Source organism: Paenarthrobacter sp. NEAU-H11 (assembly GCF_050573415.1).
In the GTDB taxonomy this organism is placed as follows: Bacteria; Actinomycetota; Actinomycetes; order Actinomycetales; family Micrococcaceae; genus Arthrobacter.
This window is the reverse complement of the sequence record NZ_JBNZGA010000001.1, coordinates 405418-463088: the sequence shown is the minus strand read 5'-3', so window position 1 is coordinate 463088 and position 57671 is coordinate 405418. Positions and strand designations below refer to the sequence as shown.

47 protein-coding genes (2 of these 47 only partly in view) are annotated in these 57671 nt (G+C 67.4%); 36 read left to right on the top strand and 11 right to left on the bottom strand.

What is annotated here, in order from left to right:
• Positions 1-906: the 5' portion of a type I pantothenate kinase gene (coaA, locus tag ACQ3DC_RS02095; RefSeq protein ID WP_321214048.1), read on the bottom strand. Its footprint begins 90 nt before the window's first position; 906 of the gene's 996 nt are visible here — the first part of the coding sequence; the start codon lies at positions 904-906; its stop codon lies off the left edge, out of view.
• Positions 907-1022: 116 nt separating this feature from the next.
• Here coaA and glmS point away from each other — a divergent pair, with 116 nt between their 5' ends.
• The 8 genes from glmS (at position 1023) to ACQ3DC_RS02055 (ending at position 13806) form a co-directional block, all read left to right on the top strand.
• Entirely contained in the window at positions 1023-2909 is a 1887-nt protein-coding gene (glmS, locus tag ACQ3DC_RS02090) for a glutamine--fructose-6-phosphate transaminase (isomerizing) (protein WP_157241633.1), read from the top strand.
• 116 nt (positions 2910-3025) lie between these two features.
• The gene (locus ACQ3DC_RS02085) at positions 3026-3373 is read left to right on the top strand and encodes a holo-ACP synthase (RefSeq protein ID WP_157241634.1); all 348 of its coding nucleotides are present in this window, start codon (positions 3026-3028) and stop codon (positions 3371-3373) included.
• Positions 3374-3402: 29 nt separating this feature from the next.
• Positions 3403-4998: an NAD(P)H-hydrate epimerase gene (locus ACQ3DC_RS02080; RefSeq protein ID WP_430751418.1), complete on the top strand. Its 1596-nt coding sequence runs from the start codon at positions 3403-3405 to the stop codon at positions 4996-4998.
• A 67-nt stretch (positions 4999-5065) separates the two neighbouring features.
• Complete coding sequence (gene glgX, locus ACQ3DC_RS02075; RefSeq protein WP_157241636.1) at positions 5066-7321, top strand: glycogen debranching protein GlgX; 2256 nt, start codon at positions 5066-5068, stop codon at positions 7319-7321.
• A complete protein-coding gene (gene treY / locus ACQ3DC_RS02070; RefSeq protein WP_430751417.1) occupies positions 7318-9645 on the top strand; it encodes a malto-oligosyltrehalose synthase in 2328 nt (775 codons plus the stop codon). Before glgX ends, treY begins: the two co-directional genes overlap by 4 nt.
• On the top strand, positions 9642-11411 hold the full coding sequence (gene treZ / locus ACQ3DC_RS02065) for a malto-oligosyltrehalose trehalohydrolase (RefSeq protein ID WP_430751416.1): 1770 nt from the start codon (positions 9642-9644) through the stop codon (positions 11409-11411). Before treY ends, treZ begins: the two co-directional genes overlap by 4 nt.
• Before the next feature lie 105 nt (positions 11412-11516).
• On the top strand, positions 11517-12557 hold the full coding sequence (gene mgrA / locus ACQ3DC_RS02060) for an L-glyceraldehyde 3-phosphate reductase (protein WP_157241639.1): 1041 nt from the start codon (positions 11517-11519) through the stop codon (positions 12555-12557).
• Positions 12558-12720: 163 nt separating this feature from the next.
• Positions 12721-13806 (top strand): inositol-3-phosphate synthase, encoded by a 1086-nt coding sequence (locus ACQ3DC_RS02055; RefSeq protein WP_430751415.1) that lies wholly within the window; start codon positions 12721-12723, stop codon positions 13804-13806.
• Between the two features lie 123 nt (positions 13807-13929).
• Here the strand turns inward: ACQ3DC_RS02055 and ACQ3DC_RS02050 are convergent, their stop codons facing one another.
• Complete coding sequence (locus ACQ3DC_RS02050) at positions 13930-14547, bottom strand: MerR family transcriptional regulator (protein WP_430751414.1); 618 nt, start codon at positions 14545-14547, stop codon at positions 13930-13932.
• Positions 14548-14639: 92 nt separating this feature from the next.
• On the opposite strand from ACQ3DC_RS02050, the gene ACQ3DC_RS02045 reads away from it, so the two are divergent.
• A complete protein-coding gene (locus tag ACQ3DC_RS02045; RefSeq protein WP_430751413.1) occupies positions 14640-15197 on the top strand; it encodes a DUF2306 domain-containing protein in 558 nt (185 codons plus the stop codon).
• A gap of 44 nt (positions 15198-15241) precedes the next feature.
• Here the strand turns inward: ACQ3DC_RS02045 and ACQ3DC_RS02040 are convergent, their stop codons facing one another.
• The 3 genes from ACQ3DC_RS02040 to ACQ3DC_RS02030 all read right to left on the bottom strand — a co-directional run bounded on the left by ACQ3DC_RS02040 (position 15242) and on the right by ACQ3DC_RS02030 (position 19724).
• Positions 15242-16918, bottom strand: a complete 1677-nt coding sequence (locus tag ACQ3DC_RS02040) for a formate--tetrahydrofolate ligase (RefSeq protein ID WP_157243037.1) — start codon at positions 16916-16918, stop codon at positions 15242-15244.
• A gap of 43 nt (positions 16919-16961) precedes the next feature.
• Positions 16962-18227, bottom strand: a complete 1266-nt coding sequence (gene mshA / locus ACQ3DC_RS02035) for a D-inositol-3-phosphate glycosyltransferase (protein ID WP_157241642.1) — start codon at positions 18225-18227, stop codon at positions 16962-16964.
• A 75-nt stretch (positions 18228-18302) separates the two neighbouring features.
• Positions 18303-19724, bottom strand: coding sequence for a 6-phospho-beta-glucosidase (locus tag ACQ3DC_RS02030; protein WP_430751412.1), 1422 nt, complete (start codon positions 19722-19724; stop codon positions 18303-18305).
• Between the two features lie 69 nt (positions 19725-19793).
• On the opposite strand from ACQ3DC_RS02030, the gene ACQ3DC_RS02025 reads away from it, so the two are divergent.
• Genes ACQ3DC_RS02025 through tsaD form a run of 6 tightly spaced genes read left to right on the top strand, consistent with a single transcriptional unit; the run spans position 19794 to position 25020 of the window.
• Positions 19794-20885, top strand: coding sequence for a carbohydrate kinase family protein (locus ACQ3DC_RS02025; RefSeq protein WP_157241644.1), 1092 nt, complete (start codon positions 19794-19796; stop codon positions 20883-20885).
• A 41-nt stretch (positions 20886-20926) separates the two neighbouring features.
• The gene (gene alr / locus ACQ3DC_RS02020; RefSeq protein WP_430751411.1) at positions 20927-22147 is read left to right on the top strand and encodes an alanine racemase; all 1221 of its coding nucleotides are present in this window, start codon (positions 20927-20929) and stop codon (positions 22145-22147) included.
• Positions 22144-22725: a tRNA (adenosine(37)-N6)-threonylcarbamoyltransferase complex ATPase subunit type 1 TsaE gene (gene tsaE / locus ACQ3DC_RS02015; RefSeq protein ID WP_430751410.1), complete on the top strand. Its 582-nt coding sequence runs from the start codon at positions 22144-22146 to the stop codon at positions 22723-22725. The genes alr and tsaE overlap by 4 nt, the downstream gene beginning before the upstream one ends.
• Positions 22725-23396 carry a tRNA (adenosine(37)-N6)-threonylcarbamoyltransferase complex dimerization subunit type 1 TsaB gene (tsaB, locus tag ACQ3DC_RS02010; RefSeq protein ID WP_157241645.1) on the top strand — a complete coding sequence of 224 codons (672 nt, stop codon included), beginning with the start codon at positions 22725-22727 and terminating at the stop codon, positions 23394-23396. The genes tsaE and tsaB overlap by 1 nt, the downstream gene beginning before the upstream one ends.
• 44 nt (positions 23397-23440) lie before the next feature.
• Positions 23441-23920: a ribosomal protein S18-alanine N-acetyltransferase gene (gene rimI / locus ACQ3DC_RS02005; protein ID WP_321216278.1), complete on the top strand. Its 480-nt coding sequence runs from the start codon at positions 23441-23443 to the stop codon at positions 23918-23920.
• Positions 23917-25020, top strand: a complete 1104-nt coding sequence (tsaD, locus tag ACQ3DC_RS02000; RefSeq protein ID WP_430751409.1) for a tRNA (adenosine(37)-N6)-threonylcarbamoyltransferase complex transferase subunit TsaD — start codon at positions 23917-23919, stop codon at positions 25018-25020. Before rimI ends, tsaD begins: the two co-directional genes overlap by 4 nt.
• A gap of 15 nt (positions 25021-25035) precedes the next feature.
• Here the strand turns inward: tsaD and ACQ3DC_RS01995 are convergent, their stop codons facing one another.
• A complete protein-coding gene (locus ACQ3DC_RS01995; RefSeq protein WP_370460644.1) occupies positions 25036-26187 on the bottom strand; it encodes a glutamate--cysteine ligase in 1152 nt (383 codons plus the stop codon).
• Between the two features lie 377 nt (positions 26188-26564).
• Here ACQ3DC_RS01995 and ACQ3DC_RS01990 point away from each other — a divergent pair, with 377 nt between their 5' ends.
• Positions 26565-27998: a glycoside hydrolase family 3 N-terminal domain-containing protein gene (locus ACQ3DC_RS01990; RefSeq protein ID WP_430751445.1), complete on the top strand. Its 1434-nt coding sequence runs from the start codon at positions 26565-26567 to the stop codon at positions 27996-27998.
• A 109-nt stretch (positions 27999-28107) separates the two neighbouring features.
• Positions 28108-28905: a shikimate 5-dehydrogenase gene (locus ACQ3DC_RS01985; RefSeq protein ID WP_157243042.1), complete on the top strand. Its 798-nt coding sequence runs from the start codon at positions 28108-28110 to the stop codon at positions 28903-28905.
• Here the strand turns inward: ACQ3DC_RS01985 and ACQ3DC_RS01980 are convergent.
• Positions 28889-30172 carry a class I SAM-dependent methyltransferase gene (locus ACQ3DC_RS01980; protein ID WP_157241647.1) on the bottom strand — a complete coding sequence of 428 codons (1284 nt, stop codon included), beginning with the start codon at positions 30170-30172 and terminating at the stop codon, positions 28889-28891. The genes ACQ3DC_RS01985 and ACQ3DC_RS01980 overlap by 17 nt on opposite strands.
• A 54-nt stretch (positions 30173-30226) precedes the next feature.
• Here ACQ3DC_RS01980 and ACQ3DC_RS01975 point away from each other — a divergent pair, with 54 nt between their 5' ends.
• Positions 30227-30604, top strand: a complete 378-nt coding sequence (locus ACQ3DC_RS01975) for a hypothetical protein (protein WP_157241648.1) — start codon at positions 30227-30229, stop codon at positions 30602-30604.
• On the opposite strand, the gene ACQ3DC_RS01970 is transcribed toward ACQ3DC_RS01975, so the two are convergent.
• Positions 30532-31464 carry a DMT family transporter gene (locus ACQ3DC_RS01970; RefSeq protein WP_321214033.1) on the bottom strand — a complete coding sequence of 311 codons (933 nt, stop codon included), beginning with the start codon at positions 31462-31464 and terminating at the stop codon, positions 30532-30534. The two genes, ACQ3DC_RS01975 and ACQ3DC_RS01970, sit on opposite strands and share 73 nt — an antisense overlap.
• Positions 31465-31690: 226 nt before the next feature.
• Here ACQ3DC_RS01970 and groES point away from each other — a divergent pair, with 226 nt between their 5' ends.
• Both groES and groL read left to right on the top strand, forming a co-directional pair.
• Entirely contained in the window at positions 31691-31984 is a 294-nt protein-coding gene (gene groES / locus ACQ3DC_RS01965; RefSeq protein ID WP_003805290.1) for a co-chaperone GroES, read from the top strand.
• Positions 31985-32061: 77 nt separating this feature from the next.
• Positions 32062-33672, top strand: coding sequence for a chaperonin GroEL (gene groL / locus ACQ3DC_RS01960; RefSeq protein ID WP_157241649.1), 1611 nt, complete (start codon positions 32062-32064; stop codon positions 33670-33672).
• 102 nt (positions 33673-33774) lie between these two features.
• Here the strand turns inward: groL and ACQ3DC_RS01955 are convergent, their stop codons facing one another.
• Entirely contained in the window at positions 33775-34377 is a 603-nt protein-coding gene (locus tag ACQ3DC_RS01955; RefSeq protein ID WP_321214032.1) for a dihydrofolate reductase family protein, read from the bottom strand.
• Positions 34378-34455: 78 nt separating this feature from the next.
• On the opposite strand from ACQ3DC_RS01955, the gene ACQ3DC_RS01950 reads away from it, so the two are divergent.
• The 4 genes from ACQ3DC_RS01950 (at position 34456) to ACQ3DC_RS01935 (ending at position 39288) form a co-directional block, all read left to right on the top strand.
• Positions 34456-35979 carry an ATP-dependent DNA ligase gene (locus tag ACQ3DC_RS01950; RefSeq protein WP_430751408.1) on the top strand — a complete coding sequence of 508 codons (1524 nt, stop codon included), beginning with the start codon at positions 34456-34458 and terminating at the stop codon, positions 35977-35979.
• A gap of 127 nt (positions 35980-36106) precedes the next feature.
• Positions 36107-37750, top strand: a complete 1644-nt coding sequence (locus ACQ3DC_RS01945) for a LuxR C-terminal-related transcriptional regulator (RefSeq protein ID WP_430751407.1) — start codon at positions 36107-36109, stop codon at positions 37748-37750.
• Between the two features lie 90 nt (positions 37751-37840).
• Positions 37841-38185 carry a hypothetical protein gene (locus tag ACQ3DC_RS01940; RefSeq protein WP_157241652.1) on the top strand — a complete coding sequence of 115 codons (345 nt, stop codon included), beginning with the start codon at positions 37841-37843 and terminating at the stop codon, positions 38183-38185.
• On the top strand, positions 38182-39288 hold the full coding sequence (locus ACQ3DC_RS01935; RefSeq protein ID WP_421092956.1) for a flavin-containing monooxygenase: 1107 nt from the start codon (positions 38182-38184) through the stop codon (positions 39286-39288). Before ACQ3DC_RS01940 ends, ACQ3DC_RS01935 begins: the two co-directional genes overlap by 4 nt.
• Here the strand turns inward: ACQ3DC_RS01935 and ACQ3DC_RS01930 are convergent.
• On the bottom strand, positions 39257-40225 hold the full coding sequence (locus tag ACQ3DC_RS01930; protein ID WP_323056644.1) for a DUF389 domain-containing protein: 969 nt from the start codon (positions 40223-40225) through the stop codon (positions 39257-39259). The genes ACQ3DC_RS01935 and ACQ3DC_RS01930 overlap by 32 nt on opposite strands.
• A 123-nt stretch (positions 40226-40348) precedes the next feature.
• Between ACQ3DC_RS01930 and ACQ3DC_RS01925 the strand changes: the two genes are divergently transcribed.
• The 5 genes from ACQ3DC_RS01925 (at position 40349) to ACQ3DC_RS01905 (ending at position 48008) form a co-directional block, all read left to right on the top strand.
• On the top strand, positions 40349-42427 hold the full coding sequence (locus tag ACQ3DC_RS01925; RefSeq protein WP_430751406.1) for an acyltransferase family protein: 2079 nt from the start codon (positions 40349-40351) through the stop codon (positions 42425-42427).
• Positions 42428-42657: 230 nt separating this feature from the next.
• Positions 42658-44169, top strand: a complete 1512-nt coding sequence (guaB, locus tag ACQ3DC_RS01920; RefSeq protein ID WP_430751405.1) for an IMP dehydrogenase — start codon at positions 42658-42660, stop codon at positions 44167-44169.
• 20 nt (positions 44170-44189) lie between these two features.
• Positions 44190-45617 (top strand): hypothetical protein, encoded by a 1428-nt coding sequence (locus ACQ3DC_RS01915; RefSeq protein WP_430751404.1) that lies wholly within the window; start codon positions 44190-44192, stop codon positions 45615-45617.
• Positions 45618-45708: 91 nt separating this feature from the next.
• Entirely contained in the window at positions 45709-46116 is a 408-nt protein-coding gene (locus tag ACQ3DC_RS01910) for a hypothetical protein (protein WP_421092959.1), read from the top strand.
• A gap of 38 nt (positions 46117-46154) precedes the next feature.
• Positions 46155-48008, top strand: coding sequence for an ABC transporter ATP-binding protein (locus ACQ3DC_RS01905; RefSeq protein WP_430751403.1), 1854 nt, complete (start codon positions 46155-46157; stop codon positions 48006-48008).
• Here ACQ3DC_RS01905 and ACQ3DC_RS01900 read toward each other — a convergent pair.
• Positions 47986-48669, bottom strand: a complete 684-nt coding sequence (locus tag ACQ3DC_RS01900; RefSeq protein WP_321214023.1) for a hypothetical protein — start codon at positions 48667-48669, stop codon at positions 47986-47988. The two genes, ACQ3DC_RS01905 and ACQ3DC_RS01900, sit on opposite strands and share 23 nt — an antisense overlap.
• Before the next feature lie 65 nt (positions 48670-48734).
• Between ACQ3DC_RS01900 and ACQ3DC_RS01895 the strand changes: the two genes are divergently transcribed.
• The 7 genes from ACQ3DC_RS01895 to ACQ3DC_RS01865 all read left to right on the top strand — a co-directional run.
• Positions 48735-49871, top strand: coding sequence for a GuaB3 family IMP dehydrogenase-related protein (locus ACQ3DC_RS01895; protein ID WP_321214022.1), 1137 nt, complete (start codon positions 48735-48737; stop codon positions 49869-49871).
• A gap of 75 nt (positions 49872-49946) precedes the next feature.
• Complete coding sequence (locus tag ACQ3DC_RS01890; protein WP_430751402.1) at positions 49947-51686, top strand: glycerol-3-phosphate dehydrogenase/oxidase; 1740 nt, start codon at positions 49947-49949, stop codon at positions 51684-51686.
• A gap of 41 nt (positions 51687-51727) precedes the next feature.
• Positions 51728-52216 carry a PTS sugar transporter subunit IIA gene (locus ACQ3DC_RS01885; protein WP_157241660.1) on the top strand — a complete coding sequence of 163 codons (489 nt, stop codon included), beginning with the start codon at positions 51728-51730 and terminating at the stop codon, positions 52214-52216.
• A gap of 107 nt (positions 52217-52323) precedes the next feature.
• Positions 52324-53160, top strand: a complete 837-nt coding sequence (locus ACQ3DC_RS01880; protein WP_430751401.1) for an SURF1 family protein — start codon at positions 52324-52326, stop codon at positions 53158-53160.
• Complete coding sequence (locus ACQ3DC_RS01875) at positions 53157-53711, top strand: DUF3817 domain-containing protein (RefSeq protein WP_430751400.1); 555 nt, start codon at positions 53157-53159, stop codon at positions 53709-53711. The genes ACQ3DC_RS01880 and ACQ3DC_RS01875 overlap by 4 nt, the downstream gene beginning before the upstream one ends.
• A gap of 90 nt (positions 53712-53801) precedes the next feature.
• Positions 53802-55397, top strand: a complete 1596-nt coding sequence (guaA, locus tag ACQ3DC_RS01870; RefSeq protein WP_430751399.1) for a glutamine-hydrolyzing GMP synthase — start codon at positions 53802-53804, stop codon at positions 55395-55397.
• A 130-nt stretch (positions 55398-55527) separates the two neighbouring features.
• Positions 55528-57671, top strand: partial view of a DUF4011 domain-containing protein gene (locus tag ACQ3DC_RS01865; RefSeq protein ID WP_430751398.1) — the 5' portion only. It continues 2014 nt past the right edge of the window; only the first 2144 of its 4158 coding nucleotides appear in the window; the start codon lies at positions 55528-55530; its stop codon lies off the right edge, out of view.

Below are 57671 nucleotides of genomic sequence, written 5' to 3'. Positions count from 1 at the left end.
TTCTTCCAGGTTGGGCTCGTTGATGCGCTTCCAGATGTCCCGCGCGGTGACCTCGGCTTCTTCGTCGGACAACGTGGCGTAGCGGTGGAAGTACGATTCCGGCTGGGCAAACGCCGTGCTCCGCAGCTTGCGGAACCGGTCCACGTACCATTCCTCGATGTAGGAAGTCTTGGCATCCACGTAGATGGAGAAGTCGAAGAAGTCGCTCAAGGCCAGGCCCTGGCGGCCGTCGTGCCGCGGCCGCGCCGGGGCCAGCACGTTCAGCCCCTCAACAATCAGGACATCGGGCCGGCGCACCACCACTTCCTTGTCCGGAACGATGTCGTACGTTACGTGGGAATACCACGGGGCGCGCACTTCCTCGGCGCCGCTCTTGATCTCACTCACGAAACGCAGCAGGGCCCGCCGGTCGTACGACTCCGGGAAGCCCTTGCGCTCCAGCAGCTGCCGCCGTTTCAGCTCCGCCAGCGGATAAAGGAAGCCGTCCGTCGTGATGAGTTCCACGTTGGGGGTACCGGGCCAGCGCCGCAGCATCTCGCGGAGCACGCGCGCAATGGTCGACTTGCCCACCGCCACGGACCCCGCCACGCCGATCACAAACGGCGTGCGCTGGGTGTGCTCACCCAGGAACGTGGTGGTGGCGGCGTGCAGCTGCCCGGCAGCCTCGACGTACAGGTGCAGGAGCCGCGACAGGGGAAGGTAGACCTCGCGGATCTCCTTCATGTCCAAAGGATCCCCGAGGCCGCGGAGACGGATGATGTCCTCTTGGTTAAGAGGCTGTTCCATCTCGTCTGCGAGCCGGGACCAGGTCTGCCGGTCCAGCTCCACGAACGGGGAGACACCCTCTCCGTTCGCCTCGTTGCGTTGCAAAGTCACGTTAGTGATTCTGCCCCTCGCCCGGCACATAGCGAAATGGAGGCGGATTTGAGCGCGTAAGCAGTGGCTATGCGCGCCGCGGATCACAGCCCGTGCAGAGTGTCCCGGTTTAGATGTAGGGCACCCCTGCCGATAGTCTTGAGCCTATGTGTGGAATCGTGGGTTATGTGGGCCGTTCTGGTAACGGCGGAAGTCACAGTGCGTTGGATGTTGTCCTTGAGGGGCTGCGCCGCCTGGAGTACCGGGGCTACGACTCCGCCGGGGTGGCTGTGGTGTCCAAGGGCGTGATCGAGTCCCGGAAGAAGTCCGGGAAGCTGAGCAACCTGATCGCGGAGCTGGAGGCGCGTCCGCTGCCGGAGACGATGACCGGGATCGGCCACACCCGCTGGGCCACGCACGGCGGGCCGACGGACCGGAATGCGCACCCGCACCTGGCTGATGAGGGCAGGCTTGCCGTGATCCACAACGGCATCATCGAAAACTTTGCCGAGCTCAAGCAGGAGCTGCTGGACAAGGGCGTCACGTTCCTGTCCGAGACGGACACCGAGGTGGCTGCGGCGCTGCTGGGCGACATTTTCCGGAACAAGCTCGGCGGGGACGCGTCCGACGGCGGCCTGACCCGGGCCATGGAGCTCGCCTGCCAGCGCCTTGAGGGTGCGTTCACCCTGCTCGCGGTCCACGCTGACCAGCCCGACGTCGTGGTGGCCGCCCGCCGCAACTCGCCCCTGGTGGTGGGCCTGGGTGAGGGGGAGAACTTCCTCGGCTCGGACGTGTCCGGGTTCATCGACTACACCCGCCGGGCGGTGGAGCTGGGCCAGGACCAGATCGTCACCATCACCGCGGACACGGTGGAGATCACCGACTTTTACGGCAACCCGGCGGCGGGCAAGGAATACCACGTGGACTGGGACCCGGCCTCCGCCGAAAAGGGCGGGTTCAGCTCGTTCATGGAGAAGGAAATCCATGACCAGCCGGACGCCGTGGCGCAGACCCTGCTGGGCCGCTCGGACATCAACCACAAGCTGACCCTGGATGAGCTGCGGATCGATCCGGCGCTGCTGAAGCAGGTTAACAAGATCATCGTCCTGGCCTGCGGCACCGCGGCGTATGCGGGGATGGTGGCGAAGTACGCGATCGAGAACTGGTGCCGGATCCCCACCGAGGTGGAGCTCGCGCATGAGTTCCGCTACCGGGACCCGATCCTGGACGCGAACACCCTGGTAGTGTCCATCAGCCAGTCCGGGGAAACCATGGACACCCTGATGGCCGTCCGCTACGCCCGGGAACAGGGCGCCAAGACCATCTCGATCTGCAACACCAACGGCTCCACCATCCCGCGCGAGTCCGACGCCGTGCTCTACACCCACGCCGGCCCGGAGATCGCGGTGGCCTCCACCAAGGCGTTCCTGGCCCAGATCACCGCCGCGTACCTGCTGGGCCTGTACCTGGCGCAGCTGCGCGGGAACATCTTCTCCGGCCAGATCAAGGACGTCCTCGCGGACCTGAACAAGATCCCGGCGAAGATCCAGAAGATCCTGGACAACGCCGGCCCGCTCCGCGAGCTGGCCCGGAGCATGGCCAACGAGAAGTCGGTGCTGTTCCTGGGCCGCCACGTGGGCTACCCGGTGGCCCTGGAGGGTGCGCTGAAGCTGAAGGAAATCGCGTACATCCATGCCGAGGGCTTCGCCGCCGGTGAGCTCAAGCACGGCCCGATCGCCCTGATCGATGAAGGCCAGCCGGTGTTCGTGGTGGTCCCGTCCCCGCGCGGCCGTGATTCCCTGCACGCCAAGGTGGTCTCCAACATCCAGGAAGTCCGCGCCCGCGGCGCCCGCACCCTGGTCATCGCCGAGGAAGGCGACGAAGCGGTCAAGGCCTACGCCGAGCACGTTTTCTACGTCCCGGAAACCCCCACGCTGCTGATGCCGCTGCTGACCACCGTCCCGCTGCAGATCTTCGCCGCGGAACTGGCCCAGGCAAAGGGCTACGACGTGGACCAGCCCCGCAACCTCGCCAAGAGCGTCACCGTCGAGTAACTGGACCTGATTTAGAGCTGAAGCCCCGGGCACAGAGCCCGGGGCTTCAGCTTTTAAGCATGTGCTCCGGCCCGGCATAGGCGGCAGCCCGGGGGCGTCACCGTAGAATAAGCCGCATGATTGTTGGCATTGGCGTAGACGTTGTAGACATCGAGCGGTTCGGCCGCCAGCTTGAGCGCACCCCCGGCCTCCGGGACCGGCTGTTCGTTCCGGCTGAGCGCGAACTGAACACCCGGTCCCTCGCCGCGCGGTTTGCCGCGAAGGAGGCTGTGGCCAAGGTCCTGGGCGCGCCGGCCGGCATGAACTGGCAGGACTGCTGGATCGGCCTGGACCACAACGGGCCCACCGTCCAGGTGAAGGGCACCGTGCTGGCCGTGGCAGAGGCCAAGGGCGTCAAGCGCTGGCACCTCTCCATGAGCCACGACGGCGGCATCGCCACTGCGACGGTCCTGGCCGAAGGCTGAGCGGCTCCGGCCGTCACGGGACTGACACGTTGATCGGCGCCTACACCGGCACCCAGGTCCGGCAGGCCGAGGAACCGCTCCTCGCCTCCGGCCTGGGGGACGCCCTCATGCAGCGCGCCGCCCACGGCCTGGCCAACGCGGTCATCGCCGAGCTCAAAACCCGCGGCCGCCGCGTTTACGGTGCCAGCGTCGCAGTGCTCGCCGGCAAGGGCAACAACGGCGGGGACGGGCTGTACGCGGCCTCGTTCCTTGCGGCCAGGGGCGTGCGCACGACGGCGGTCCTCACCGGGGATTCCGCCCACGCACTGGCGTTGGCTGCCTTTGAGCGCGCCGGCGGCCGGGTCCGCCGCCTCTCCGAAGCGGCACCCGGGAAACTTGCGGCAGAAACGGCCTGCGCCGACGTCGTGATCGATGCCGTGCTGGGCACAGGTGCGCAAGGCGGGCTGCGGGGAAGTGCTGCCGGCCTCGTGGCCGCCCTCGCCGAGCTCAGGGCTGACGGCGCCGGAAACACCTTTGTTGTGGCCTGCGACCTTCCCAGCGGCGTGGACGCCGACACCGGGGAAGTGTCCCGGCCTGTGCTGCCGGCTGACCTGACCGTCACGTTCGGCGGCGCCAAGGCGGGCCTGCTGGCCGACCCGGGCGCCGACTTTGCCGGCAGGGTGGAGGTAGTGCCGATCGGCATCGAGGAACACCTGCCCGAACCGTTGCTGCGCCGGCTCGAAGACGTGGACATGGCCAGGATCCTCCCGCGCCCTGCCCGCCGGGCCCACAAGTATTCGCGCGGGGTGCTGGGAGTGGTGGCGGGGTCCGCTGATTATCCGGGCGCCGCCGTCCTGGCCTGCCGGGGTGCGCTCGCCGCCGGGGTGGGGATGGTCCGTTACCTCGGTCCGCCCGAAGTCGCTGACCTGGTGCGGCAGTCCTGCCCCGAAGTGGTCTGCAGTACCGGCACGGTTGCGGAGAACCGCGTCCAGGCCTGGCTGGTGGGCTCGGGCATGGGTCCCGGGGACCACGACCAGCTCCGGCGCGCCCGTGATGCCGTGGACTCAGGGCTCCCTGTCGTGGCAGATGCCGGGGCCCTGCCCGCCCTTCCCGATGTTCTGGCCCCGCAGGTTGTCCTCACCCCGCATGCCGGCGAGCTCGCCGCGCTCCTGCGGCGCCTTGGCCGGGGGGAGGACAGGGAAGCCGTGGAAGCCGGAACCCTGGCCGCCGTCCGCCAGGCTTCGCAGCTGACCGGGGCCACAGTGCTGCTCAAGGGCGCAACCACCCTGGTAGCCGCACCCTCCGGCAGCGTGTACAGCCAGGCTGACGGCACACCCTGGCTCGCCACCGCCGGCAGCGGCGACGTCCTGGCCGGCGTCATCGGCGCGCTGCTCGCCCAGGCAGGTTTCGACGTCGGACGCTTCCGTAAGGTGGGCGCTGACGGGGACGCGCGCTGGGCCGCCATTGCCGCGCTGGGAGCCGCCCTGCACGGGAAAGCCGGCACGTCGGCGTCGGACGCGTGCTCCGGTGGTCCGATCGCTGCTGGCGGAATTGCCGACGCCTTACCCGAAGTGTGGGGTAAAGTCAGCAAGCTTAGTAACTCTGGGGCCGGGAAATGTAATAGTCACAGCCAGCCGTTACGGTAGGCATTAGTTCGCACCGGCAGTAGGGGCGCTCCTGCTCCTCTGCTGCCGAATCACAAAGAGGAGCATTATGGAAGTCTGGCCTGGATCGGCTTATCCCCTGGGTGCCACGTTCAACGGAACCGGCACCAACTTTGCCCTGTTCAGCGAACGAGCAGAAAAAGTCGAACTTTGCCTCTTCGATGAGGACGGCAAGGAAACCCGCATCACCCTGGACGAGGTGGACGGATACGTCTGGCACTGCTACATCCCGCAGGTCCAGCCGGGCCAGAAGTACGGCTACCGCGTCCACGGACCCTACGACCCCGCGTCGGGCAACCGCTTCAACCCCAACAAGCTCCTGTTGGACCCCTATGCCAAGGCCGTGCACGGCCAGGTGGACTGGGATCCGTCCCTGTTCACCTACAACCTGGGCGAGCCGGACTCCATCAACAACGAGGACTCCGCCAGCCACATGATGATGGGCGTGGTCATCAACCCCTTCTTCGACTGGGACGGCGACCAGAACCTCCGGATTCCCTACCACCAGTCCGTCATCTACGAAGCCCACGTCAAGGGCCTCACCCAGCTCCACCCGGAAATCCCCGAGGAACAGCGCGGAACCTACGCCGGTGTGGCGCACCCCGCCGTCATCTCCCACCTGCAGAAGCTCGGCGTCACCGCCATCGAGCTGATGCCCGTGCACCAGTTCGTCAATGAAGGCACCCTGCAGGACAAGGGCCTGAACAACTACTGGGGCTACAACACCATCGGCTTCTTTGCGCCGCAGAACACCTACAGCTCCACCGGCGACACCGGCCAGCAGGTCCAGGACTTCAAGGCCATGGTGCGGTCCCTGCACAAGGCCGGCATCGAGGTCATCCTGGACGTGGTGTACAACCACACCGCGGAAGGCAACCACCTGGGCCCCACGCTGTCCTTCAAGGGCATCGACAACGCCGCCTACTACCGTTTGATGGAGGGCGACGAGAAGCACTATATGGACTACACCGGCACCGGCAACTCCCTCAACGTCCGCCAGCCGCACTCCCTGCAGCTGCTAATGGACTCACTGCGCTACTGGGTCAGCGAGATGCACGTGGACGGCTTCCGCTTCGACCTCGCCTCCACCCTGGCCCGCGAGTTCTACGACGTTGACAAGCTGTCCACCTTCTTCGAACTCATCCAGCAGGACCCGGTCGTCTCCCAGGTGAAGCTCATCGCCGAGCCCTGGGACGTTGGTCCCGGCGGCTACCAGGTGGGCAACTTCCCGCCGCAGTGGACTGAATGGAACGGCAAATACCGCGACACCGTGCGGGACTTCTGGCGCGGCGAGCCCGCCACGCTCGGCGAATTCGCCTCCCGCATCACCGGTTCCGCGGACCTATACGAGCACTCCGGCCGCCGGCCGGTGGCCTCCATCAACTTCGTCACCGCGCATGACGGCTTCACGCTCGCGGACCTGGTGTCCTACAACGAGAAGCACAACGAGGCCAACGGCGAAGGCAACAACGACGGCGAATCCCACAACCGGTCCTGGAACTGTGGCGTCGAAGGTCCCACCGATGACCCCGAAGTCCTTGGCCTGCGCGCCCGGCAGCAACGGAACTTCATTGCCTCGCTGCTGCTGTCCCAGGGCGTCCCCATGCTCCTGCACGGTGACGAAATGGGGCGCACCCAGCAGGGCAACAACAACGGCTACTGCCAGGACTCCGAGCTGACCTGGGTCAACTGGGACACCGTCGACCAGCCACTGATCGAGTTCACGGCAGCGGTCAACGCGCTGCGGGCCAAGCACCCCACCTTCCGCCGCAGCCGGTTCTTCGACGGACGGCCCGTGCTGCGGGGCGAGGGAGAACGGCTGCCGGACATCGTTTGGCTGGATCCGTCGGGCGAGACCATGAAGCCGGAAGCGTGGGACAGCGGATTCGGGCGGTCCGTGGGCGTCTTCCTGAACGGCCATGGCATCCAGGGCAAGGACAGCCGCGGCCGGAGGATCACCGACGTGAACTTCCTGCTGTACTTCAATGCCCACGATGACACCGTCAAGTTCACCCTGCCTGCGGACGAATACGCACCGGCCTGGGACGTCATCATCGACACTGCCGGGCAGAACGCGGACACCCAGCCGGTCAACGCCGGGGAGCCGCTGCCCGTGGAAGCAAAGTCCCTGGTGGTCCTGCGCGCGCATCAAGTCGAGGAAGTTGAGCCTGACCACTCCGTGGCCGCATCCCTGGCGGCTCTGACGCAGACCTCCACCAGCGAAACCGAGTCGCTCACCACGCCCATGGTGGCCGAACCCGGGAAGACCACCAAGGTCGGCTCGCGGAAGTCTTCCAAAAAATGAGGGTGCCCGCATCCACCTACCGCCTGCAGATCCGGAGCAGCTTCACACTGTTTGATGCTGCCGAAAAGGTGCCGTACCTGAAGTCGCTCGGGGTGGACTGGGTGTATCTTTCACCCATCCTGACGGCGGAGCAGGGCTCGGACCACGGCTATGACGTGACCGATCCCTCCGCCGTGGACCCGGCGCGGGGCGGCCCCGAGGGGCTGGCGGCGCTGTCCAAGGCCGCGCGCGAACACGGCATGGGCGTTTTGGTGGACATTGTGCCCAACCATGTGGGCGTGGCGACGCCGGCCCAGAACCCGTGGTGGTGGTCTTTGCTGAAGGAAGGGCAGGGCTCACCGTACGCCGACGCGTTCGATGTCGAGTGGGAGCTTGCCGGCGGGAAGATCCGGCTGCCCATGCTGGGCTCTGACGGGGACCTGGACAAGCTGGAGATCAAGGACGGCGAACTTCGGTACTACGACCACCGCTTCCCGCTCGCCGAGGGCACGTACTCCGACGGCGATTCACCGCAGGAGGTGCACAGCCGCCAGCACTACGAGCTGATGGACTGGCGCCGCGCGGACGCGGAGCTCAACTACCGGCGCTTCTTCGCGGTTACCACGCTCGCGGGGATCCGGGTGGAAACTCCGCGCGTGTTCGAGGAAGCCCATGCCGAGGTGGGCCGGTGGTTCCGTGAGGGCCTGGTGGACGGCCTGCGGGTGGACCACCCTGACGGGGTGGCAGATCCGGTGGGGTACCTGCGCTGGCTGAAGGACCTCAGCGGCGGCGCCTATGTGCTGGTGGAGAAAATCCTCGAACCGGGCGAGGACCTGCCCAGCGAGTTCGCGTGTGAAGGAACCACCGGGTACGACGCCCTGGCGGACGTGGACCGGGTGTTCGTGGACCCGGCCGGAGAACAGGCGCTGGACGCCCTGGACGCGAAGCTCCGGAACTCCGATATTCCCGCGGATTATGCCGGGATGATCCGGGGCACCAAGCGGATGATCGCGGACGGCATCCTGCGTTCCGAGGTGCTGCGGCTGGCCCGGCTGGTTCCCGAGTCCCACGGGCTTACGGTGGACCAGGCAGCCGACGCCATCGCCGAGATCATTGCCGCGTTCCCGGTGTACCGGACCTACCTGCCCACCGGCGCTGAGATCCTCAAAGAGGCGTGCGAGTCCGCCGCTGCCTCGCGGCCCGAGCTGGAGGTTGCCGTGGGAACGCTGCTGCCGCTGCTCCTTGATCCCGCGAACCCCATCGCGGTCCGGTTCCAGCAGACCTCCGGCATGGTGATGGCCAAGGGCGTGGAGGACACCGCGTTCTACCGCTACACCCGTCTGGGCACGCTGACGGAGGTGGGGGCCGAACCGACCGAATTCTCCGTGCCGGTTGAGGAGTTCCACCACAGGATGCTTCGCCGCCGGCAGGAGCTGCCGCTGTCCATGACCACCATGTCCACCCATGACACCAAGCGCAGCGAGGACGCCAGGGCGCGGATCTCGGTCATCGCTGAACTTCCCCGGGAGTGGGCGGACACCTTGGACACGCTGCGCGAACTTGCCCCGATCCCGGACGGCCCGTACGAGAACCTGCTCTGGCAGGCGGTCGTCGGAGCGTGGCCCGCCAGCCGGGAACGGCTCCAGGGCTACGCGGAAAAGGCCGCCCGGGAAGCCGGCAACTCCACCACCTGGACGGACCCGGACGGGGACTTCGAGTCCTCAGTCAAGGCAGCCGTGGACGCAATGTTCGACGACGCCCGGGTCGCCAGGGTGGTGGAGGATTTCGTGGCACGGATCGACTCCTACGCCGCGTCCAACTCCGTGTCCGCCAAGCTGGTCCAACTGACCATGCCGGGCGTTCCGGACGTGTACCAGGGCAGCGAGTTCTGGGAACGGTCCCTGACCGACCCCGACAACCGGCGGCCCGTGGACTTCGCCCGCCGGCAGGAGGAGCTGGCAAAGCTCGACGCCGGCACCTTGCCTGAGGCGGGCACCGAAACCAGCAAGCTCCTGGCCACCTCCCGGGCACTCCGGCTCCGCCGAGACCGGCCCGAACTGTTCCAGGGCTACCACCCGGTGACGGCCACAGGTTCCGCGGCAGCGCACCTGCTCGCTTTCCACCGCGGGAGTGACGGTGCCGCGGGCGCCTTGACGCTGGCCACCCGGCTGCCCGCCGGACTGGCGGCCAACGGCGGCTGGCAGGACACCGCCGTCGAACTTCCCGTGACCATGCGGGATGCGTTGACCGGCGCCGGCTACGGGCCGGGCGCAGTTTCGGTGGCAGACGTGCTGGGTACCTACCCTGTGGCTTTGCTGGTACCAGTGGATGGAGAACAGGCATGACCCTCGTGAATGTTGGGCCGGACCGTTTCGATGTCTGGGCCCCGGAGGCCAGGTCGGTAACCCTGCTCGCGGACGGCCGGCAGTACCCCATGGTGAAGAAGGAGACGGCGCCCGGCTCGGACGGCTGGTGGGCCGCTCCGGACGCACCGGGCGAGGGCGAGGTTGACTACGGGTACCTGCTGGACGGGGACGGCCACCCGCTGCCGGATCCGCGGTCGCGGCGGCTGCCTGCCGGAGTGCATGAGCTCTCCAGGACCTTCGACCCCGCCGCCCATGCCTGGCAGGACGGCGGCTGGGAGGGCAAGGAACTGCAGGGCTCGGTCATCTACGAACTCCACGTGGGGACCTTCACGCCCGAGGGAACCCTGGAGGCCGCCGCCGCAAAGCTGGGCTATCTGGCGGACCTCGGCGTAGACTTCGTCGAACTGCTGCCGGTCAACGGCTTCAACGGAACCCACAACTGGGGCTACGACGGCGTCCAGTGGTACGCGGTCCACGAAGGCTACGGCGGCCCGGCGGCCTACCAGCGGTTCGTGGACGCGGCCCATGCTGCCGGCATTGGCGTCATCCAGGACGTTGTCTACAACCACCTCGGCCCCAGCGGGAACTACCTGTCCAGGTTCGGGCCCTACCTGAAGCAGGGCGACGCCAACACGTGGGGCGACTCGGTGAACCTGGACGGCCCCGGCTCCGACGTGGTGCGCGAGTACATCCTGGACAACCTGGCGCTGTGGCTCCGCGACTACCACGTGGACGGGCTCCGGCTGGATGCGGTGCATGCGCTGCGCGATGAGCGGGCCGTGCACATCCTGGAAGAGTTCGGCGCCTTGGGCGACGCCGTCTCGGCCGAAACGGGGCTGCCGAAGACCTTGATTGCGGAATCGGACCTGAACAACCCCCGCCTGCTGTATCCCCGGGACGCCAACGGGTACGGGCTGGCCGGGCAGTGGAGCGACGACTTCCACCACGCAGTGCACGTGAGCGTCAGCGGCGAGACCACCGGGTACTACGAGGACTTCCAGTCGCTGGCGGTCCTGGCGAAGGTACTCAAGGACGGCTTCCTGCACGACGGCAGCTACTCCAGCTTCCGCGGCCGGCACCACGGCCGGCCCATCAACGCTTCGCTGGTGCACCCGGCGGCATTGGTGGTGTGCAACCAGAACCACGACCAGATCGGCAACCGCGCCACGGGGGACAGGCTCTCGCAGTCGCTGTCCCACGGGCAGCTGGCCATGGCCGCCGTACTCACGCTGACCTCGCCGTTCACGCCCATGCTGTTCATGGGCGAGGAGTTCGCCGCGAGCACCCCCTGGCAGTTCTTCACCTCCCACCCTGAGCCTGAACTCGGCAAGGCCACTGCGGAAGGCCGGATCAAGGAGTTCGAGCGCATGGGGTGGGATCCCGCCGTCGTGCCCGATCCCCAGGACCCGGAGACCTTCCGCCGGTCCAAGCTGAACTGGGACGAGGCCGCCAGGGGTGACCACGCGCGGCTCCTCGAGCTTTACCGCTCCCTGACGGCATTGCGCCGGGAGCACGCGGAACTTGCCGGCCTTGGCTTCACCGAGACGGACGTGGCGTTCGACGACGACGCGGGCTGGCTGCGATTCCGGCGGGGGAGCATTGAGGTGCTGCTGAACCTGTCGGACGCCAAGGTCCGGCTGGAAAATGTGCCCGGTGCCGTCCTGCTGGCAACGGACGAGGGGACCGGCCTCGACGGCGAAGCCCTCGCCCTGGCGCCCTGGAGCGCGGCCATTGTGAAGTCCTGATCCCTGGTCAGGCAACGTTTGCGCCGCGGGCTGGAGCTGTCAGCCCGCGGCGTAACTTTTGCGCTCCGGACTGTAGCGCCCGTCACAACTGGCAGGATGGAACGTATGACTTATTCAGCCGCGGAAAACCGCTATGAATCCATGCCCTACCGCCGCGTCGGCCGGAGCGGCCTGAAACTCCCGGCCATCTCGCTGGGCCTCTGGCACAACTTCGGTGACGACAAGCGCTTTGACGAACAGCGCGCCATCCTCCGCCGCGCCTTCGATCTGGGCGTGAACCACTTCGACCTCGCCAACAACTACGGCCCGCCGGACGGCTCCGCCGAAACCAACTTCGGCCGCCACCTGCAGGATGACTTCAAGCCCTACCGGGACGAGCTGGTCATCTCCACCAAGGCCGGCTACTACATGTGGCCTGGCCCGTACGGGGAGTGGGGCTCCCGCAAATACCTCATCTCCAGCCTGGACCAGTCGCTCCAGCGGATGGGTCTGGACTATGTGGACATCTTCTACAGCCACCGGCCGGACCCCGAGACGCCCATGGAGGAGACCATGGGCGCCCTGGACTACGCCGTCCGCTCCGGCAAGGCGCTGTACGCCGGCATCTCGTCCTACACGCCCGAGCAGACCCTTGAAGCCGCCCGCATCCTGAAAGAGCTCGGCACCCCGCTGCTCATCCACCAGCCCAGCTACTCCATGCTCAACCGCTGGACCGAGAACGGAACCCCGAACCTGTACGAGGCGCTCGACCAGGTGGGTGCAGGCTCCATCGCCTTCTCCCCGCTGGCCCAAGGCATGCTCACCGACCGCTACCTGAACGGCATCCCCGCCGATTCCCGGGCGGCCAAGGCACGTTTCCTCTCCGAGGACGCCATCACGGAGGAGAAGCTGGACCGGATCCGGGGCCTGCACAGGATCGCCGAGGGCCGCGGGCAGTCGCTGGCCCAGATGGCCGTTGCCTGGATCCTGCGGGACCAGCCGAAGGGCTCGCCGGTCACCTCCGCCCTCATCGGCGCCTCCAGCGTCCGCCAGCTGGAGGACACCCTGGCCGCCATCAACAACCTCGAGTTCACCGCGGACGAGCTGAACGCCATCGACGAGTTCGCCGTTGAATCGGACATCAACCTCTGGAAGCAGCCTGCCTGATTCCGTTACCGTGATTCCACAGAGTGGGACGGGGGAACAAGCCCCGGTCCCACTCAGTTGGATACTATGAAAACGCGCCGCTTGGCGCAGAGCCTGCCGCGCCGCCGTCGTCCATTCTTCGACGCGATCGCGGCGGGCTGACGTTTGTCCTCAAAGGAGTTCCGTGTCTTCACATCCGATTCGTGTTGCAATCGTCGGCGTAGGTAACTGCGCCGCTTCGCTGGTCCAGGGCGTCCACTACTACAAGGACGCCGACCCCAAGGCCACGGTTCCGGGCCTGATGCACGTTGAGTTCGGCCCGTACCACGTGGGTGACGTTGAGTTCGTCGCCGCGTTCGACGTCGACGGCAAGAAGGTCGGCGTTGACCTTGCCGACGCCATTCTGGCCAGCGAAAACAACACCATCAAGATCGCTGACGTGCCGCCCACCGGCGTCACCGTCCAGCGCGGCCACACCCTCGACGGCCTGGGCAAGTACTACCTCGAGACCATTGAGCAGTCCACCGAAGAGCCCGTGGACGTCGTCCAGGCGCTCAAGGACGCCAAGGTCGACGTCATGGTCTGCTACCTGCCGGTGGGGTCGCAGGAAGCTGCCGAGTTCTATGCCCAGTGCGCCATCGACGCCGGCGTCGCCTTCGTGAACGCCCTGCCCGTGTTCATTGCCGGGACCAAGGAGTGGGCTGACAAGTTCACCGCCGCCGGCGTACCGATCGTGGGGGACGACATCAAGAGCCAGATCGGTGCCACCATCACGCACCGCGTCATGGCGAAGCTCTTCGAAGACCGCGGCGTCACCCTGGACCGCACCTACCAGCTGAACGTCGGCGGCAACATGGACTTCAAGAACATGCTGGAGCGCGACCGCCTGGAGTCCAAGAAGATCTCCAAGACGCAGGCTGTGACGTCGAACGTCGAAGCCGAACTGGCTGCCAAGGACGTGCACATCGGCCCGTCCGACTACGTCCAGTGGCTTGACGACCGCAAGTGGGCGTTCGTCCGCCTTGAGGGCCGCAACTTCGGCGACGCGCCCGTGTCGCTCGAATACAAGCTGGAGGTCTGGGATTCCCCGAACTCCGCCGGCGTGATCATCGACGCCATCCGCGCCGCCAAGATCGGCCTGGACCGCGGCATCGGCGGACCCCTGCTTTCGGCATCGAGCTACTTCATGAAGTCCCCGCCGGAGCAGTTCAACGACGACCTCGCCCGCGAAAAGGTGGAAGCCTTCATCCGCGGAGACCTCGAGCGCTAACCCTCCAGTCCGGTTGCCCCTGAGACCCTCTCTCACTTAACGCGGGTTTCTGGACGATCCTCTCTCACTTAACGTGGGCTTTCACGCGGCGCTCTCTCACTTCGGTGGGGGAGCGCCGCGCCTTTAACCCTGGTATCGGCGGATGGCGTGGCTGGCCTGGGCGAGTGCCAGGAGTTTGAGCAGAAGCTGGCTGTGCATATGCATGCCGACGGCGGCAGTGAGTATGAGCCTGTCGGTGCTCTCCGGGGCGGTCGTTGCGGCAATGTCGATTCCGGCCACATCGTCCATCGCCTTGCTGTACGCCTCCAGCACTGTCGCTGAGACAGGAATCTTGAGGCCCGCCATCAGCTCCAGGTGGGCCGTGAGTGCGTTCCGGGCGTCACTTGGGGAATCCGGCCAGCCGCGGAGACGTACGACGGCGGCAGTCGCCTCTGCCGCTTCGCCACCGATCGCCGTGGTGTAGTTTCCGAGATCCAGCACCACCCGCTGGACCGCAGCTAGGAGATCGAGGCGGGGCACGCCGTCGTCGGCCATTTTCACGAGGCCACGGATTTGCCCGATGTTGAGGCCCACGATCCGGCGGAGCGCCTGGATTAATTCGAGCCGCTCGAGATGACTGGCTGAATACTCGGCACGGGTTGCGTGAACGGCCTCGCCCGGCGGAAGCAGGCCTTCGCGCAGGTAGTACTTGATGCTTGCGGGTGTGACTCCTGACCGCTGGCTTAGTTCATGGAGCTGCATCCCGCCTCTTTCCCTGCCTGTCTGTTTGGATAGTGAATCCGGCCCCGGCTATCCTGATGTACACACTTGGATAGTGGCTCTATCCTAAGCCTATGGAGCCTTGGAATGTCCTACTTGCCAGCCACGTGGTGGCCGCCCTTTTTGTTCTGGCCATCGGGCCCTTGCAGATACTGCGCCCACGGCGAGACCGCATCCACCGCACCATGGGCTACTTATGGGTGGCTGCCATGTACTACGTCTGCTTCAGCAGTTTCGGGATTGTGTCCGATGGGCATTTCAGCTGGCTGCACGGGCTCTCGGCCTTCACCATCGTGACCGTTACTCTGGGCCTGGTCAGTGCCGTTCGCGGCAACATCGCGTCGCACAGGGGAAACATGATTGGCAGTTACCTCGGCACCGCCGTGGCTTTCATCTTCGCAGCGACGGTGCCGGGCCGTGCCATTCCTGAGCTGATCGCCACCGACCCCTCCTCCGTGGCGTTCGTCTGCGGGCTTGTGGTGCTGAGCACGGCGGTGATCTTCGTTTCGCTGAAGCGCGGAGACGGGATGGGCGGGCCGTCGCGGACCGTTGTGACCGCACAAGCGTCGGCCGCACGGGTCGCTGACTCGTCGGAAGTGAGAGAGCGTCTGTGGAAAGCCCGTATCAAGTGAGAGAGGATCGCAGGAAAGCGCACATTAAGTGAGAGAGGGTGCGGCTAGGCGAGGCCCACGGGGTTGCCGTCGCCGTCCACGTCCATCCGCATCGCGGCCGGGGCAGCGGGCAGCCCGGGCATGGTCATCACCGCTCCGGTCAGCGCCACAATGAAGCCGGCACCGGTCTTGGGCAGGAGGTCCCTGACGTGGATGGTGAATCCCTTGGGGGCGCCCAGGCGTGAGGCGTCGTCCGTGAACGAGTACTGGGTCTTGGCCATGCATACGGGGAGGCCGCCCCAGCCGTTCCGCTCGATATCGGCCAGCCGTTTCAGGGCCGGTACGGAGAAGTCCACCCCGTCCGCCCCGTAGATTTCCTGGGCGATGGTCCGGATCTTGTCCTCCACCGGCAGCCCCAGCGCGTACAGGTGCCGGAAATTGTTTGGCCCCGCCACCGTCTTCGCCACGAGCGCCGCAAGTTCATCCCCGCCGTCACCTCCGCCGCCGCGTCCCCACACATCGGCGACGGCGGCCGGCACTCCTTCCGCCGCGCACCACGCCAGCAGCCAGTCGAGTTCCTCGGCCGAGTCGGAGGCGAACCTGTTGATGGCCACCACGGGCGGAACCCCAAATTTCTCCACGTTCCGCACGTGCCGGTGCAGGTTGGCCATTCCCGCCTCGAGGGCGGCGAGGTTCGGTGCGGTGAGCTGGTCCTTGGCCACGCCACCCTGCATCTTCAGGGCCCGCACCGTTGCCACCACCACCACCGCCGAGGGGGCCAGGCCACCGGTCCGTGCCTTGATGTCCATGAACTTCTCGGCACCAAGGTCGGCGCCGAAGCCCGCCTCCGTGACCACAATGTCCGCCAGCCGCCGGGCCGTCTGGGTGGCAATGAGCGAATTGCAGCCGTGGGCAATGTTGGCGAACGGGCCGCCGTGGACCAGGGCGGGGGTACCGGCGATGGTCTGCACGAGGTTGGGCTTGACGGCTTCCTTCAGCAGCAGCGTCAGCGCCCCCTGCACGCCGAGATCCGCGACGGTCACGGGCGACCGGTCAAAGGTGTAACCGAACGTGATCCGGCCCAGCCGGGACCGGAGGTCGGCCAGGTCCGTGGCCAGGCAGAAGACCGCCATGATCTCGGACGCTACGGTGATGTCGAAACCGTCCTGGCGCGGGACGCCCTGCGTGGGCCCGCCCAAACCTATGACCACCTCCCGCAGTGCGCGGTCGTTCATGTCCAGCACCCGCTTGAACGTCATGCGCCGGGGATCGATGTTGAGCTGGTTGCCCTGGTAGATGTGGTTGTCCACCAGGGCCATCAGGGCATTGTTGGCGGCCGTGACGGCATGGAAATCCCCAGTGAAGTGGAGGTTGATTTCGTCCATCGGCAGCACCTGGGAGTAGCCGCCGCCGGTGGCGCCGCCCTTCATGCCCAGCACCGGGCCCAGGGAGGGCTCGCGCAGGGCGATCATTACCTTGTGGCCGGCCCGGGCAAGGGAATCGGCAAGCCCCACCGTGGTGGTGGACTTCCCCTCGCCGGCGGGGGTGGGGGACATCGCGGAGACCAGCACCACCTTCCCTGCCGGGGCCGGAGCCTGCAGCCGCGCGGGGTCGATCTTCGCTTTGTAGCGCCCGTACTGTTCCAGGGCGTCAGCGTTGATGCCGGCCGCCGCTGCGATTTCCTCGATGGGCCGGATCCGTGCCGTCCTGGCGATCTCCAGGTCACTTGGGGTGGAAGGCATCATTGTCCTTTGCTTGGCGGGTCCGGTGGGGTGTAGGGGGTGGTCAGGAGGCCGGAAAGGCCTGTACCAGCCTGCTCCCCGAGTAGCGGTCGACGGCGGCGTGGTAGCTTTCGAGCGTGATGGCGGCGGTGCGGGCCCATCCGGAGTTCTGGGCGCGGATGGCGGCTGCCCGCCCCATGTCCTCGCGGGTGGCGGGATCGTCATAAAGGGCCTCAAGCGCATCAGCCCAGTCGGCGGCGTGATGACCGTCCACCAGCAGCCCGGTCCTGCCGTGGAAGATCGCCCGCGACAGCCCGCCCACCCGCGTGGCCACCACCGGCGTGCCGCAGGCCTGCGCTTCGAGCGCCACCAGCCCGAAGGACTCGCTGAAGGAAGGCATCACCACTACGTCCGCCGCCCTGAACCACGCCGCAAGTTCCGGCGCCGTGACCGGCGGAAGCTGCGTGACGACGTCGTCCATGTCCGCCTCGGAGACCAGGCGGCGGAGGTTGAATTCCTTGTTACCGCTCAGCGAGCCAAGGATGGTGACCTGGAGGTCGATGTCCGGGCGGCGCCGCCGAAGCAGCGCGGCGGCCTTGACCAGGACCTGGGGCCCCTTCAGCCGCTGGATGCGGCCGGCGAAAACAAGGTGGAACGTCCCGGGGCGGATGCCCCGTTCTGCCCGGGACCGTGCCCGGAAGGCAGGCGTGAAGGTGCTGAGGTCCACGCCGGGCGGGGCGATGTCGATCCGGTCGTACGTGGCGCCGTAATGCGAAACGAGTTCAGCGGCCTCGGCACTGGTATTGGCAATCAGCCGGGCCGCCCCGTCCACGATCCGGTGCTCGCCCAGCTCCCGCCGCCGCGGCTCCGGCTGCTCACCCGATTCCAGGAGCAGGTTCTTGACCTTGGCCATGGTGTGCATGGTGTGGACCAGCGGCACGCCCCAGAGTCCGGACAGCTCCAGCCCTGCGATTCCGGAGACCCAGTAGTGCGAATGGATCACGTCGTAGCGCCCGTGCGGCTGGCGGCGGCGGATCTGCTCGATCTCGGCAACCATGCTGTGCAGGAGGCCAGGAAGCTCCTCCTTGGGAATCTTCTTCAGGGGCCCGGCCAGGACGTTATGGACGCAGACGCCGGGATCCGGGTGCTCGACGGCGGGCTGGTTGGCCGAGGTGGACCGGGTGAAGATCTCCACCTCAACGCCTGCTTCGGCCAGCGCGGATGCGAGTTCGCGGATGTAGACGTTCATCCCGCCGGCGTCGCCGGAGCCCGGCTGCTCCATGGGGGAGGTATGGAGGGAGAGCAAAGCGACCCTGCGGATCAGTGCCATGGGACCTCCTTCCGGCCACCGGCGTGTCCTGGCAGCGCCGGTAGTGTGCGCATCCGATAAAACACTACTCCTCCCTTAACGCCCGCCACGGCGCCACAGGTCCCGGAGCTCGGGGAACTCCCGCTCATAACCCGCCAGGAGCTGCGCGGCCAGCTCCCGGGAATCCACCAGCGGATGGCGCGTGAACGCGTCCAGGGCCGCGTCCCGGTCACCGGCCGTGGCCGCCCGCACCGTCAGCCGCTCCACCTCCTTGACCCGCCGGAGGAGTGCCAGTTGCGGCTCCGGGGGAGCCTGCTGGGCCAGCGGCAGCGCGCCGTCGGCCGTCACCGTGCAGGGAACTTCGACGACGGCGTCCGCCGGCAGCCCGGGAATCGCCGGTTCAAGGGCGGCCGGGCCTGCGGTGGCCGGCTCAGGCGTGCTTGTCTCCGCTGGGCGGGAGAGGGAGTTGCGGGTGTTGAGGATCAGCTGCGTCTCGCCTCCTCCGGACAGGGCGTGCATTGCGGCAAGGGCCACCCGCTCGTAGCCGCCGCCCGCCAGGTCGGCCTCGTCCCGCTGCCCGCCCTCATGGCGGGCCTCGGCCAGGTAGCCCTCCTCGCGGGACCGGCGCGCCTCTTCCCACAGCCGGAAGGCGTCGGCGCCCGCCGCGGCCAGCCGTGGATAAAGCTCCTGCTGCTGGCTGTGGATGGTTTCTCCGCGGGTCCGGGCCATGGCGCGCATCGCCGTCCGCGCGGCGTCCTGCCGGTAGTAGTAATAGAGGTACTCGTTGGGCAGGGCGCCAAGGCCGGCCAGGAACGGCTGCGGGAACAGCCGGCCCTCCTCGAACGAGCCCAGCGCCCGCGGGTCCCGGAACAGCTCCGGCAGCACATCCCGCCCGGCGGACTCCAGCCGGTAAAGCCAGCCCAGGTGGTTGAGCCCGTAGTAGCCCACGCCGTCGAGCCGTCCTTCCGGAAGCGCCGCGCCGGCCGCCCGTGCGGCCCGCTCCACCAGGGCCCCTGCGGAGTCGCAGATGCCGATCACTTTCCGGCCCAGCTCAGGGAACAGCGCCTCCGTGACCATGCCCGCTGGATTGGTGAAGTTGATCAGCCAGGCATCCGGGCAATGCTCCCTCATCAGCCGGGCCAGTCGGAGCATGTGCGGGATGGTCCGCAGGGCGTAGGAAATCCCGCCCGCGCCCGTCGTTTCCTGCCCCAGCAGGCCAAGGTCCTGGGCGACCTTTTCGTCCGCCACCCGTCCTGCCGTCCCGCCGGGCCGGATCGCGGCGAACACCATCCCGGCACCGTCCAGCGCCTCGGGGAGGTCGGTGGTGGAATGGACGGGAAGGCGTGCATTGGGTGCTTCCGGCATGCTGCGGAGAACAGCGGTGACAGCCTCGAGGCGGGCGGGGTCGACGTCGTACAGCACAAGGTCGCTGACCATCCCCGCAAAGCGGCCGGAGGCCAGCGCCCGGTATATCAGCGGCACCCGGAAACCCCCGCCGCCGGCAATAAGAAGCCGCATAATCAGCAGTCTAGGCCCGCGCCCGGCAGGCCCCTACCGGATGTCCGCGGCAGGGCGTAGTGTGCGGACATGGACGCGATCCCAGCCCGCCCCTTCGACCCCCTGGAAGCTGTCCGCCCGCCCTCCACTCCCGGATTCGACGTGCTGCTGGCCGGAACAGTTTTCCAGGACATCATTTTCACGGGCCTTCCGCACGCGCCGGAGCCCGGCACCGAAATCTGGAGCGACGGCATGGGCAGCTGCCCCGGCGGGGTTGCCAACCAGGCCATCGCCGCGGCACGGCTGGGACTGAAGACAGGACTGGCCGCCGCGTTCGGCGACGACGGCTACGGGGACTTCAACTGGAAGATTCTCTCCGGCCAGGAGCACGTGGACCTCTCGCTGTCGCAGAAAGTGCCCGGCTGGCACTCACCCGTCACCGTTTCCCTCTGCGTGGAGAAGGACCGGTCGATGGTGACCCACGGCCACGCCGCGCCCATCACCTCCTCCGAGCTGATCGGGGACCCCCCTCCTGCGCTCGCAGGCATCGCGGAAGTGGGCAGGGAGATCGAGCCGTGGGCCAAGGCAGCCCACCACGCGGGGGTCAAGCTGTTCGGCGACGTCGGCTGGGACCCGAGCGGAGAATGGGCGCCCGCCCGGCTGGACAACCTGCAGTACTTCCATGCCTTCCTGCCCAACCAGCGCGAGGCTATGGCCTTCACCGGGAAGGACGATCCCTGGACAGCCCTCTATGCGCTGGCGGACCGGGTCCCGGTGGCCGTGGTGACGCTCGGTGCCCAGGGTGCCATGGCCGTGGACTCCGAAACGGGGGAGGAGGAATGGGTGCCGTCGCTTCCGGTCAAGGCCTACGATCCCACCGGCGCGGGGGACTGCTTCGACGCCGCGTTCATCGTTGGCAGCCTCGCTGGCTGGCCGCTGGGCAACAGGCTGCGTTTTGCCAACCTCTGCGCCTCGCTGGCGGTGCAGGAGGTGGGCGGATCGCTGGCCGCCCCCGGCTGGGGAGATATCGCCGACTGGTGGAAGCGCGCCAACGCCCGTCCCGAGCGCCAGACAAGCCAATGGCTGAGGCGCTTCGGCTTCCTCGCCGACATCATCCAGGACGTCCCGCTCGCCGCCCAGCGCCGGGCTTCGGCAACCATCGCCCACCTCTCGGACGCCTGACGGATTATTCGGCCTGAAGCGCCAGCACTAGAATCACTAGGGTGACTTACCCCGCAACAACCGGAGAATTCAGCGCTGCCCCGGGGCCCGGCCCCCGCTATGAACGGTCGGCCGTGATCGACCTCGACGCGATCCGGCACAACGTCCGGCGCCTGGCCGCCGCCGCCTCCCCTGCGAAAGTCATGGCCGTGGTCAAGGCTGATGCGTACGGGCACGGTGCGGTCCCGGTGGCGCGGGCAGCCCTGGAGGCAGGCGCCGCCTGGTTGGGCGTGGCCCACATTTCCGAGGCCCTGGCGCTGCGCGCTGCCGGTATCGACGCGCCGCTGCTCGCCTGGCTGCACACCACGGAAAGCAACTTCGGTGCTGCCGTGGCGGCCGGCGTCGACATTGGCTGCTCGGGCTGGGAGCTGGAAAGCATCGTGGCCGCGGCCCGGGAGCAGGAGCGCCCCGCCCGCATCCACCTGAAAGTGGACACCGGACTGGGACGGAACGGAGCCGCCCTGGACACCTGGGACCAGCTGGTGGGCGAGGCCATGGAGTACCAGGACCAGGGCCTGCTGCGCGTAGTGGGAATCTTCTCCCACCTTGCGGTTGCCGATGAGCCCGAGCGCCCCGAAACAGACCAGCAGCTGGCCACATTCCGGGAGGTCCTTGCCGTTGCCGAGGACGCCGGGGTGGACCCGGAGGTCCGGCACCTTGCCAATACCCCTGCCACGCTCTCCCGGCCCGACACCCACTTTGACCTGGTCCGGGTGGGCCTTGGCATCTACGGCCTCTCGCCGTTCAGCGGGCAGAGCTCAGCCGAGCTGGGGCTGCGTCCGGCAATGACCCTGCGGACCCTGGTGTCACAGTGCAAGGACGTGCCGGACGGGCAGGGCGTCTCCTACGGCCTCCGCTACCACACCAGCGGCCCCAGCACGCTGGGCCTGATCCCGATGGGTTATGCCGACGGCGTCCCGCGCGTCGCTACCGGCGGCCCGGTCCGGGTGGCAGGCACGACCTATCCCGTGGTGGGCCGGATTGCGATGGACCAGATGGTCATTGACATGGGCGACGACGGCCCCGACAGTGCGGACCTGCTGGGCGCGGAGGCGGAACTGTTCGGCGACGGCGCGGACGGCGGCCCCACCGCCGATGACTGGGCGCGGGCGGCCGGCACCATCAACTATGAGATCGTCACCAGGATCAGCCCCAGGGTGCCGCGCTGCTTCGTCAACGAAGAGGACCCGGGCTCCGTGTCCAGCCAGGAGAAGCTCCCGTGAGCACCAATGGCGAGGCTGCCCTGCCCAACTGGGAAGAGACTTTCACCGCGGCGACGGCGGAGCAGACCCATGCGCTCGCCGTCCGCCTTGCTGCGGTCCTGGCGGCCGGGGACCTGGTGGTGCTGAGCGGCGAGCTGGGTGCCGGGAAGACCACCTTCACCCAGGGGCTGGGAGAGGGGCTGGGCGTCCGCGAGGGCATCATTTCCCCAACGTTCGTCCTGGTCCGCATCCACCCCAACCTGCCGGCGGGACCACGGCCCGGCGGCCCGGACCTGGTCCATGTGGATGCCTACCGGCTGGGATCAGCAGCCGAGATTGACGACATCGACCTTGAAAACACCATGGACTCCTCCGTCACGGTGGTGGAGTGGGGCAAGGAGCGGGTGGAACACCTCAGCGAAAGCAGGCTGGAGATCGACCTGCACCGGGCCATCGGGCTCGGCACTGGCCTGCCCTCGGCCGGCCTGGACTTCGACACGGAAGACGCGGACGAGCCCCGCACCATCGTCATGCGCGGGTACGGTCCCCGCTGGCCTGAAGCCCCGGCGCTCGGCGCCGCGAAGGAAGGCGTCCGCTGATGCTGATCCTCGCCATTGACACCTCCGCCGTAGCCAGCGCCGCCCTGGTTTCAGACCATGTGCCGGAAGGAGTGCTCGCCAGCTTCTCCACAGAGGACACCCGCAGCCACGCCGAGGTCCTTGCCCCCGGGATCGCAGGGATGCTCGCCGACGCCGGCGTTACCGGAAACGACATCGACGCCCTGGTGGTGGGGGTGGGTCCCGGGCCTTTCACCGGGCTGCGGTCCGGAATCGCCACCGCGAGGACCCTGGCCTTTGTCTGGGGCAAGCCCCTCCACGGGCTGATGAGCCTGGATGCCGTGGCCCTGGAAGTGGCGGAATCCTCGGCGGCGGTGAGCGAGTTCCTCGTGGCAACCGACGCGCGCCGCAAAGAGGTCTACTGGGCTCGCTACAGCCTCACGGAAGGCCAGCTTCCAGTCCTGGAAGACGGCCCGCATGTCAGCTTCGCCGCCGACCTGCCCGACCTGCCCGCTTTCGGTGCCGGAGCCGGCCTTTACGCGGACGTACTGAAAGTCCACCCCGACTTCGCGGAGGAACAGCCGGACGCCCTGTACCTGGGGCAGTTCGCGCTGGCCAGGCTGGCGGCCGGCAACGGACTTCCCGACTCCACGCCGCTGTACCTTCGGGAATCCGACGCCCAAGTCCCCGGACCAAGGAAGAGGGCCCTGTGAACGCCACGCCCGGCTCCCGCAGCCAGGACGTCACCGTCCGCGACATGACCCTGGACGACATCCCCGCCGTCAGTGCCCTGGAACAGCGGCTCTTCCCGGTCGATGCCTGGCCCCTGCAGATGTTCCTCGACGAACTGTCCCAGCCGGAAACCCGCCGCTACCTGGTGGCGCAAGGCAGCGACGGCATCGTGGGCTACGCCGGCCTGATGTGCATTGAGCCCATCGCGGACGTCCAGACCATCGCCGTCGTCCCTGAGTATGAGGGCCGGGGCATCGGCACCGCGCTGCTCACCAGCCTCATCGACGAAGCCCGGCGCAGGCGGGCGGCGGACGTCCTGCTGGAGGTCCGGGCGGACAACCCGCGGGCCCAGCAGCTGTATGTCCGCTTCGGCTTCGAACAGATCCACGTCCGCCCCCGGTATTACCGCGACGGCACCGACGCCCTCATCATGCGCCTCCAGCTCACCGGAACCCCGGGAACAGGCACTGAAGACGCGAATCCCACGGAAGGACGCCGGCCATGAACCGCTCGCAGCCACTGGTGCTGGGCATCGAATCGTCCTGCGACGAGACCGGCGTCGGCGTGGTCCGCGGCACAACGCTGCTCACCAACACCGTGTCCTCCTCCATGGACGAGCACGTCCGGTTCGGCGGTGTCATTCCCGAGATCGCCTCCCGGGCCCACCTGGATGCCTTCGTTCCCACCCTGGAACAGGCGCTTTCCGACGCCGGCGTGACCCTCGACGAGGTGGACGCCATCGCCGTCACGTCCGGTCCTGGCCTGGCCGGAGCCCTCATGGTGGGGGTGTGCGCGGCCAAGGCGCTGTCGGTGGCAACCGGCAAGCCCCTGTACGCCATCAACCACCTGGTGGCCCACGTGGGTGTGGGACTGCTGGACGGGGGCGCCCCGGCCGGAACGGCCCCTGGTACCCCGCAGCTGCCCGAGAACCTCGGCGCCCTGCTGGTCTCCGGCGGCCACACTGAAATCCTGAAAATCAACAGCATTACCGACGACGTGGTGCTCCTCGGCTCCACCATCGACGATGCCGCCGGCGAAGCCTACGACAAGGTGGCCCGCATCCTGGGCCTCGGCTATCCGGGCGGACCGGCCATCGACAAGGTGGCCCGCACCGGCAACCCGAAGTCCATCCGGTTTCCCCGCGGCCTCAGCCAGCCCAAGTACATGGGCACGGCCGAGGAGCCCGGCCCGCACCGCTATGACTGGTCCTTCAGCGGCCTCAAGACGGCGGTGGCCCGCTGCGTGGAGCAGTTCGAGGCGCGCGGCGGGGAGATTCCGGTGGCTGACATTGCGGCCGCCTTCCAGGAGGCCGTGGTGGACATCATCTCTTCCAAGGCCGTCCTGGCCTGCCGTGAACACGGCATCAAGGACGTGCTCCTGGGCGGCGGCGTAGCGGCCAACTCAAGGCTGCGCGAGCTCACGGGCCAGCGCTGCGCCTCCGCCGGGATCAGGCTGCACGTGCCGCCGCTGGACCTCTGCACGGACAACGGCGCCATGGTGGCGGCACTGGGCGCGCAGCTGGTGATGGCGGGCGTGGAACCCAGCGGCATCCGCTTCGCCCCGGACTCGTCCATGCCGGTCACCTCGGTGTCCCTCCCGGCGTAAACCGCGGGAAGGGGCCTAAGCGGTGGGGCCGTTGCGCATCTGCTTGACCAGGTCCAGGACCACGGCCCGGAGGTCTCCGCCGTGTTCGGCGGCCACGCGGCGCTGGCGCTGGTAGCCGGCACCGCGGCGGATGATCTTTTCGACGTCGGCCAGCTCGTCCGGGCAGCCCAGCTTGGCGGCCACGGGCTCAAGCCGGTTCAGGGTCTCCAGCAGGTGCTCGGTGACCAGCTGCTCGTGGCCCGCGGCGTCCAGGATGATAATGGCGTCCATGCCGTAGCGGGCTGCGCGCCACTTGTTTTCCTGGATGTGCCAGGGCGGCATGGTGGGGATGGTGCCGCCGTTGTCCAGGATCGTGGAGAACTCGTCCACCAGGCACTGGGTGAGGGCCGCGATGGCGCCCACTTCCTCGAGCGTGGCCAGGCCGTCGCAGATGCGCATCTCAATGGTGCCCAGGTTGGGCACCGGCCGGATGTCCCAGCGGATCTCCGAGAGGGTGTCGATCACGCCGGTGGTGAACATGTCCTGCACGTAGGACTCGTACTCCTCCCAGGACTTGAACTGGAAGGGCAGGCCGGCGGTGGGGAGCTGCTGGAACATCAGCGCCCGCTGTGAAGCGTAGCCGGTGTCCTCGCCGCCCCAGAACGGGCTTGATGCGGAGAGCGCCTGGAAATGCGGGAAGTAGTTGACCAGGCCGTCCAGCACGGGCAGCGCCTTGTCGCGGCGGTCCAGGCCGACGTGGACGTGCACGCCGTAGATGACCATCTGCCGGCCCCACCACTGGGTGCGGTCGATCAGCTTGGCATAACGGGCCTTGTCCGTCACCGGCTGCAGCTGCGGCGGGCTGAACGGGTGGCTTCCGGCGCAAAAGAGTTCCACGCCCATGGGATCGGTGATTTCGCGGACGGCGGCCAGGGAACGGCTGAGGTCCTCCTTGGCTTCAGCGGCGGTCTCGCAGATGCCGGTCACCAGTTCAACCGTGTTCAGGAGCAGTTCCTGCTTGATGTGGGGATGCTCGTCGTCATCATTGAGTTCCGGGTGTCGTGAAGAAACGCCGCGAAGCACCTCATTGGCTACGGACGCGAGTTCGCCTGTCCTGCCGTCCACCAGCGCGAGTTCCCACTCAACTCCCAGCGTTGACTGCCTTGAGGGGGCGAAATCGATCTTCACGCATTTCCTAACTGTCCTGTTTGCCGCTGGCTCACGCCGTCACTGACAGGCTGTTGCCGGCAGGCGAACGGATGGTTCAAGTCTAGTGCAGGGGTAGCATCGTATTGATGGCCTTGTTCCAACACCTGCGTGAGAGTCCTAACAAAACCTTCCCCCTCCTGGCGGCAGCCTCCGCCGCAGTAGCCCTGGCGTCCTGTACGGCCGCACCCGGCCCCGTCCCGTCGTCGGCCCCTTCTGCGCCAGCCTCGCCCGCCGCATCGCCGAGTACGACGACGGCGCCCGCCACCTCCTCCCCGCCACCTGATCCGGGTGCCCGGCCACTGGGCTGGGGGCCCCGGCAGCGCGACCAGGACAAGGCCGCCGCGGCGGTGGCGGCGATGACCACCGAGGAGAAAGCCGGGCAGGTCCTCCTTCCGTCCTTCAAGGGCAAGGAGGTGGAGGCCCACGCTGCCGCCATCGAGCGCCTGCACCTTGCCGGGTCCATCATCATGGGCGACAACGTTCCGCTCGACCCCCAGGGCAGGCTGGACGTGTCCGGCATGGCCGCCGTCAACCAGCGGCTGGCCCAGGCTGCAGCCGCCGGCGGCCGGCCCTGGCCCGGGATCATCGCGGTGGACCAGGAAGGCGGCCAGGTTGCCAGGCTGGGGCCACCCCTGACGGAATGGCCCACGCCCATGAGCTACGGGGCCGCCGGGAGCGTGCCACTGGCCAAGGAGGCCGGGCAAGGTCTGGCTGCGGAGCTGGTGCCGCTGGGGTTCAACGTGGACTTCGCTCCCGATACGGACGTCACCGTCGGCCCGAAGGATCCCACCATCGGTGCCCGGTCCATGTCCTCGGACCCGGGCGCTGCCGCTTCGCTCGGCGTGGCATTCTCCCAGGGGATGCTCGCGGCGGGCGTCCTGCCTGCGGTCAAGCACTTCCCGGGACACGGTTCGGTGGCCGTTGATTCCCATGTCAGCCTCCCCGTGCAGCCCGCGGCCGTTGCGGACCTCGGCGGCCGCGACTGGAAACCGTTCGGGGCCGCCATCGCCGCCGGTTCGCCCATGGTGATGACAGGTCACATCGCCGTCCCGGCGCTGCAACCCGGCGTCCCGGCGTCGCTCTCCGGACCCACGTATGCCGCACTGCGGGGCCTGGGCTTCAACGGGGTGGCGGTGACGGACGCCCTGAACATGGGCGCCGTGGCCAAGCAGTACCCCGGCGGAACCGCCGCCGTGATGGCCCTTGCCGCCGGAGCTGACCTCCTGCTGATGCCGGCCGACGTGGGGCAGGCGCATGCGGCCATCGTCCAGGCCGTCGCCTCCGGCGCCCTGCCGCCTGAGCGCCTGGACGAGGCCGCCCGGCGGGTGGCAACGATGATGGCGTGGCACGGCAGGACCGCTGCGGCGAACGGTGCGCCGGCGGGAAGCGGGGGAGCCCTCTCAGCCCGGGTTTCCGCCTCCGCCGTCACCGTGCTCTCCGGACCGTGCAGCGGACCCCTGGTGCCCGGAGCGGTGCGGGTGGCCGGCGGCGGGCCGGGGGACAGAGCCCGGTTTGAGGCCGCTGCCGCCCGGGCCGGACTGTCCGTGGGCTCCGGGCCGCTGGTCAGCCTCATCGGCTACGGCGGGCGCGGGGCGGAAGGGGACATCGCCGTCGCGCTCGATGCGCCCTGGCCGCTGCAGGACTCGCCCGCTCCGGTGAAGATAGCCCTCTATGGCCGCACCGACGGTGCCTTCGACGCCCTGGCCGCCGTCCTGGCAGGGAAGGCGCCCGCCCCCGGGAAGCTGCCCGCCGCCGTCGGAAGCTTCCCGGCCGGCACCGGCTGCCCCTAACCCAACTAGGTAGCGCCAAGTGTCGTTTTGGGGGCTCAAAACGACACTTAGCGCTACCTAGTTGGGCGGGAGCGGGTTAAATGGTGGGGTGCCCATTCTGAATAAAGACATGACCCTCTGCATCTCGCTCTCGGCCCGGCCCAGCAACAACGGGACCCGGTTCCACAACCACCTGTATGAGCAGCTGGACCTCAACTGGATCTACAAGGCCTTCGCCCCCACCAACCTTGAACAGGCCATCGCCGGGGTCCGGGGGCTGGGCATCCGCGGTTGCGCCATCTCCATGCCGTACAAGGAGGACGTCATCGCCCTCGTCGACGAGATGGACCCCTCGGCCAAGGCCATTGATTCAGTGAACACCATCGTGAACACGGACGGGCACCTCAAGGCCTACAACACCGACTACACGGCAATCGAACAGCTTCTGGCCGCCAACAAGGTGCCTACGGGCTATTCCGTCCTGGTCCAGGGCGCGGGCGGGATGGCCAAGGCCACTGTCGCCGCGCTTCGGGACGCCGGCTTTACCGACGTCACGGTCATTGCACGGAACGAAACCACGGGCCGGGCGCTCGCAGAACAGTACGGGTTCCAGTGGCGCGCCGAACTCGACGGCGGGACCGCCGACCTGATCATCAACGTGACGCCGATTGGCATGGCGGGCGGATCCGAGGCAGGTGCCCTGGCCTTCCCGCAGGAAGCCATCGACGCCGCCAAAGTGGTGTTCGACGTGGTTGCGCTGCCCGCCGAGACGCCGCTGGTCAAAGCTGCGCGGGCGGCGGGGAAACCCGTGATTACCGGTGCGGAAGTGGCAACCATCCAGGCCCTGGAGCAGTTCGTGCTGTACACCGGCATCCGGCCCACTGCCGGGCAGGTGCGCGCGGCGGAAGAGTTCATGCGCGCGCAGTAGCCGTTTCTTCGCGGGCAGTGCCCGGCACCGGCTCCACCACGATGGCCACCCGGTCCTCCCCGATACGGGTCAGGACCAGGGTGGCTGTTTTGGTCCCGGCCTTCTTGCCGGAGTTCTTTCCGGCTGCGCTCTTCCCCCCTGGCAGGAGCTGCCTGCGGAGCTCCTCGGGAGTGACGGCGGTGCCGCGCTTTTTGATGTCCAGCACCCCGATGCCCTCTGCCTTCACCCAGGCCTTGAGCGCCTTGACGTTGTAGGGCATCACGTCCAGGACCTTGTAGGCGCGCGCGAACGGTGTATCCACCAGCTCCGGTGCGCACACATAGGCGATGTGCTCATCCACCAGGTGTCCGCCAAGCTGCAGCGCGACGTCGGCCACCAGGCCGGCCCGGATCACCGCGCCGTCCGGTTCGTAGAGGTAGCCCTCCACCGGCCCCACCGGAGCGGCAGGACCGGCGCCGAAGTCTTCTCCGCTGGTAAGCTCCGCCGCGCCCCGGGCGCCGAGCACCAGAGCGGCCCGGCGGACTCCGGGCCGGCGCACTGCGTTGAACCACAGCGCAACCTCGGTGACGTCGCCCGCCACCGAAACCCACTGTGCCTCACAGCCGGCCGGAACGGACTCGTGCGGCATGCCCGGGCCCATCTTGACCCCGACGGCCAGGCCGGACGCGGCCAGGCCCTCAACGAAGGACAAGGGCGGCGAAAAGGCTTCAGGGTCCCAGATCCGCTTGGTGCCCGACGTCGAAGTGACCCGGCGCGCGGGATCCAGCCAGACGCCGTCGACCCCGTCCAGCGGCACCGCCGTGGCGTCTGCGTGGACCACGGTGGCGTTGGGGAACGGAATGAGGTTCACCGTGGCGCAGGCCGCCGTCGTCTCGTCCATCTCCACAGCGGTGACGTTGATGTCCATGGAAGCCAGCGCCAGCGAATCCGCGGCCAGGCCGCAGCCCAGGTCCGCCACGTGGCGGACTCCGGCCTCGGCGAACCTCTGGGCATGGCGGGCGGCGACGTTCAGCCGGGTTGCCTGTTCCAGCCCTGCCTGGGTGAACAGCATGCTGCGGGCGAACTCACCGAACTTCGCCGCGGCCTTGGTGCGGAGCCGGGACTGGGTCAGGACGGCGGAAACCAGTTCGGGGGAGTGGCCGGCCTTGCGGAGGGCCGAGTTCAGCTCGAAGGACTTCTCTTCCTGGTAGGGGCCCAGGGACGCCAGGAGCTCCCAGCCTTCAGGGGTGAGCAGCGGTGCAATCTGGTCCTGGGGAGCGTGAGCCATGGGTTCCAGCCTAGTGGAGGAGCGGGCCGCCGCTATGCCGATAGTGTTGAAGCCATGAACCAGAGTGCAGGTCCGCAGCAGCCCCGTCAGCACCAACCCGGGGACGGCGGCCCGGCGAGGTTCGCCCGGCCGGCACTGATCGCAGGTTCCGTGGTGGCGGTGGTGTGCCTGGCGCTCCTGGTGATCATCTTCTTCCTGGACACCTTCAACGCCACCGTCTATTCGGTGGGCGGCAACGACATCAAGGACGACACCCAGGAGGCCCGGGACATCCGGGGGCTGTACGACGGAGCCCGGGCCGGCAGCGTCGTCTTCCTTGCCGCGTCGCTGTTGACCGCCCTGGTCTCTGCCTTCCTCCTCTACCGGGGGCGGAACTCCGCAGGCGGGGCCGACGGCGGAGAGGACGTCGACTTCGACGACCTGGGCCGCTGAGGTGGCCTGCCGCCCGCGCTGGTGAGCAGGACCCCGGAAATGACCAGGACGCCGCCCAGGACCTGCGGGACCGTGATGGGCTGGCCCAGGGCCACCGTGATGATCGCGGTGAAGACGGCAATGAGGTTCAGGTAGTTGCCCGCATTGGCAGCGGTGGTGCGCTTGAGTGCAAGGTTCCAGAGCAGGTAGGAACCCAAGGAGGGGAACAGGGCAATGTAGGCCAGCGACCAGCCCTCCGAGGCGGTGGCCGGCAGCCCTGCCCCGGTGGCCACCGCAAAGGGAACCAGGACAATCGCCGCCATGGCCACCTGCACCGCGGTGGACGTAATCGCCGGGACGGAGAGCCTGCGGGCGATGATCGTATAGAAGCCCCAGACGGTGATGGCGGCCACGATCAGCAATTCGCCGGCATCGATCGAGAAAGTCAGCAGCCGCTGCAGGTTGCCTCCGGTGAGGACCAGCAGGACGCCTGCCAGGCCCAGGGCAACGCCCACCCAGCTCAGGGGACCCGGCCTGTCCCGAAGCAGGATGGCGGCCAGGACCATGATCAGGGCCGGGTTCGCAGCCGTTACCAGGGAGGCGTTCAGGGCTGAGGTGTGCCCCAGCGCACTGTAGAGCAGCAGGGTATAGGCGCTCATCCCAAGGCAGCTCAGGAGCAGGAGCATCGGCCAGCGGCGCAGGACAGCCCGCCAGTCCGGCCGGTCCACCGCCTGTGCCAGGGCCAGCAGCGGCACGGCAGCCAGGGCCCAGCGCCAGAAGGTCAGCTGGAGCGGCTGCATGGTTTCCATGGCGGCCTGGCCTACAACGAAGTTACCCGCCCAGAAGAGGGTGGCAAGGGTCAGGTACAGGGCTGCTCGCACCGGTCAAATGTACATGGATTGGTGTCCGCCCATGACGAAACGCTGGCACTCGCCTTGACCGAGTGCTAAGCCTTACATAGAGTCATCATTAGCACTCTCCCTAGGAGGGTGCTAACACATGAAGAGCTGCCAGCCTGGCTGCTGCCGGCACCGCGACGACGGTTTGCCAGCCAGGGCGGAAAGCTTTCCAGTCCACGAATTTGCTGACGAAGAAGGAGAGGTCCGAGTGTCGGTCTCTATTAAGCCTCTTGAGGATCGTATTGTTGTCCGCCCGCTCGAAGCCGAGCAGACCACGGCTTCCGGCCTGGTCATCCCGGACTCCGCACAGGAGAAGCCGCAGGAAGGCGAAGTTGTTGCAGTAGGCCCCGGCCGCTTTGAGGACGGCAACCGCGTTCCTGTCGACGTAGCCGTTGGCGACGTCGTTATCTACTCCAAGTACGGCGGAACCGAAGTCAAGACCGGCGGCACCGAGTACCTCGTGCTGTCCGCCCGCGACGTCCTGGCGATCGTCGTAAAGTAACTCTCCGGATCCCCGTGCCGCTGGTCATGCATTCTGCTGGTCGGCTGCGCGGGGTTCTGTCTTGAAAGGACAAAACCATGGCAAAGCAGCTTGCGTTTAACGACGCTGCCCGCCGGTCTCTTGAAGCCGGCATCGATAAGCTCGCCAACACCGTCAAGGTGACGCTCGGCCCCCGCGGCCGCAACGTCGTCCTGGACAAGAAGTGGGGCGCTCCCACCATCACGAACGACGGCGTCACCATCGCCCGCGAAGTGGAACTGGACGACCCCTACGAGAACCTTGGCGCGCAGCTGGCCAAGGAAGTCGCAACCAAGACCAACGATGTTGCCGGTGACGGCACCACCACGGCAACCGTCCTGGCGCAGGCCCTGGTCAAGGAAGGCCTGCGCAACGTGGCTGCAGGCGCAGCTCCCGGCCAGATCAAGCGGGGCATCGAGGTTGCCGTTGAGGCCGTCGCCGCCCGCCTGCTGGAGAACGCCCGCCCCGTTGAAGGCACCCAGGTGGCCAACGTTGCAGCCATCTCCGCCCAGAGCGACGAGATCGGCGAGCTCCTCGCCGAGGCATTCGGCAAGGTGGGCAAGGATGGTGTGATCACCATCGAGGAGTCCTCCACCACGCAGACCGAACTGGTCCTGACCGAGGGCATGCAGTTCGACAAGGGCTACCTGTCCCCGTACTTCGTCACGGACGCGGAACGCCAGGAAGCAGTCCTCGAGGACGCCCTCATCCTGATCAACCAGGGCAAGATCTCCAGCATCCAGGAATTCCTGCCGCTGCTGGAAAAGGCGCTGCAGGCTTCCAAGCCGCTGTTCATCATTGCCGAAGACGTTGAGGGCGAGGCACTGTCCACGCTGATCGTCAACCGCATCCGCGGCACCCTGAACGTCGTCGCCGTCAAGGCTCCCGGCTTCGGTGACCGCCGCAAGGCCATGCTGCAGGACATCGCCACCCTCACCGGTGCGCAGGTTGTGTCCCCGGAACTGGGCCTCAGCCTGGACACCGTCGGCCTTGAGGTGCTGGGCACCGCCCGCCGCATCACCGTCACCAAGGACAACACCACCATCGTTGACGGCGCAGGCTCGGCCGAAGACGTGGCAGCGCGCGTGGCCCAGCTCCGCGCCGAGCTGACCCGCACCGATTCCGACTGGGACCGTGAAAAGCTCCAGGAACGCCTGGCCAAGCTGGCCGGCGGCATCGGTGTCATCAAGGTTGGCGCAGCCACCGAGGTTGAGCTCAAGGAGAAGAAGCACCGCATCGAGGATGCTGTTTCCTCCACCCGAGCTGCCCTGGAAGAGGGCATCGTGGCCGGCGGTGGCTCGGCCCTGATCCACGCCTTGAAGGCACTGGATGAGGACCCGGCCGTCAAGGCACTCGAAGGCGACGCCGCCGCTGCCGTGGGCATTGTCCGCCGCGCGCTGGTCCAGCCGCTGCGCTGGATTGCCCAGAACGCCGGTTTCGACGGCTACGTCATCACCGCCAAGGTTGCCGAGCTCGAAACCAACAACGGCTTCAACGCCAAGTCGGGCGAGTACGAGGACCTGATCGCTGCCGGTGTCATCGACCCCGTCAAGGTCACCCGCGCGGCCCTCCGCAACGCGGCTTCCATCGCTGCCCTGGTTCTCACCACCGAGACCCTGGTTGTCGAGAAGCCTGCCGAGGAAGACGAGCACGCGGGACACAGCCACTAGCAAGTAGCTGCGCACGGGCAACCGTGTAACGCAAAAAACCGGTCCAGCCTCCGCTGGGCCGGTTTTTTGTTGCCCCGGGGCCGTCCGTTCAGGGCATCCGCTCTACGCTCCCGGCATGTCCTGCGTTTCCACGTCGCCGGTGCGCTCGTAGGCCAGCGACACCGCCCCCTTCGGGAAACTGCGTGCCGGCTCCGCGAGGCGGAAGGACGCAGGGATGGTCCCGGCGTCGAACAGGCGCTTGCCCTGCCCGAGGGTTATCGGATAGAGCCAGAGGTGGAGGCGGTCCAGTACGTTTGCCGCGAGCAGCGAACGGATGAGGACGCCGCTGCCGAACATGTGCACCTGGTCGTATTCCTCCCGCAGCCGGCCCGCGGCCGTGGCATCCGGCAGGACTTTTGTGCCCGCCCAGCCCGGAGAGGTGAGGGTGCCGGAGACAACGTACTTCGGCACCCGGTTGAGCGTGCCCCCGATATCACCGGACTGGCGGGGCCAGTACGAAGCGAAAATGTCGTAGGTTTTCCGGCCGAGAAGCAGGGCGTCGATCTGGCTGATCTCAGCCTCAATAGCCGCTTCAGCCTCGTCGTCGGACACCGGCGCCTGCCAGCCGCCGAAGGCGAAGCCGCCCGCAGTGTCCTCCTCGCGGCCGCCGGGCGCCTGGTAGACGCCGTCGAGGGTGATGAACAGGTTGGCGATAATGATCCCCACCAGCCCATTTTGGGACGGAGTTCCGGCCCTGTCCAGCATCCGCCGCCCGCGGCACAACAGCCGTGGCAGACTGGGGCAATGCTGCTCGACGAGCTCGTGAGAACTTCGGATGCCGTCGCGTCCACCCGGTCCCGGCTGGCGAAAGTGGACGCACTGGCCCACCTGCTGCGCCGCCTCGAGCCCGCGGAGATCGCGACGGCGGTGGGCCTGCTGGCTGCCAGGCCGCGCCAGGGCCGGGTAGGGATTGGCTGGCGCGGCATGTCAGCGGCCATGGGGGAGCCGGCCGCCGAGCCCAGCCTTACTGTCGCAGACCTCGATGCGGCGTTGGACCGGCTGCTCGCAACAGCAGGCGCGGGATCGGCAGCAGAACGTGCTGCGACCCTCAGGACGCTCACAGCGGCAGCCACTGAACGCGAGCAGGCATTCATCGCCGGCGTGCTGCTGGGAGAACTGCGGACCGGTGCGCTCGAAGGCGTCCTGGCGGATGCGGTTGCCCGTGCCTCCGGCCGGCCGGTCGAGGCCGTGCGCCGGGCGGCCATGCTCTCCGGCGACCTGGGCGACACCGCCGTCCTGGCGCTCACGGGAACGCCTGCCGAGCTTGACGCCGTCGGACTCGTCGTGGGACGCCCCGTGCAGCCCATGCTCGCCTCAACCGCGGCCAGCGTCGGCGCGGCGCTGGAGGTCACCGGGGAGGCGTCCGTGGAATACAAGCTCGACGGCGCACGCATCCAGGTGCACCGCACCGGCGACGACGTGCGCATCTACACACGCACCTTGGCGGAAGTGACCCACAGGCTGCCTGAGGTGGTGGAGGTGGTGCGCGGACTTGGGGTGCGGGACGTGATCCTCGACGGCGAGACCCTCGCCCTGGACGAGGACGGCGGCCCCCGGCCGTTCCAGGAAACCATGTCCCGGTTCGGGGCGGACGCTGCACGCGAGACCCTGCTGCATCCGTGGTTCTTCGACGTGCTGCACCTTGACGGGCGGGACCTGCTGGACGAACCCTTGTCCACCCGCATCGGCGTGCTTGAAAGCATCGTGCCCGGGCACAGGATCCCCGGGGAGATCACGGCGGACCCGGCCGCTGCCGAAAGGGTGTCGCGCGATGCACTCGCCGCCGGCCATGAGGGCGTGGTGGTGAAGGCCGTGGGGTCCCCTTACGCGGCCGGCCGCCGGGGCTCCAACTGGATCAAGGTGAAGCCGGTGCTCACTTACGACCTGGTGGTGCTCGCCTGCGAATGGGGCTCGGGCCGGCGCACCGGGCTGCTGTCCAACCTGCACCTTGGCGCCTTGGACCCCACGGGTGAGTTTGGTGATCCCGGCGGCTTCGTCATGGTGGGCAAGACCTTCAAAGGCCTCACTGATGAGCTGCTGCGCTGGCAGACCGGGCGGTTCCAGGAACTCGAGGTGCGGCGCACGGCGGGCACCGTCTGGGTAGAGCCGGTCACGGTGGTCGAGATTGCCATCGACGGTGTACAGCAGTCGTCCCGCTATCCAGGCGGTATCGCGCTGAGGTTCGCGCGCGTAAAACGCTACCGGGACGACAAGCCGGCCGCGGAAGCGGACACCATCCAGACCCTGCGGGGGCTGCTGCGGCCGTAGCCGGACCCGCCTCTTCCAGCCGCTTGTGCCCGGTGTGTACCGGGCGTAGCGTGACGCTTAGGTCCCGGGCGTCCGGCGCCCGGGGCGGCGAGGCCGGCGGGGCGGGCAGGTGCCCAAGGAGGTCCGAGTGTCAACTGAAACGGCCATTGACGAGGGCAGGTCAGCCTTCCGGGAGAATCGCTGGACCGATTCCCTCAGGAGCTACACGGACGCGAACCAGCGTGGCGGGCTTCCCGCCGCCGACCTTGAACGGCTGGCCACCGCCGAGATCCTGACCGGAAACACCACAACGGGCCTGGACACACTCACCCGGGCCCACGAAGAGTACCTGGAAATCGGCGATGTGGCAGGGGCCGCCCGGTGCGCAGGCTGGCTCGGGATCCAGTTCATGAACCTCGGCGAGGCGGCGCAGGCCGGGGGATGGTTCGCCCGCGGCCAGCGGCTCCTCGATGAGCTGACCGAGCCCAACGTCGTCGAGGGGTTCCTGCTGGTCCCCGCAGCCCTGGGCAAACTATATGGCGGGGAGCCCGCAGCCGCACTCCAGCTCTTCTCCCAGGCTGCCGAGGTCGGCCGGAGGTTCCAGGATAAGGACCTGTCTGCACTTGGCCTCCTTGGCACCGGCCAGGCCACCCTTATGCTGGGCCGGGCGGACGAGGCGATCAGCTTGTTCGATGAGGCCATGGTCGCTGTGACAACAGGTGAGCTGTCCCCGATCCCTTCCGGCATCATCTACTGCGCGGTCATCGGCAATTGCCACCTGGCCTTCGACCTGAAGAGGGCGCTGGAGTGGACAGCGGCCCTCGACCGCTGGTGTGCTGCCCGCCCGGATATGGTGCCGTTCAGCGGCCAGTGCCAGTCCCACCGGGCCGAACTCTTCCGGCTCCACGGCGCCTGGCATGAAGCCCTGGAGGCAGCGGCGGTCGCCCGGAAGCGGGCCATCCACGGTGATCCCCAGGCGCTGTTCGGCGGCTACTACCAGCAGGGCGAGGTGCAGCGCCTCGCCGGCGACCTTGACGCAGCGGACGCTTCCTACCGCCAGGCGGCCCGGAGCGGCTACGAGCCCCAACCTGGCCTTGCCCTCCTTTGGCTGGCACGGGGTGACCCTCGGCAGGCGCAGTCGATGATCCGCCGGACCGCCGGCGAAGCTGATGAGGCCACCCGCCGGCACCTGCTGCCGGCACTGGTGGAGATCGAGTTGGCAGCAGCCGATGTGGAAGCAGCGGCCCGGGCTGCCGCAGAGCTGGAGTTCTTCGCCCGGGAGTACCCCAAACCAATGGTCCGGGCGGCAGCCAGCCAGGCTGATGGGGCGGTCCGGCTGGCGGAAGGTAATCCTGCCGCGGCGTGCGTGTCTTTGAGACAGGCCTGGCACCTGTGGGCTGGACTTGGCGTGCCGTACGAGGCTGCCCAGTGCCGTGTGCTGATCGGAATTGCCTGCCGGGCGTTGGGCGATGAAGCCTCTGCGCTGATGGATTTTGAGTCCGCCCATGCTGAATTCCTCGAACTTGGCGCCGCTCCGGCCGCCGCGTGGGCGGCCTCCCTCATGCAGGCAGGCACGGACGACGCCGGCCGGCACCAAGGCCCCTTGACCGAGCGGGAGGTCGAGGTGCTGCGGCTCGTGGCGTCCGGGGAGGGTAACCGCGCCATCGCGGCGCACCTGTTCCTCAGCGAGAAAACCGTGGCCCGGCACATCAGCAACATCTTCCTGAAGCTCGGACTGTCTTCGCGGGCAGCGGCCACCAGGTACGCCTTCGAGCACGGGCTCACCGGCTAGGGGGTACACAAAATTACCCAGCAGGTCCTGCGGCCCAGTTGCATGTTTTGCCCGACGCGCCCGCCCGTTCGCGGCCCATAGCCTTCAAGCATGAACCTTTCAGTCCTTGCCGGCACCCTTTCCACGGTGCTCTTCGCCCTCGGTATGCTGCCGATGCTGGTCAAGGCGGCACGGACCAAGAACCTGTCCTCCTACAGCCTGGGAAACCTGCTGCTGACAAATGTGGCCAATGCGGTCCATTCCGTGTACGTGTTCAACCTCCCGGCCGGGCCCATCTGGGCCCTCCATCTCGCCTACGTCGCGGCTTCCGGCCTGATGCTGGTGTGGTGGCTGCGCTACGGCGGCGCAGGCCGCACTGAGGGAGGCGCCCACGCGTCAGGACAGGAAGGCTCAGAATCAGGCATTCCCATCAGCACAACAGGAGCACAGCCATGAACAGCAGCAACGTGACCGGCATGCTGGACACAATGATCATCGGCGGCGGCCAGGCGGGACTCGCCCTGGGCCACCACCTCAAGGAGCAGCAACGGACCTTCCTCATCCTGGATGCAAATCCGCGCACCGGCGACGCCTGGCGCCAGCGGTGGGATTCGCTCCGGCTGTTCACGCCCGCGAAGTTCGACGGACTTCCCGGAGAACCGTTCCCGGCCGATCCGCTGTCCTTCCCCACGAAGGACGAGGTGGCCGGATATCTGGAAAGCTACGCCGCGGGGAAGGGCCTGCCCATAGTCCACGGCACCCGGGTGGAACGCCTGTGGCGGGAAGCGGACCACTTCGTCGCAGCGTCCAACGGCCGCCGCTGGGAGGCGCGCAACGCCGTCGTGGCTACCGGGGTCAGCCAGGCACCCAAAGTGCCTGCTTTTGCGGCGGAGCTTGCCCCCTCCATACTCCAACTCCACTCCAGCGGCTACCGGAATCCGGGCCAGCTGCAGGACGGGCCGGTCCTGGTGGTGGGGCTGGGCAACTCGGGGGCGGAGATAGCCCTCGAAGTATGCCGGACCCACCCCACTACCGTGGCGGGCAAGCCCGGCGGCGAGCTTCCGGTGAAACACGGCCGGGCCGCTGCCCGCTACGCTCTGCCCCTTGTCCGCTTCCTTGGGCTGCATGTGCTCACGCTTGGCACGCCCATCGGGCGCAAAGCGGCGCCGGTCTTCAAAGCGCACGCCACGCCCCTGATCAGGACCAAGACCAAGGACCTGGCGGCGGCCGGCGTGCGGCTCGCACCGCGGGTGGCCGGCGTGGAGGACGGGAAGCCGGTCCTGGCGGACGGCACCCGGCAGGATGCCGCAAACGTGATCTGGTGCACGGGGTTCCGGGACGATTTCAGCTGGATCGATCCGGACCTGCTCGACGGCGGCGCGCTGCCGCGCCAGCACCGCGGTATCGCCCTGGACACCCCCGGGCTGTTCTTCCTGGGGCAGGAATTCCTGTACGCGGCGGCCTCCGCAACCCTTCCCGGAGTCGGCCGCGACGCGCGGTACCTTGCGGCCAGGATTCCTGCTCCGCTCAACCGCGAGTCCGCCGTAGCTCCCACTTGAGCCGCCGCGTTGTGGCCTCAGGCAGCCGTTTGGAGACAACACGGTAGATGAGGAGGATCGCCACAGCGGCTACAACTATGCCGACGAGGTTCAGCAACAGCTGGAAGGCGGATCCGGCCGCCTTCTGGAACTCGCCCAACACCAGCGCCACGGCAACGTATCCCGCCGCCGGGACGGTGGTGACCGAGATAAAGACGCCGATGAGCGCCGCTGACCGGCGACTGATGACGGACAGCATTCCGGCGGCGCCGGCCAGGATGGCGACGATCAGTGAATAGGGTCCTGGATGGTAGATGAATTCGACGGCGGATCCGGTGTCCAGGGCATCGGCGGGAAAGAGCCCGAGCGGGATGGATAGCCAGGCGGTCAGCGCCGCCAGCAGCATCGCCACCGGAAAACCGACGCCAAGCGCGACGGCGGCCTTCCGCCCGAGCCCCCACTGGCCCCGCGCCAGTGCCACGGCCAGCGCAGCCAGGGGACCGAACTCCGGTCCTACGGCCATCGCCCCCACGATGGCGATTGTGGAATTGGTCACGATGCCGATCGCGGCAAGCTGGGTGGCCAGGACCAGGAAGGCCAGATAGCTCCACGATAATTTTGAGTCCTCGCCGGTCTGGTGCGAGACCTCGTCCCAGATCACCGCATCCGCGCCGAATCCAGGGGCAGCTGACTCGGCACTGTCTGCGCGCCGCGACAGTACGAGCTCCGGCATCGAAATGACGATCGATCCCATCTCTTGCGCCTTGAGGACATCAAGTTTCTCAAGCAGCCCCTCGACCGATTCCCGGGCAACCTGGAGTTCGATGACATCGCCCGGGGGCGCCACGGATGCGCCTGGAAAAAAGGCTGCCTCGGCCGTTCCGGGGTGGTCCTGACAAGTATTCAGCGTCACTGCCGACAACTCTTCCGGCACACAGATCCGCAGCTGGACAATCACGTCGGCTCCCCTCCCTGGTTGTGGCAAGCATAGTTCGTGGGCTGGGGCGCTGCCGTTTATTGGCCTTGGCCGACGCCGATCCGTAGGCTTGATGTTTTGGCTGGCGGGTCTGGAGGGGTTTTCATGTCGAGTGCGGGGACCTTGGTTGAACCACGCCGTGGACGCCAGGCCCGGTCCGGCCAGCGGAAACCGACCTTCCGTCCCGAAGTCCAAGGGCTCCGGGCGCTCGCCGTCCTGATGGTCGTCGCCTACCATGTGTGGCTTGGCCGGGTATCGGGCGGAGTGGACATCTTCCTGTTGGTCTCCGCCTTCCTGCTGACACTCTCCTTTGTCCGGAAAGCCGAAGCTGGGCGCCCGTTTGGACTCCTGGCCCACTGGCTGCACCTGTTCAAGCGGCTGCTGCCGGCCGCCGTCGTGGTAATCCTCGGCGTCCTCGCCGGCACCTGGCTGATCCTCCCGCAGAGCCGTTGGCCGCAGGTCCTGGAACAGGCCTGGGCCTCGCTGCTTTACGGCCAGAACTGGCTGCTCGCGGACACGGCGGTGGACTACTACGCGCAGGACCACGCAGGCGCCAGCCCGCTTCAGCATTTCTGGTCGCTGTCCATCCAGGGCCAGGTGTTCATCCTGTGGCCACTGATCTTCACCGGCACCGCGGCGCTGCTGGCGTTGCTGCACCGCGTCCCGGCACTGGCCGGGGTCAACTACCGCGGGTTGTTGGGGCTGGCCTTCGGCACGGTGTTCGCGGCATCGCTGGCATACTCCGTGGAGCAGACAGCCACCAACCAGGCCTACGCCTATTTCGACACCAGGACCCGGCTCTGGGAGTTCGCGCTGGGCTCCCTCCTGGCGCTTGCCCTGCCCTGGCTGAGGCCGGCACGGGCCCTCCGCGTGGTGCTGGGCTGGGCAGGGCTGGCTGCCATGGTCTCCTGTGGCCTGCTCCTGACCGTGGACCGCTCGTTTCCCGGGTACGTTGCACTCTGGCCCACCCTGGCCGGCGCCGCGATCATCCTGGCCGGGCAGACCGGCAGTCGGTGGGGCGTGGACCGGCTCCTCGGCAGCAAGCCGCTGGTGGCACTGGGAGACAATTCGTATGCCCTGTACTTGTGGCACTGGCCCGTCCTGGTCCTCTCGCTCGCCGCCACCGGCGTGGAGGCGCCCAATCTCGTCCAGGGCCTGGGGATCGTCGGCGCCTCCATCGTGCTCGCCGTCCTCACCACGCGTTTTGTGGAAAAGCCGCTCCGCGACTGGCGCTGGCCCCAGCTGCGGGCCCGGCGCACCGCCGTCGTCATTGCCGCCTGCGGTGCCGTCCTGGCGGGGCCCGTCGCAGTGTGGCAGACCACGCTCACCGCCGAGGAAAGCGCGACGGCGGCGCAGCCCCGGGAGCTCACGCCCGGTGCCGCGGCACTGAACCTGGAAAACGCCCCGGTGCCGGCCCCGGATGCCAAGATCATTCCCGGGCCTGCCGCGCTGGACAACGACTGGGCCGGGATCCATGCTCCCTGCACCGGGGCCAACGCCACCAGCGACCCCATCCTTGAGGGCTGCCGGCAGGAGCTTCCGGAAGGGGAGGCGGCCAGGCGCATTGTGGTCCTGGGCGACTCCCACTCCCAGCAGTACCTCGGCGCGCTGGCGCCGGTCGCGGCCAGCCGGGGCTGGGAACTGGTGACGCTGCTGATGCCGGCCTGCCGCTTCGGGGCGGAATCGGCCGAAAGGAGCGCCGAGTGCAACGCCCACAACCGGGCCAGCGCTGCCTACGTCCTGGAGCATCGGCCCGACGCCGTGTTCACGGTGGCCTCGCTGACGCACGAGGAGGCGCCCTACGAGACTGGGGTCCCGGGATACCTTGAGGGAGTCCGCCCGTTCGCGGCCGAGGGAATCGATGTGATCGGGATCAGGGACAACCCTCGTTTCACCTTCAACATGCCCGAGTGCGTGCAGCGGAACGGCGCGGACGCCGCGGAATGCAGTGTGCCCCTGGCGGAGTCCCTGGCGGACCCGTCGCCGCTGGACGGCTACCGGGGCAAACTGGAGCGGCTGCACCTGATGGATCTGAGCGACTTCATCTGTGCCCGGGGGATCTGCCCCGGCGTGGTGGGGAACGTCTATGTGTACAAGGACGACAACCACCTCACCCGGACGTATGTGGAAAGCATGATCCCCATGTTTGAGGGGCGGTTGCTGGCAGCCACGGGCTGGAGCTGAGGGCCGGGGCTGCTCAGCGGCCGGCCGGGACGTGCAGTTGCTCACATTGCACGCGTGGAATAGGGGGATCGGCGCGGAGGTTCTAATATTTACTCAATACTTTCCGGCCCGCAGGGCGCCGCCCCCGCGGCTGCCCGGCAACATCTCCTGCACAGGCCAGTCCCGTAATGACGGGCTGGTCATCGGCTGCAACCCCTACCCGTCCAGCAACCAAGGTAAGAGGCGCACTCATGACCGAGCCCGAACACAACCCCTTCGGCTTCATAGGCCTGACCTACGATGACGTCCTGCTCCTGCCGGGCCACACCGAGGTCATCCCGTCCGAGGCCGACACGTCCTCCCGGATCTCCAAGCGGATCACTGTGCAGACGCCGTTGCTTTCCGCGGCCATGGACACCGTCACCGAATCCCGCATGGCCATCGCCATGGCGCGGCAGGGCGGCCTGGGCGTGGTGCACCGGAACCTTTCCATCGCGGACCAGGCGGACCAGGTGGACCGGGTCAAGCGCAGCGAATCCGGCATGATCACCAACCCGCTCACCATCCGGCCCGAGGCAACCCTGCGCGAGCTTGACAACCTCTGCGCCCAGTACCGGGTCTCAGGCCTTCCCGTGGTGGATGAGGACAACCGCCTGCTGGGCATTGTCACCAACCGCGACACCCGCTTTGTTCCCGAGGCCGACTTTCCGCTCCGGCTGGTCAGCGACGTCATGACCAAGATGCCGCTGGTCACCGGACACGTGGGAATCAGCCGCGAGGAAGCCTCGCACAAGCTGGCCACCAACAAGATCGAGAAGCTGCCCCTGGTTGACGACCAGGGCCGGCTCAAAGGCCTCATCACCACCAAGGACTTCACCAAGGCGGAGCAGTACCCGCTGGCCACCAAGGACGACGAAGGCCGGCTCCGCGTGGGCGCCGCCATCGGCTTCTTCGGGGACGGCTGGGAGCGCGCCATGGCACTCGTGGACGCCGGCGTCGACGCCCTGTTCGTCGATACCGCCAACGGCCACTCCCAGGGCGTGCTGGACATGATCCGCAGGCTCAAATCCGATCCCGTTGCCGCGCACGTGGACATCATCGGCGGCCAGGCCGCCACCCGCGAAGGCGCCCAGGCGCTGATCGACGCCGGTGCCGACGGCATCAAGGTGGGCGTGGGGCCGGGCTCCATCTGCACCACCCGCGTGGTGGCCGGTGTTGGCGTCCCGCAGATCACCGCCATCTACGAGTCCGCCAAGGCCGCCATCCCGGCCGGCGTTCCGCTGATTGCCGACGGCGGCCTGCAGTACTCGGGCGACATCGGCAAGGCGCTGGTTGCCGGAGCCGACACCGTCATGCTCGGCTCCCTGCTTGCGGGCTGCGACGAGTCCCCGGGTGAACTGATCTTCGTCAACGGCAAGCAGTTCAAGTCCTACCGCGGTATGGGCTCGCTGGGCGCCATGCAGTCCCGCGGCAAGAACACGTCCTACTCCAAGGACCGCTACTTCCAGGCGGACGTCTCCGGTGATGACAAGCTCATCCCCGAGGGCATCGAAGGCCGGGTTGCCTACCGCGGTCCGTTGTCCTCCGTGGCCTACCAGCTGGTGGGCGGCCTCCGCCAGACCATGTTCTACACCGGTGCGCCCACCGTTGCCGAACTGAAGGCCCGCGGCAAGTTCGTCCGGATCACCCCGGCCGGCCTGAAGGAATCGCACCCGCACGATATCCAGATGACCGTCGAGGCGCCGAACTACGGCTCCCGCTAAACACCAGGAAGGGATGGGCAGTGCTGCCCATCCCTTCTTTTTGCGCCGTCAAGTACATTCGATGGATCAACATCCGGCAATTGGGGGACGGTTTGAACGGCGGATTCTACGGAGCTGACGTCGCGCAGTTGCAGCAGCTCGCAACAACCATGAGCAGCGCGGGCCGGATGCTGGAGATGCAACGGCTGGCTCTGAACGGCCGGGTGGCTGGCACGCCCTGGCCCGGTCCGGACGCTGAGATATTCCGCCAGGCCTGGAAAACCGTCCACAGCCGCTCGCTTGGGGCAGCCGCCATACTCCTGCAGCAGGCAGCTAAGGACCTGATGCGGCAGGCGGATGAACAGCAGCGGGCAAGTGCTGCAGGCGGTGCTTCAGCGATGCTGTCCCTGCCTGGCCTCGAGCGGTCCCCGGAGCCCCGGCCCGAGGACCTTCACGGCAGATCCCCGGCGGAGATAAGGACCTGGTGGTTCGGGCTGGCCGGCCACCAGCAGCAGGCGTTCATCCGCAACCACCCCCACGAGGCGGGAAACACCAACGGGATCCCTTTCGACGCGCGGATCGAGGCCAACCGGCTCAACGCCCGGTTACGGATCGACTGGCTGCAAAACAACGATCCTGAGCCCAGGCTGAATCCCTGGATCCTCGACTCGGGCTATCCCGCACGCTTCGCTGCCGAACATGAGGCCTGGCGCAAGCGTCAAGATGGCATCGCGTACCTTCAAAATGTCGTGGAAGGCAAGATCCACCTGGCAGCCTACGATCCCGGCCAAAGTTCGATCGTGGAGCTGCTGGGTGAATACAACGCTGCCACGACGACGGTGATCACCTACGTTCCCGGAACCACCACCAACGAGGCGTCCTTTTACGACGGCGGCCCACAGGCTGTGCCCAACCGCCTGGTCCAGGCCGATACCTCCGGGAGCACGGCGGCATTTGTCTACAAGGGATCCGAGTTCCCCGACGGCGACCTCGTGGAGGCCTTCCTGGTGGAGGCCAAAAGCGATGAATTCGTGGCTGCATCGGCACCGGTCCTCGCTGCCTTCCAGGAGGCGGTGGACCTGGAGCTGCCACGCGACGCCCAGACGGTGGGCATGGGCCACAGCTGGGGCCTGCGGAACGTGACGGGCTCCGAAATGGAGGGCGCGTCCTACAGCAAGGTCATCGCGCTCTCAGGTGCCGCGATGCCGCCGGGCTGGACGCCCAGCCCTGGGACCGACTACACCAGCTACACCTACCCCGATATCCTGCTCACGGCAGAGGCCAACGGGCTGGTGGGCGAGAACTACCCCATGCGGGAGCCCGCCTTTGACAAGCACGTCTACGCTCCGCCGGGCGGTCTCAGGCCCTCGGAGATGTACAGCATCGACAACCATTCGCTGATTGCCGAGACTGTTCCCGAAAACGAGGAAGCCCTTGATGACATCGAAGAGGAAATCAGTGGCCGGTAAGTCCAGGCGCGCTTCTGCCTGGCGACTTGCAGGAGCAACAGCACTGCTAGCAATGGTGGCCTCGTGCGGACAGGCCGGAAATGGAAAGAACATGGACATCAGCCTGGAATCAGCCAAGGACAAGGTCATGTCCACCGAGCAGGAGATCGTAGGCCTGCTGCCCCAGGACAAGGTGCTGTCCAGGTTCGCCCACGACACCTCGCCGCTGATGCCCTGTTCCGGGGAACAACGAAAGTGGACCGGCGACGCCGAGGCCGAGCTTGCGCCGGGAGTTGACCGGGATGCATTCCTGGACGATGTCGTGGCGTCGATGTCCACCAAGGACGGCTGGACAGTGGATGACGGCAAAACCGCCGGCGGAAAGCGCAGGGTCGACCTGTTGCACAGTGACGGTACCCACTTGCTGGTGTCCTTCCGGGATGCACCCGAGACACTCAGGGTGTCCGGCTACAGCGCCTGCTTCCCCTTCCCTGAGTACGAGTACGGCGAGGAGTACTGACGCCCGCCCGACCCGGGGCGCGGCGCTAGGCTGGGACCATGCCCCCAACGCAACATCCGGCGGAGCTTACCCCCAAGCGGGAGCCCTCGCGGCGGCTGGCCCTTCGCCCATACGCCCGCGCGGTGGCCCAGGTACTGCGCGTCAGCTTCCATGCCTCGCCTGGCGCTGTGATCATGAAGGTGCTCGGCTCTCTGATCTCGGCCGTGCTTCCCTTGGTGACCACCTACTTCGCCGCGCTCACCACCACGGCGCTGGCGGCGGCCTACGCCGGTGACTCCGGCGCAGGGCAGCTGGCCATCGTCTACGTCATCATCACCGCTGCCCTCGGGCTGTTCTGGGGCGCCTTCAGCAGCGTGGACCGCTACATCCAGCAACTGATGAGCTTCAGGGTGGGCGCCATCGTGGGCGACCAGATGTACGAGCGGTTCCTGGCGCTGGAGTTCTGGCGATACGACGACAAAGAAACCGTTGACCTGTACGACCGTGCCAAGCGTTTCTCCGATTCCTACGCCCGGGTGCTGGATCGGATCGCAGCCATCTTCACCCAGCTCGTATCGGTGATCCTGGCCATCGGGGCGCTGCTCCTGGTCAGCTGGTGGATCGCGGTGATTGTCCTGGTGGCCATCGTGCCCAGCGTCTACCTTCAGTTCAAGCTGTCCCGTGAGCAGATTGCCCACTGGAACACCCAGGTGGACTCGCGCCGGCAGCGCAGGATGATCGAAACGAACCTCCTCCGGCCGCAGCACATCGCGGAGATGCGCCTCTACGGCATCGTGGGATTCCTGATGGGCCTCCGTTCCCGCCTCCGGGACGCGGACGAGCGCCGCCGCCTTGATTTCCAGCGCCGGTATATCCCGAAGCAGCTCGCCGCTGATGCCCTGCAGTACGGCGCGGAAGTGGTGTCCCTGATCTGGGTGGTGGGGCAGATCATCGCCCGGGCCCAGCCCGTGGGCCAGTTCCTCTACGTACAGCAGATTGTCAGCAGGGCACTGTCCACCGCGAACAGCCTCGTATCCTCCCTCAGTTCCATCGATGAGGACCTGGCCAACCTCAAGGACTACGAGCTGTTCATGGCGTTGCCGGTGCACTCGGAACACGCGCCGCCCCTGCTGGCATCCCCGAAAACCGTTGAGCTGAAAGACATCCGCTTCACCTACACGGGCAGCGACATCGAGGTGATCCGCGGCATCAGCATGACCATCCGCGAGGGCCAGCACATCGCCGTCGTGGGGGAGAACGGCGCCGGAAAGTCCACCCTGATACGTATACTCGCCGGACTCTACCCCCCCGACTCCGGGCAGGTGATGCTCGACGGCGTTGACCTCGCCGCCGTCGACGTCACCTCCTGGCACCGGCACCTGGCGGTGCTGAGCCAGGAGTTCCTCAAATACGAGTTCGCCACGGCTGCGGAAAACATCTACTTCGGCGACGTCGACTCGCCGCGGGACGATGCGCGCATCCGCAAGGCTGCTGGAGACGCGGAGGCGCTGGAGTTCATCAACAAACTGCCCAACGGCCTGGAAAACCACGTCAGCAACTGGATGGAGGACCCGCGTGGCCGGAAGGGCAGCGGCCTCTCGGGCGGCCAGTGGCAGCGGCTCGCGATGGCCCGCAACTTCTACCGGAACGCTTCATTCATGGTGATGGACGAGCCGACGTCAGCCATCGACGCCCTCGCCGAGCACCGGATCTTCACCCGCCTCTTCGCCGACCGCGGCAGCACGATCATCGCCATCAGCCACCGCCTGGCCACCATCGAGAAGGCGGACATCGTGTACATGCTGGAGGACGGCAGGATCGTGGAGCAGGGCACGCACAAGGAACTGGTGGCGCTGCGCGGGCGGTACTTCCGGATGTTCGAGTCCCAGCTCAGCGTCCCCACCAGCCCCTGACCCCGCTTCGCCTGCCAGGGAACCGGCGGGCGCCGGCCACAGGCGGCCGGCGGGGCGCGGCCTCAACCACGGTGGTGCGCACGCGGGCGAGGCTTGGCTGCGGCGGAACGCTGCTGAAACCGAAGGTCACCGGCGGGTGGACAGGTGCCAGTGCGCCGGCGTCAGCGCCGTCCCAGCTGACGACGGCGGCACTGATGGTGTGCAGGTCGCTCACCCCGTAGTACTCCCGCCGGCCGCTGCCCGCGGTGCCGGACGTCCGGGAGCCGCCGCTGACAATGCCGGCCACGGGACTGACGGCGCGCAGCCAGCCGGGGTGGACTGCCAGCCGCCGGGGGACGGCCCGCAGCGCGCTGCCAAGGAGGGTCCGACTGCCCAGGCTGGCGCTGATCCCCAAGGGACCGGCGTCGACCGTCAGGATCCCCTGCTCCAGCCGCGCGGACACGCCGACCACTGCAACGTCGTCGAAGGTGTAGGTGGCGGAAATGAAGTCCGCCGCCGCCCCGGTGGGGGCCAGCAGTTGCCGGTGCCCGGAGGGGTGCTGGACCATCACGTCCGCAAACCGTCCGAACGGGGACTCCTGCCAGATGCCCACCACCGCCCGCAGTCCGGAGCCCGTGCCAATGCCGGCAATATGGCCGTCGAATACCCACTGTGAACCCATCAGGCCACTGTAGCCACGGACAGCCGCAGCCGTGGCCAGTACCCCGGCTGGGATAACCTAGAGCAGTGACTTACGAGATCGAGATCGGCCGTGGCAAGCGTGGGCGTCGAGCCTACTCCCTGGATGACATTGCAATCGTCCCTAACCGTCGTACCCGCGACCCCAAGGACGTCTCCGTCTCCTGGCAGATCGACGCCTACCAGTTCAGCATGCCGGTGATCGCGGCGCCGATGGATTCAGCCATGTCGCCCCAGACCGCCATTGCCCTGGGCCGGCTCGGCGGCCTCGGCGTGCTTGACCTCGAAGGCCTGTGGACCCGCTACGAGGACCCGCAGCCCATCCTGGACGAGATCGGCGCGCTGGAGGATGAAACCAACAGCCCCGCCGTGACGGGGCGGATGCAGGAGCTGTACAAGGCACCCATCCAGCCTGAACTGATTACGTCCCGCCTGGCCGAGATCCGCGAGGCCGGTGTGACGGTGGCGGGGTCGCTCACCCCGCAGCGCACCCAGGAGCACTACAAGACGGTCGTGGCCGCCGGCGTCGACATCTTCGTCATCCGCGGCACCACCGTATCCGCCGAGCACGTCTCCAAGGACCACGAGCCGCTGAACCTCAAGCAGTTCATCTACGAACTCGACGTCCCCGTCATCGTGGGCGGCGCGGCCGGCTATACGCCCGCCCTGCACCTCATGCGCACCGGCGCGGCCGGTGTCCTGGTGGGCTTTGGCGGCGGTGCCACCACCACCACCCGCCGCGCCCTGGGCATCCACTCGCCCATGGCCTCCGCCATTTCCGACGTCGCCGCCGCACGCCGGGACTACATGGACGAATCCGGCGGACGCTATGTCCACGTGATTGCCGACGGCGGCATGGGCACCTCGGGCGACATCGTCAAGGCGATCGCAATGGGAGCCGACGCCGTGATGCTCGGCAGCGCCCTGGCCCGGGCCGAGGAGGCGCCAGGCAAGGGATGGCACTGGGGGCAGGAAGCCCACCACCTCGAACTTCCCCGCGGCGACCGCGCCAACGTGGGCACTGTAGGCCCGCTGGAGGAAGTGCTGTTCGGGCCGGGCCACCACACCAACGGAACCTCCAACCTCATCGGCGCATTGCGCCGCTCCATGGCGACCACCGGTTACTCGGACCTGAAGGAATTCCAGCGGGTCGACGTCGTGGTTTCCCCTTACGCCGGAAACTGACAGACTCCTGCCCAAGCGTGCCGCAAGCAAGTAGGGTGGTTTTACTACCGGCACGAGAGGCACTGGAGGCGTTCAATGAAGAGATTTCCTGTTAACGGCGGGGCACTCGGCCCGGAAGCCAGGGAAGCATCCATCCAACGGCTGCGTGCAACCTCGGAGCCCGGCCAGGAGCTGGACATCCTCATTGTTGGCGGCGGGATCGTGGGCACAGGAGCCGCGCTGGACGCCGTCACGCGGGGCCTGACGGTGGGCATCGTTGAGGCGAACGACTGGGCGGCAGGCACGTCCTCCAGGTCCTCGAAGCTTATCCATGGCGGCCTCCGCTACCTCGAAATGCTGGATTTCGGCCTGGTGAAGGAGGCCTTGCAGGAGCGGGGGCTGCTGCTCTCGGAACTGGCGCCCCACCTCGCGCGGCCGGTGCCATTCCTGTATCCGCTGACCAAGCCCTTCATCGAGCGGCCCTACGTGGGTGCCGGCATCGCGCTGTATGACGTCATGTCCATCTCCAGCGGGCACAGCAGGGGAGTGCCGTTCCATAAACACCTCACCCGCCGGGGCACCCTGCGTGCCGCCCCCAGCCTCAAGAACGATGCCTTCGTTGGCTCCATCCGGTACTACGACGGCCAGGTGGACGACGCCAAATACTGCGCCAACCTGGTGCGGACCGCCGCCTACTATGGCGCCCACGCCGTCAACCAGATGAAGGTGGTGGATTTCCTCCGCGAGGGTGAACGGGTAGTGGGGGCCAAGGTGGTCAACCATGAGGACGGGACGCAGTTCAACATCCGCGCCAAGCAGGTCATCAATGCCACGGGCGTCTGGACGGACGAAACCCAGGCCATGGTGACCGACCGCGGCCAGCTGAAGGTCAGGGCCTCCAAGGGCATCCACCTGGTGGTTCCGCGGGACCGCTTCCAGTCAACGGTGGGGCTGATCCTGCGCACCGAAAAATCGGTACTGTTCGTGATTCCCTGGGGCCGGCACTGGATCATCGGCACCACGGACACCGACTGGAACCTGGACAAGGCCCACCCGGCCGCCTCCAGCAAGGACATCGACTACATCCTGGAACACGTCAACAAGGTCCTCAAGCGGCCGCTGACCCGGGAGGATGTGGAGGGCGTCTACGCCGGCCTGCGTCCGCTCCTCGCCGGGGAAAACGACTCCACCGCCAAGCTGTCCCGCGAACACGTGGTGGCCCATCCCGTTCCGGGCCTTGTGGTGGTGGCCGGCGGGAAGTGGACCACCTACCGCGTGATGGCCAAGGACGCGGTCGATGAGGCCACCCGCACCATGGACGAGCGCGTTCCGCCCAGCTGCACGGAGACCATCCCGCTGCTGGGCGCAAGCGGCTTCAGGGCGGCCTGGAACCGGCGCAACCGCACCGCGGAGGAATCCGGCGTGCATGTGGCCCGCGTCGAGCACCTGCTGAACCGCTATGGCTCCATGACCGATGAAGTGCTGGCCATCATCGAGGAGAATCCGGCAATGGCTGAGCCGATTCCCGGCGCTGACGACTACCTCCAGGCCGAGGCCGTGTACGCCGCCACCCACGAGGGTGCCCGGCACGTGCACGACGTCCTGACCCGAAGGACCCGGATTTCCATCGAGGCGTGGGACCGCGGCGTGTCCGCCGTGCCGGTTGTCGCTAAACTAATGGGTGACGTTCTTGGCTGGAGTGACGAACAGCGCGAAAACGAGGTCCGGCACTACATCGCACGGGTGGAGGCCGAACGCCTCAGCCAGCAACAGCCGGACGACGAATCCGCAGACGCCGCCCGCCTGGGCGTGGAAGACATCGTGCCCTTGCGCTGAGGGGTCCACGGCAACAGCACTCCTGACCGAAGGGACACGCCTTGGCGGAACCACTTGACCGGTACGATGCCGGGCTCACCACGCCCGAAATGGTGATCCTGGAGCTGGAGGCAACGGACAAGGCTGATGCCGCCACGCAACTCGCCAAGCGGCTGTATGCCGCCGGGCGGATTTCGGACCTGGACGGATTCCTCAAGCATGTGAATGCCCGGGAACACCAGCTGGCCACAGGGCTTCCCGGCGGGATTGGCCTTCCGCACGCCCGCAGCGAGTTTGTTTCCCGCACGTCCATTGCCGTCGGCATCGCCAAGTACGGACATGCCTTGGACTTTGGCGCGGCGGACGGTCCCGCTACCGTGATCCTGCTGATCGCCACCCCCGCGAGTTCCTTCTCGGACCACCTCGAAGTCCTGGCAACCTTGGCCCGGTCGCTGTCCAAGGAGTCGTTCCGGGAGTCGCTGCGCCGGGCTTACGATCCTGAGGTGATTGCGGAGCTCATCAACTCGAGCCTGGTGTTCTTCGATCACTAGGCAGCCCCAGCCAACCACCCGGGCCACCGGGACCGACCGTCCGGTGCGGTTCCTGCCGCCGTCCCGGCGTTTAGTTGTTCTACAGCGGCACGAAGTACGGTTAAGACGTGTGGAAAACAGCCCTTAAGCCCCGATGGATCGCCGGTTTTGTCTTCGCGATCGCCATCTCCGGGGTCTTCGTGCTGCTGAGCCAGTGGCAGTTCGGGCGGTCCACCAGGCCCGAAATCCCCGCCAACCCCGCCACCGAACAGGTCCAGCCCCTCACTGAAACCCTGCAGCCCGGCGAGTTCTTCCACGGAACGGATGCCGACCAGATGGTTTCGGCAGAGGGATCCTATGACCCCGCAAAGCAACTGCTGGTTCCCGGCCGGCTTCACGACGGCAGGCCAGGCTACTGGGTAGTTACCGCCTTTGCCGTCTCCGGCGCACCCACGCTGAGCGGCGTTGCCGCCTCACCCCAGACGTGGATCCCGGTGGCCCGCGGCTGGGTGGCGGACCGCGCGGCTGCTCCAGCGCCGCCGTCGGGCATCCTCCAACTGACGGGGCGGCTCCTGCCGTCCGAGGCGCCCGTGCCGGGAACGGCACCCCGGCCGGGAGAAGCCACCGCGGTTTCCGTGGCTGAGCTGATCAACTACTGGGAGGTCAGCAGCTACCCCGGTTTCGTCGCCGCCACCGCGGAAATAACGGGCGGTGAGGACGTCAGCCCGGCTGCCGTGCCCGGCGAGCTCCTTCCCCTGAACATCGGCCCGCAGCCGCCGGCCCAGCAGATCAACTGGCTCAACCTCTTCTATTCCCTCGAATGGGTGGTCTTCGCCGGCTTTGCCCTCTTCATCTGGTGGCGGCTCGTCAAGGACGACTACCACCGCGACCTCGAGGACAGCCTTGAGGAAGAAGACGAAGACACCCTGCATCCCGAACACAACCAGCAAAAGGTACAGCCATGATCGACCCGAAACCGGCCAACCCCGCCTCTGCCACAGGCAGTAACACAGGCAGTAACACAGGCACCAACACAGGCACCAACCCGGCAGGAAAGTCCGCCGGCAGGAAGCGGCGCTTCGGCGGGACTGAGGCCCAGATCCGCTCTGCCCTGAAGTTCTACAAAGTGCTCGCCTACCTGACCGGCACCATGCTGCTGCTGCTCTGCGCCGAACTGGCCGCCCGGTACGGCTTCGGGCAGTACCTGTTTGCCGGTGGCACCAACGCCGTCACCGGGCAGCCTTTCGGCTTCGGTTTTGCCGATGCGGAGCCTCCGGGTGTGCTGGGAGGCGTCAACCTGTCCGTGGCCGTCCTGATTGTGCACGGCTGGATGTACGTGGTGTACCTGATCTCCAACTTCCGGCTCTGGTCACTGATGCGCTGGCCGTTCCTCAAGCTGGTCCTGCTGGCACTGGGCGGCGTGGTTCCCTTCCTCTCCTTCATCGTGGAAAAGAAGGTCCACGCCGAGGTTGAGGCGGAGCTGGCCGCCAACCCCCAGGCACCCCGGCGCTACTGACCGGCAATGGCCGGGGCTGCCCGCCGGGGAGTCTGCTCCGTCACAGCACCGCTTCTCAAGGTGCGCCGGCGCAACGGCGCAAAGTAGGCTATGACGGTGACTACTCCCACTGCATCCCAGACTTCCCAGAAGCCGGTGCTGGTTGTTGACTACGGTGCCCAGTACGCGCAGCTGATTGCCCGCCGCGTCCGGGAAGCAAACGTGTATTCGGAAGTGGTTCCGCATACTTACACCACCGAGCAGCTCCTGGCCAAGAACCCCGCCGCCATCATCCTGTCCGGCGGCCCCTCCAGCGTTTACGCTGACGGGGCCCCGAGCGTCGGTGCCGACCTCTTCGAGGCCGGGGTCCCGGTCTTCGGCATCTGCTACGGCTTCCAGGCCATGGCGAACGCCCTCGGCGGCAAGGTGGACAAGACCGGGCTGCGCGAGTACGGCTCAACCCAGACCACCATCATCGGTGAAGGCCGCTCGGTCCTGGAAGGCATGCCCCAGCACCAGAACACCTGGATGAGCCACGGCGACTCCGTCCACGAGGCCCCGGAAGGCTTTGAAGTGCTGGCGACGACGGCGGGCGCCGAAGTGGCTGCCTTCGCCAACGAGGAGAAGGGCCTGTTCGGCGTGCAGTGGCACCCCGAGGTAAAGCACTCCGCCTACGGCCAGCAGGTCCTGGAAAACTTCCTCTTCAAGGGTGCCCGGATCGAGCCCAACTGGACCACCGGGAACATCCTCGAGGAGCAGGTGGAGCGGATCCGGAAGCAGATCGGTGATGCGAGGGTCATCTGCGGCCTCTCCGGCGGCGTGGATTCCGCCGTCGCCGCAGCCCTGGTGCAGCGCGCCGTCGGTGACCAGCTGACCTGTGTGTTCGTGGACCACGGACTGCTGCGCGAAGGCGAAGCCGAGCAGGTGGAGCGCGACTTCGTGGCCGCCACCGGCGTGAAGCTGTATGTCGCGAACGAGCAGGAGCGCTTCCTGTCCGCGCTTGCCGGCGTCAGCGATCCCGAAACCAAGCGCAAGATCATTGGCCGCGAGTTCATCCGCGCGTTCGAGGAAGCCGAACTGGCCATCATCGCCGAGGCCGCCGCCCATGGCGAGAAGATCAAGTTCCTGGTCCAGGGAACCCTCTACCCGGACGTCGTCGAAAGCGGCGGTGGCGAGGGCGCAGCGAACATCAAGAGCCACCACAACGTGGGCGGCCTGCCCGAGGACCTGCAGTTCGAGCTCGTCGAACCGCTTCGGGCACTCTTCAAGGACGAAGTCCGCGCCGTGGGTGCACAGCTGGGCCTGCCCCAGGAAATCGTGGGTCGCCAGCCCTTCCCCGGCCCCGGCCTCGGGATCCGGATCGTCGGCGAGGTCACCAAGGAGCGCCTTGACCTGCTGCGCAAGGCCGACGCCATCGCGCGCGCCGAGCTGACCGCCGCGGGCCTGGACAACGAGGTCTGGCAGATGCCCGTGGTGCTGCTGGCTGACGTGCGCAGCGTCGGAGTCATGGGTGACGGCCGCACCTACGGCCACCCCATCGTGCTCCGCCCCGTCTCCTCCGAGGACGCCATGACGGCGGACTGGTCCCGGCTTCCGTACGAACTGCTGGCCAGGATCTCCAACCGCATCACCAACGAGGTGGAAGGCGTCAACCGCGTGTGGCTCGCCGTCACCACCACCCCGCCGTCAACCATCGAGTGGGAGTAGCATCCTGAGTGGCCGGCCTCCGTCAAGGGAGGCCGGCCACTGGTGTTCCGGGGTGAAATCCTCCGGAATTTCGGGGCGCGCAGTGTTGCGGTCTCTCAGTCCCGCCGCCTAAGCGGCTACTCTCGAACCTATGCCCGTATGGTCCAGGACGTCACGTGCAAGCGCAGAAAAGAAGGCAGTAGTGTCAGTTGGTCAAGGCCACCCGGAGGGCTCCGAGGAGCTCCGCAAATGGCTGTCCGGGCTTAAACCCGTCACCGGGGCGGACACAATGCTGCGCTTCACCAAGACTCCCGAAGGTTCCATCGATCTGACACACGCCCACCCGTCCGGGCTGGCCCAGCTCATGGCCGGACGCAAGACGCGGCTGTCCACCCTGATCCGGGACCGCCAGCAGTACGTCGTCGCAGCCAGGGCATCCCGGAACATCAGGTCTAAGATCTTCGAGCTTTCCAATGAGCGCGGCATTGACGCCGGCTACCTCTCCGCAGGCACCGTGGTGTGGACGTCCGCCGTCGGCGGCAAGCCCCAGCGCGTCTCGGCGCCGGTCATGCTCACGGCCATTTCCCTGACCGTCCGGCCGGGGGAGGACGACTACGAACTCCAGCTGACCGAGCAGGCGCACATCAACCCCGCCCTGGTGCGGCACCTGAAGAACATCCACGGCATTGTCTTCGACGTCAACGCCGTCACCCGGCTTGCGTACAGCACGGCCCGCTTCGATCCGCAGCCCGTCCTGGACCGGCTGGGCACGCTGATCAGGCCCATCCACGGCGCAGAAGCCCAGCACAACCTGCTGGTTTCAACCTTCGCGGACCTTTCGGGCAACCTGGATGACCCGTGGATCAACGACTCCAACCCGCTCATCTCCGCGCTGGCCACCGCGGGCGGAGGCGAAATGGTGGACGTCGAGGAGCCGGATCCCTCACGCTTCCCTCCCCTGGACAGCAGGCACCCCCAGGACGAACTGCTCCTGCTGGACGCGGACACGGACCAGCAGTACGTCATAGACGCTGCCCGTGCCGGGGATTCCCTGGTGGTCAGGACCCCGCCGGGCACCGGCCAGACCCAGACCGCCATCAACACCATCGGTGCGTTGGTGGATGCCGGAAAAACCGTCCTGGTGGTGGGGGACCGCCGCGCCAGCCTCAACGAAGTATCCGGCCAGCTGGAGGGCCTGGGCCTGGAGTCCATCCTCTTCCAGCTGTCCGGAAACGTCACCGCCCAGCAGCTGAAAGCCCAGCTGGTCCGGGCCATCGTCCGCAACGAAAAGTCGCTTGAACCCCAGCTGGGAAATCTCCACAACACCCTCACGGAGCACCGCCACGCCCTGATGGACCACGTGGCGTCGCTCCACAACGTCAGGCAGCGGTGGGGCTGCTCCCCGTACCAGGCCATGCAGTCGCTGGCGGAGCTCACCTCCATCCACCCTGCCCCGGCCACCACCGTCCGGCTGAAGCGGAGCGTCCTGGACAGCATCCGGGACCGTGACGAGCTTGCAGGCAGGCTCCGCCGGGCAGCTGAGCTGGGCAGCTTCAGCAAGGCCTCCACCACCAGCCCGTGGCATGGCGCCCGCCTGCTGACGCGCAAAGAGACCGAGGAAGCGCAGGAACTGGTCCGCTCCGTGGAGAAGAGCCTGCCTGCGCTGCGCGACCGCATGGAGGCGGTTGCCGAGCACGCGGAAATCCGGCTGGGTGCCTCCTTTGCGGAGTGGGGCGAGCAGCTTGAGCTCCTGGTGGCGGTGCGGGGCAGCCTGGACAAGTTCACCCCGGACATCTTCGACCGCCCGGTCACGGACCTCATTTCCGCCACCGCGCCCTCGGCCTGGCGCAAGGAGCGCGGCATTGAGATGACCTCCATGCAGCGTTCAAGGCTGCGCAGGGTCGCGAAGGAGTACGTACGGCCCGGGGTCCACATTGCCGACCTGCACACCTCCCTGCTGCTGGTGCAGGAGCAGCGGGCGCTGTGGGCAGGCTATGCGACCACGCAGCGGCATCCCGCCGTGCCGTCCGGGCTCGCCGAGATGAACGCGATGTACCGTTCGCTGGACGGCGACCTGGCCCGCCTGGGTGAGGCCCTGCGGCACACGGAGGCCGGCGGTTCCTTGGCTGCCGTGCGCTACGAAGAGCTCATGGAGCGCCTTGGACGGCTGGTGGCGGATACCGACACACTGAAGACACTGCCCGAGCGCACCCTGCTGGTTGAGAACATGCGCGAGCACGGGCTCGGTGAGCTCCTCGCCGACCTCGCCGAGCGCGAGGTTCCCGCAGGCTCCGT

Coding starts and splice junctions, on each gene's coding strand:
- glmS (WP_157241633.1), top strand. CDS start 1,023: ATGTGTGGAATCGTGGGTTATGTGGGCCGTTCTGGTAACGGCGGAAGT.
- ACQ3DC_RS02085 (WP_157241634.1), top strand. CDS start 3,026: ATGATTGTTGGCATTGGCGTAGACGTTGTAGACATCGAGCGGTTCGGC.
- glgX (WP_157241636.1), top strand. CDS start 5,066: ATGGAAGTCTGGCCTGGATCGGCTTATCCCCTGGGTGCCACGTTCAAC.
- treY (WP_430751417.1), top strand. CDS start 7,318: ATGAGGGTGCCCGCATCCACCTACCGCCTGCAGATCCGGAGCAGCTTC.
- treZ (WP_430751416.1), top strand. CDS start 9,642: ATGACCCTCGTGAATGTTGGGCCGGACCGTTTCGATGTCTGGGCCCCG.
- mgrA (WP_157241639.1), top strand. CDS start 11,517: ATGACTTATTCAGCCGCGGAAAACCGCTATGAATCCATGCCCTACCGC.
- ACQ3DC_RS02050 (WP_430751414.1), bottom strand. CDS start 14,547: ATGCAGCTCCATGAACTAAGCCAGCGGTCAGGAGTCACACCCGCAAGC.
- ACQ3DC_RS02045 (WP_430751413.1), top strand. CDS start 14,640: ATGGAGCCTTGGAATGTCCTACTTGCCAGCCACGTGGTGGCCGCCCTT.
- ACQ3DC_RS02040 (WP_157243037.1), bottom strand. CDS start 16,918: ATGCCTTCCACCCCAAGTGACCTGGAGATCGCCAGGACGGCACGGATC.
- mshA (WP_157241642.1), bottom strand. CDS start 18,227: ATGGCACTGATCCGCAGGGTCGCTTTGCTCTCCCTCCATACCTCCCCC.
- ACQ3DC_RS02030 (WP_430751412.1), bottom strand. CDS start 19,724: ATGCGGCTTCTTATTGCCGGCGGCGGGGGTTTCCGGGTGCCGCTGATA.
- ACQ3DC_RS02025 (WP_157241644.1), top strand. CDS start 19,794: ATGGACGCGATCCCAGCCCGCCCCTTCGACCCCCTGGAAGCTGTCCGC.
- tsaB (WP_157241645.1), top strand. CDS start 22,725: ATGCTGATCCTCGCCATTGACACCTCCGCCGTAGCCAGCGCCGCCCTG.
- rimI (WP_321216278.1), top strand. CDS start 23,441: ATGACCCTGGACGACATCCCCGCCGTCAGTGCCCTGGAACAGCGGCTC.
- tsaD (WP_430751409.1), top strand. CDS start 23,917: ATGAACCGCTCGCAGCCACTGGTGCTGGGCATCGAATCGTCCTGCGAC.
- ACQ3DC_RS01990 (WP_430751445.1), top strand. CDS start 26,565: ATGACCACCGAGGAGAAAGCCGGGCAGGTCCTCCTTCCGTCCTTCAAG.
- ACQ3DC_RS01985 (WP_157243042.1), top strand. CDS start 28,108: ATGACCCTCTGCATCTCGCTCTCGGCCCGGCCCAGCAACAACGGGACC.
- ACQ3DC_RS01980 (WP_157241647.1), bottom strand. CDS start 30,172: ATGGCTCACGCTCCCCAGGACCAGATTGCACCGCTGCTCACCCCTGAA.
- ACQ3DC_RS01975 (WP_157241648.1), top strand. CDS start 30,227: ATGAACCAGAGTGCAGGTCCGCAGCAGCCCCGTCAGCACCAACCCGGG.
- groL (WP_157241649.1), top strand. CDS start 32,062: ATGGCAAAGCAGCTTGCGTTTAACGACGCTGCCCGCCGGTCTCTTGAA.
- ACQ3DC_RS01950 (WP_430751408.1), top strand. CDS start 34,456: ATGCTGCTCGACGAGCTCGTGAGAACTTCGGATGCCGTCGCGTCCACC.
- ACQ3DC_RS01940 (WP_157241652.1), top strand. CDS start 37,841: ATGAACCTTTCAGTCCTTGCCGGCACCCTTTCCACGGTGCTCTTCGCC.
- ACQ3DC_RS01935 (WP_421092956.1), top strand. CDS start 38,182: ATGAACAGCAGCAACGTGACCGGCATGCTGGACACAATGATCATCGGC.
- ACQ3DC_RS01925 (WP_430751406.1), top strand. CDS start 40,349: ATGTCGAGTGCGGGGACCTTGGTTGAACCACGCCGTGGACGCCAGGCC.
- guaB (WP_430751405.1), top strand. CDS start 42,658: ATGACCGAGCCCGAACACAACCCCTTCGGCTTCATAGGCCTGACCTAC.
- ACQ3DC_RS01910 (WP_421092959.1), top strand. CDS start 45,709: ATGGACATCAGCCTGGAATCAGCCAAGGACAAGGTCATGTCCACCGAG.
- ACQ3DC_RS01905 (WP_430751403.1), top strand. CDS start 46,155: ATGCCCCCAACGCAACATCCGGCGGAGCTTACCCCCAAGCGGGAGCCC.
- ACQ3DC_RS01900 (WP_321214023.1), bottom strand. CDS start 48,669: ATGGGTTCACAGTGGGTATTCGACGGCCATATTGCCGGCATTGGCACG.
- ACQ3DC_RS01890 (WP_430751402.1), top strand. CDS start 49,947: ATGAAGAGATTTCCTGTTAACGGCGGGGCACTCGGCCCGGAAGCCAGG.
- ACQ3DC_RS01875 (WP_430751400.1), top strand. CDS start 53,157: ATGATCGACCCGAAACCGGCCAACCCCGCCTCTGCCACAGGCAGTAAC.
- guaA (WP_430751399.1), top strand. CDS start 53,802: ATGACGGTGACTACTCCCACTGCATCCCAGACTTCCCAGAAGCCGGTG.